Source organism: uncultured Bacteroides sp. (genome assembly GCF_910578895.1).
Lineage (GTDB): Bacteria > Bacteroidota > Bacteroidia > Bacteroidales > Bacteroidaceae > Bacteroides.
This window is the reverse complement of sequence record NZ_CAJTSC010000001.1, coordinates 1-54,062: the sequence shown is the minus strand read 5'-3', so window position 1 is coordinate 54,062 and position 54,062 is coordinate 1. Positions and strand designations below refer to the sequence as shown.

Below are 54,062 nucleotides of genomic sequence, written 5' to 3'. Positions count from 1 at the left end.
TTCGGATAAACAATTCACGTGACCGGCCGAACCGTGATCGTGGATGGAGACAATCGGGTTGTTGTCTTCTTCGCACAGCGCACGGACTACATTATAGGCACGTTTCTGCATTTCCGCATTGGCACGCTGAACAGCGTTCAGTTCGATTCCCGATGAGTACCGGCCTGTCTCAACGGAAGAGACCGAACCTCCACCCAGTCCGATGCGATAGTTGTCACCACCCATCACAACGACTTTGTTTCCTTTTTCGGGATGTCCTTTCAGACAGTCGCGCTGCGTACCGTAACCTACTCCTCCGGCCAGCATGATCACTTTGTCGTAGGCATACTTCTCGCCGTTCTCCTGATGCTCGAATGTCAGTACGGAACCGCAAATCAGCGGCTGGCCGAATTTGTTTCCGAAATCGCTGGCACCGTTGGATGCTTTAATCAGGATTTGCTCGGGAGTCTGATACAGCCATTCGCGCACCGGAAGTATGTCTTCCCACGAACGTCCTTCGTCCGTACGCGGATAGGATGTCATATATACCGCAGTTCCGGCAATGGGCCAAGAGCCTTTACCGCCACCCATACGGTCGCGGATTTCACCGCCCGTACCGGTAGAAGCACCGTTGAAAGGTTCTACGGTAGTAGGGAAGTTGTGCGTTTCGGCCTTCAGCGAGATAACGCTCTTGATGTCCTTTACCTGGAAGAAATCGGGTTTGGAGTGGTCTGCCGGGGCAAACTGCTCGATAACCGGACCTTCGGCAAAGGCTACATTATCCTTATAGGCTGATATAATCTTGTTCGGGTTTTCCTGGGTGGTTTTCTTAATCATCTGGAAGAGGGAAGACTCTTGCTCCACTCCGTCGATGATGAATGTGCCGCCGAAGATTTTATGACGGCAGTGCTCGGAGTTGATTTGTGCGAAACCGAATACTTCGGAGTCTGTCAACGGACGTCCCAGATCCTTTTCCACTTTCTTGAGGTAGTCCATCTCTTCTTTGGACAGTGCCAACCCTTCTTTTTCGTTGTATGCTTCCAGGTCGTCGATGTGGACAATCGGTTCCGGTTGGCGGTTGGTCGTAAATACATTTTGGTCCAGACCTTTATACATGCGCTGTAGCATCGGGTCGTGGTCTGCGTTTTCATCTTTTACCGGGAAATATTCTTCGATACGGGCGATACCGTCCAAACCCATGTTCTGGGTGATTTCCACAGCATTGGTACTCCAAGGAGTAATCATTTCGCGGCGCGGACCGACGAAATGTCCTTTCAGGTTGTCTTCACTTTCGGGGGTGGCTTCTCCAAAAAGCCAGCAGAGTTTGTCGCTGTCTGCCTGAGTAAGTTCGTGGTCACATTCTACGGTAATCACGCTCTTGGATGGGGTTCTGAAAAAAAGAATCATATTTTTATTTAAGAGTTTACGATTTGGGCACAAAGATAAGGAAAATCGTTGGTGGTGAGAAAGAAATGGAAATAAAAAAACATCAGCCGGTCGGGGCATTTCCTTGTAACGTCGTCAAACCCTGTTTCCGCCGCAGACGGGAAGTGTGCTTCGTAGGCTGGCGTGTATGTATAAGGTTTTCTCACGAAAAAACGTTAACTCTATCGCTCGTCTCGTAAAAAAGTCCGATATTTGCAGGCATGATTCAGATAGAAACCATATTTGACATATTGTGGAAAGGGTTCATAATCGGTGTTATAGTGTCTGCGCCGTTGGGTCCTGTAGGAGTATTGTGCATTCAGCGCACTTTGAACAAAGGACGCTGGTATGGTTTTGTAACCGGCATAGGGGCATCGCTGAGTGACATTGCATACGCTTTGCTGACGGGCTACGGCATGAGTTTTGTATTCGACTATGTCAATAAGAACATTTTCTATCTGCAACTGTTCGGAAGCATCCTTCTGCTGATATTCGGCATCTATACGTTCCGCAGTAATCCGGTACAGTCCATCCGCCCTGTATCTACCAGTAAAGGCACCTATTTCCACAACTTTATCACAGCGTTCGCCGTCACTCTTTCCAATCCGCTTATCATATTCCTCTTTGTAGGTCTTTTTGCCCGTTTCGCCTTTGTCAGCGAAGGCGTCCTGGTCTTTGAGGCCGTCACGGGATACCTTGCCATTGCTATGGGAGCATTGGCGTGGTGGTTCGGAATAACCTTTTTTGTCAATAAGGTGCGTACGCAATTCAACCTACGCGGCATCTGGATGTTGAACCGTATTATCGGCGGCATTGTCATGGTGGTGTCTGCGCTGGGGTTGGTATTTACGCTGATGGGCGAATCGTTGTATTAGTTTAGGATGGAAAAGCCGGTGCTCCGGTGAAAATGTAAATCATAGATCTCAAATTATAAATCATAAATCCCGACGTGAAGATTTCGCAACAACTGAAAGAGAAGAACATTGCCGAGTATCTTATATATATGTGGCAAGTGGAAGATTTGCTTCGTGCTAACAGGTGCGACATTGATTTGCTTCGCAGTAATATTATCTCCCGCTATCCTGTAGAAGAGCATGCTGCTTTGGAAGAGTGGTATGGCAATCTTGCCGATATGATGCGTGCAGAGGGGGTGACGGAGAAAGGGCATCTGCAGATTAACCGCAACGTTATTCGTAACCTGACGGACCTGCATGCCGAGTTGCTGGCTTCCACGAAGTATCCTTTTTATAATGCGGCATACTTCAAGGCGCTGCCTTTCATTGTAGAACTTCGGCAGAAGGGCGGACAACAGGAAGAACCCGAATTGGAGACCTGTTTCGAGGCGCTTTACGGCGTGCTGTTGCTTCGCTTGCAGAAAAAGGAAATCAGCCAGGGCACCGCCAAGGCGGTAGAGGTTATCAGCGCTTTCCTCTCCTTGCTTGCCAATTATTATGACAAAGACAAGAAAGGTGAGTTGAAACTGGAGAATGACTGACGGTGTATCTGTGTAAGGGATAGGGCAATGGATAGTAAATAGTCAACGTACCTATGTGTGTTAATAAGATATGGAAGATGTCGTTAACCGTAGGGAATAAATAGATAAACACTGAAGATGAATATATTGGTAACCGGTGCCAACGGACAGCTTGGCAATGAGATGCGGGTGCTCTCCGCGGAAAATAAGCAACACACTTGTTTCTTTACGGATGTGCAGGAACTGGATATCTGTGACGAGCAAGCCATACGTGCATTTGTAGCCGAAAACCGGGTGGATGTCATTGTGAACTGTGCCGCTTATACGGCGGTAGACAAGGCGGAGGATAATCCCGGACTTTGCGACAGGCTGAACCATATAGCTCCCGGTTATCTGGCCGCCGCTGCCGAGGCTTGCGGTGCTGCCATGATACAGGTTTCTACGGATTACGTGTTCGATGGAACCGGACATACACCTTATACGGAAGAAACCGTTCCCTGCCCCAATTCGGTTTACGGTTCCACCAAGCTGGCAGGCGAACAGGTGGTTATGCAGCAGTGCAGCCGTGCAATGGTCATTCGCACCGCATGGCTATATTCCATTTACGGCAATAATTTTGTAAAGACAATGATTCGCTTGGGCAATGAGCGTGAGCAGTTGGGTGTCATCTTCGACCAGATTGGCACGCCGACATACGCCAACGACCTGGCGCGTGCTATCTTTGCGGCTATCAATCAGGGCATTGTTCCCGGCATCTACCATTTCAGCAACGAGGGTGTCTGTTCCTGGTACGATTTTACGGTGGCAATTCATCGCATGGCAGGCGTCACCTCATGCAAGGTCAGTCCCTTGCATACGGACGAGTATCCGGCGAAGGCTCCGCGCCCGCACTACTCCGTATTGGATAAGACGAAGATTAAGAAAACATTCGGCATTACAATTCCGCACTGGGAAAAGTCGCTTGAAAAGTGCATTTCTCAGTTGATAGATGATAAATGATAATTGATAGATAGAAATATTCAGTATATGATGAATGAAATAGAGAGAAGAAGAACCTTTGCGATTATCGCGCATCCGGATGCCGGTAAGACATCGTTGACCGAGAAACTGCTGTTGTTCGGCGGTCAGATACAGGTAGCGGGAGCGGTAAAGAGCAATAAGATAAAGAAGACGGCGACATCCGACTGGATGGATATTGAAAAACAGCGCGGTATATCCGTAACTACCTCTGTGATGGAGTTCGATTACCGCGATTATAAAGTCAACATTCTCGATACTCCGGGTCACCAGGACTTTGCCGAAGACACATATCGTACGCTGACGGCAGTAGACAGTGTTATCATCGTTGTGGATGGTGCAAAAGGTGTGGAGACCCAGACGCGTAAACTGATGGAGGTCTGCCGTATGCGCAATACACCGGTGATTATCTTTATCAATAAGATGGACCGTGAGGCAAAAGACCCGTTCGATTTGCTGGACGAACTGGAGGAAGAACTCTCCATCCACGTCCGTCCTTTGACGTGGCCTATCGAGAGCGGTGCCCGTTTCAAAGGGGTTTACAACATCTACGAACATAACCTGAACCTCTACCAACCCTCCAAACAAGTAGTGACAGAGAAGGTAGAAGTGGATATCAACACGGAAGAACTGGACAATCGTATCGGTGCTCCGTTGGCAGACAAGCTGCGCGGCGAACTGGAACTGATAGACGGAGTGTATCCCGAATTTCAGGTGGAAGATTACCTGAAAGGCGAATTGGCTCCCGTATTCTTCGGTTCTGCCTTGAACAACTTCGGTGTGCAGGAATTGCTGGACTGCTTTGTGGAGATAGCTCCCAGTCCCCGTTCTGTAAAGGCGGAAGAACGTGAAGTGGAACCTGCCGAACCGAAATTCACGGGATTTATCTTCAAGATTACCGCCAATATCGACCCTAACCACCGTTCGTGCATCGCATTCTGTAAAATATGCTCCGGCAAGTTCACCCGCAACGCGCCTTACCTGCATGTGCGCCACGGCAAGACAATGCGTTTTTCCTCGCCCACGCAGTTCATGGCGCAGCGCAAGACTACCGTTGACGAGGCATGGGCGGGAGACATCATCGGTCTGCCGGACAACGGCACGTTCAAGATTGGCGACACGCTGACCGAGGGCGAGATGCTCCATTTCCGCGGACTGCCCAGTTTCTCGCCGGAGATGTTCAAGTACATTGAGAATGCCGATCCGATGAAGCAGAAACAGCTTGCCAAAGGCATCGACCAGTTGATGGATGAGGGTGTGGCTCAGTTGTTTGTTAACCAGTTCAACGGGCGTAAGATTATCGGTACGGTAGGACAACTGCAGTTCGAGGTCATCCAATACCGCCTGGAGAACGAATACAGTGCCAAGTGCCGTTGGGAGCCGTTGAGCCTCTACAAGGCTTGTTGGATTGAGAGCGATGATCCCGCCGAACTGGAGTCCTTCAAGAAACGCAAGTACCAGTATATGGCGAAAGATCGCGAGGGCAGGGATGTGTTCCTGGCAGATAGCGGCTATGTACTGCAAATGGCGCAGATGGACTTCAAGAATATAAAGTTCCACTTCACGAGCGAGTTCTGACGGGTATTACCCGAAATGGAACAGGGATGATAACGAATGCCGTTATCTGATTTTCCCATAGTCAACCGGCGTAAATCAACTACGCCGGTTGTTTCATATCGCTTCACATCCATTTGACTGTGTGCGATATCGGAGGAAACGGAACTTTTACCTTTATCTCCACTATCCGCAACGTGCTTATCAGTTACGATATCAATACCCGCTTGGGCAAGCTGACTTGGGACATTTGTTCCATGTGTGAGTTTATCCGGCTGCTGCACGAATCGGTGGCAATCCGCGAACGCGTGAGTGTCACGATTGTGTCTTGGGCGGAATTAATCTTCCGAAAAACTTGTTTGTCAGACGGATTCATCGTATCTTCGCTCCGTATGGATGTGCCGGCTACGAATAGGGTGCTTCTTGGTATATATTGACAAGTAATACAATTTTAAATGAAAGGTGACAGTTATGGGAAGTAATTATATTCGTTTCGATTGGGCCATGAAGCGCCTGTTGCGTAATAAAGTGAACTTTGGTGTGCTCGAAGGTTTTCTGACTACGCTTCTGAAAGAAAATATCACAATCCAAAAGTTGCTGGAAAGTGAAAGCAACCAGGAAGATGAGTTTGACAAGTACAACCGCGTGGATATGCTTGCCGAGAACTCCAAAGGAGAACTGATTCTGATAGAAGTACAGAACAACAACGAATATGCCTATTTCCAGCGTATGCTGTTCGGAGCTTCCAAATTAGTCACCGAATACATCAACCGTGGTGAAGGCTACGACAAAGTCCGCAAGGTCTATAGCGTGAACATCGTCTATTTCTCTTTGGGGCATGGTAAGGACATCGTGTATCATGGCAAGACCGAATTTCGTGGCATTCATCAGGGTGACATTCTCGAACTGACTCCTTTCCAAAGGCAGACATTCAAGGTGGATTGTGTAAGCCAGCTTTACCCGGAATACTATATATTAAAGGTAAATGATTTCAACCAAGTAGCCAAAAGCCCTTTGGAAGAGTGGATTTATTACCTCAATACCGGAAATATTCCCGATGATGCCACCGCTCCCGGTTTGCCGGAGGTGCGTGAACGGTTGAAGTTGGATCGTATGTCCAAGGGGGAACTTGAGGCATATTATCGTCATTTGGACAATATTGTCATCCTTCGTGATAATATAAATACGGAACGTGCCGAAGGTCGTGCTGAGGGTCGTGTTGAAGGTCGTGCTGAAGGACGTGTTGAAGGGCTTGCCGAAGGACTCGTTCAAGGCCGTACGGAAGAGCGTTACTCCATAGCCCGAAATCTGAAACAACTTGGCGCTTCCGATGACGTTGTGATAAAGGCCACCGGGCTTTCTCCCGAGGAAATAAGCAACTTGTAAGGTCGGAGAGAGTTCATGAAGATGATAGCTGTGCCGGTGAAGTATGTATATGCCTTTTTTCTCCTGACCTTCTTTTTGTGTCTGACATCTTGTTCACATCCGGATAGGGATATCTTGTTGCGTTACGAACGCTCCCTTGTCCAAGCCGATTCGTTGGTGCAGGGTGGTGGTGTGGATAGTGTCCGGATTGTTCATCTGCTCTCCTCCCTGCATCGTGAATATGAGCAGGCAAAGGAACTCTCAGGCGGGAAAAAGGTCCGCTTAGTGCCTGCCGACAGATGGAAGCAGTTTGGTTGGCTCTCATTTTCGGCACTGATGATAGGGCTTAACGTATGGTTCTCTATCCGGGATATCCACTTCTCCAGAGATCGTAAATATCGCCGTTACCTTGTCGACTTGAGCGAGAACGAGCAACGTCTGCGCAATAACGGTCGCGAGCGTGCCGAGCTGGAGGAGTGTCTGAAAGAAATGTCGCTGGAAGATGATGAACGCGAAGAGGTGCAACGCTCTTTGACGAACCTGCTGGCGCATGGCAACCGTTTGTGCGAAGAGAACGAATCGCTCAGCATCCGTCTCAAGGCGTACGAAGACCGTGCCGTGCCCCGCGAATTGGAATTGCTGACGAAGGAAAGCGAGCGCGCCCGGCAGCTGGACAGACAGGTACAGGCGCTCACAGCCTCCCTGATAGATGGCGATGAAGTGGTGGCACAGCTGCGCAACCATCCCAAATTCCTTACCGATAGCCGCTGGAACTATTTGCGGAAACTCACCGACCGTGTGTACGAGGGTGCTTCCACTCGTCTTGTCGCCCGTTTCCCCCAACTGACGCCTGCCGACCTCCAACTCTGCCTGCTGATGCGCCTGCGCTTCACGAATGCACAGATAGCCACGCTTACGGCGGTTTCTCCCGCTTCCGTCTCCCAGCAGAAATTCCGCCTGAAGAAGCGGCTGATGCAGGCGGAGGAATCCTTGTTCAAGGATGGAGAGACGTTGGACGAGGTAGTGTGCCGTGTCTGAATATCACTTTTCTGATGATAAAATATACGGACGTATTATGCTGCTGCAAACAGGCTCTCTGAATGGAATCAGAAGAGGAGCTGCTTTCACTCCGATACTGAACCCTATTCAGTCGTATACTGAATGCCATTCAGTCGTATAGTGAATCCTATTCAGTCGTATACTGAACTATCCCCACGCGAGAAGGTGTTCTGAGAGGGGAGGCTTGTGGTATACTGATAACTTGAATAGGCAACCTTCTTGTTTTTGAAAAATGTTATAAAATATACTTGTATAATAATGGATTTTGTGTCTTAAATATTTAAGTATGTTAAAAACAATATTGTGTTTGTGTATTTGAATAAATTTTAGAATATTTGAATGGCTTTTGATATATACGGTATATATAAGGTGCTATATTTATCGCATTTTTATTTAATACAATATCGTATTTCTATACTTATTGGTGGATTTCATACAAAGATTTATTTAATACTAATTGTTAAATAAATTGTTTAAGTCATTATTGACAGGTATGTACCTTGCTGTTGTTCTGATAGGAATCAATATATATACTAACAATTTATTAATGTATTACTATGAAACAACCGATTTTCGAAACAATTAGTGTAGTGGGTTTACTGTTGATTACTTCATTTGGTCATGCCCAACTCACGCCACCGTTTAATGTCAGAAATCAACGTACGGTACAACTTTATCAGTTGACTCCACAACAAGCGAATGATTATCAGAGGGTATTGGATGGAATCTTGCAAAAATGGAAGGTTGTAAAAGACAGTAAATGTTCACCTGCTGAGCGTAAGGAAGCAGAACAAAAGTTACAAAATGAACTTTGTGCCAATGTAAGGAAAATTTTTCCGGATACACAATATGTATTGTGGGATAGGAATCATAGAGGTAACTTAACGGTACGTTTCTATAAGGAGGATTTGGGAATGGATAATGACCAATTTGCCAAATTCCGTATCTTGACGCAAACATATTCTACTCAGAAAACACAAATATCAGGTATGAACTTGTTGGAAGCAGAACGTTCGGAACGTAGAGCCAAAGCATTCCAAGAATTTTCTAATGGATTATATAACATTGTGTCAAAGGAACTTGCTGATTATTTGATTTACGAGAACCGTATTTTGAATGCGGCGAAGATATTAAGCAAGAAATACACTATCCTGTCGGAAAATAAAGCCGTGCGGTACGCCATGTTGAAGTTTCGCCATGAAGAGGAATTGGAGAAGTTGGAAATGCAAAAACTTCCCCAAAAGCTTTTTAAAAAAGCCAAAAACGAGTTATTGGATAATTACGAGAAATCTCTTCTTAGCTTTCTCACTAATGAGGAGTATGTGGCTTGCAATAAATCCAGAGACCAATTGACGGACAAGAAATTCGCACAGGAATACAAAATGTCAAATGCGCAACTAGCTAAATACAAAGAACTTCGCAAGCGTTTGGCGATGAAAGAACTTACCATAAAGCAAAACAAGAAAGATAAAGCCGATAAACCTGTCAAATTGCAGGCTGCACGAAAGGAATTTGAAAAGGATATGGAAAAATTATTGGGAGCGGAACAATATAAACGTTGGAAAAAGAACGAAGTGCTAAAGGAAAAAAAGAAACAGAAATAAATATGTTATGATATCAATGTATCTAATATGAAAAACGTTTATGAAGAATTCTAAATATTTTAAATCGTTTCTATTGTTGTGCTGTGTCAGTTTGTTGTTTCAATCGGTAGTTGCGCAGGAACGTGAACAAAATCAAAAGGCGGAATGCTTTTGGACGCTTGATGAAATTCCGGGCTGGATACAGGAAAACATTAAATTTCCAAAAGCGGCATATCTGTATGGGATGGCAGGTGTTGAACAATTCGTCGTCAGTGCCGCTTGGGATGGAAGGGTTTTCATTACAAGCGGATTGAATACACTTAATCCTGCTTTCGAGAAAGAAATCAAAAGCGTGTTGGACAAAGCTCCGAAGTGTCGGTTTGCAGGAAATGAGATAAAGGATATCTATAAGCGGGTCGAAATAGATTTTACAGCTTATGTTCCTGAAGCCGTACGGTCGGACATACGGCTTGTTGAACGGCATCTTCCGCCCTGTTTCACATTGTATGGAGAAAAGATGCAAAGGCTGAAAGGGAGAGAACGGTTTGTGAAGTGGCTTTCTGCAAAGTTTGATTTAATCCGGAAGAATGGGATTGCCGGTTATAACGATACGATATTCTTGTGTTATACGGTATCGGAAAGTGGTAAGTTGAAGAATATCCGCGTGGAAGATTGTAAGGATGAATCGGTAAGGACTGATTTGGAGAGCATAATGAAACGTTCTCCTAAATGGACTCCTGGCATAACCGAAAGTAAAGAACCTATACCTGTATCCATAAAGGAAAGAGTCATTTTAAAAGCGGATGGACAGGGCGGGTCGGCTTCGCTGGAGATTTATATGGATGACGTATGCCGGAATTCCACTTCCGCACCGACAGACCCTGATATGATTGTGTTAAATCCCGAAGTGCGTATACGGTATGGCGGTGGCAACGAAAATTTTATGAAAACCATACACGATAATCTGCAGGTCGATGGAAAAGTGAAATTTGCCGGTACTTTTGTGGTTGAGAAAGACGGTCGGGCTACCAACATACATACCATATCGACAGACAGCCGGGCAGATAGCGTGATTATCGCATTGGTGGAACAAGCCCGATGGATACCGGCGCAACAAGGTGGTGTAAATGTCAGAGGGATATATACCTTTGCAGGTGTACAGTTGCCGCCTGCCCGGAAAGTGTATGGAACTCCACCGCATAAAAATTCCCAAAAAGAACGGTGGGAATATTTCAGACAGGCTTATCCGGAAGTGGATGCTGTGGTGGATGGGGAACGAAAATTCAAAACTTTAAGTTATGACGATTATCAAGAGGCATTGATGATGCGTGGCTTTCATGTAGTTCCGATAAAGATAAAGGGATATACTACTAAGAAATAGTACGGATTATACTTTCATTTTGAAAAGAAACTGTTTTCGACTTATATTTAGAATCATAATTTAAAACTTAAGGTATTATATGAAAAAGACAATTACTATTCTTGTACTTTTTATAGGAGTTATAGTTATTTCTTACTCTTGTCAAGATACATTGAATAATTTACCTACTGAGAAATGTATAATAGAGAATGCACTTACAGTAGAAGAAGCAAAAGCTTTTTTTAATTCTCATCAGTTATCAGCATTGATAACAAGAAGTATTGATGATGTAAAAGAATGTTTGTTGCCAGGAGATTATTCCCCAAATTGGGAGCAAGCTGTTCCTTCATCCAATAAGAATATATCCAATATTGATATTCCTATTTTGCCACAATATAAATATAGAGTTGTTCGTTGTAAAATGAACAATGGGGTGGCGCGAGCATATACAGTGAACATTACGCAAAAAATTGTAGTTTCTAAAAATTTGGAAAACAACAAATTAGGATTGTATCATATAACCCTTATACCTGACAATTCTTATTATAAGAAAAATAAAGGAGATATTAGTTCGCATTTTATTAGTCATGGTGATAAAAATAATTATAGTGGTTTGGTTATTTATTCACTTCCGCAAATAAAAAAGCCTGTGAAGTTAGAAAAGTATGTATCTGGAGAAAAAATATTTAGTATGTTGATACCTGCTACAACAAAAGAAAGAACGTACTTAAAGATGAGTATATTTAATAGATTGATGGATAATATGAAATTTGCTGTTTCTCAATCTGTTGCACAAACCCGATTTGGAGAATACGATAGTTTTTGGGAATGGTTTGAAGAAGAAGTTTTTCCTGATGCGGAGGATGGTGATCGTTACACAATGGAACAAGATGGTGAAGGGTGGTATTTAGATGATGGAGAGGGAGGTAGAATTGATATTCCAGATGATTTAGTTGATGATGAGGAACTTGATAATGATTGGTTTGAACCGGGTAATTGGTCGCCGCATGATGATTTTGATAATTCTGATGACTTCAACTCCGGTGAAGCTGATGTCAATTATGAGTTCGGTCCTTGGCTGCAAGTTTATCATAAATCGTGCGGACAATTATTAATGGTGGCAAATTGGAATGATTGGGATGGTGGAGCATTGTATTGCTCAAAATGCCGTAAGTCAGTGACAGACTTTGTATATACTTATTCTTATTATTAATAAATATTATGCAGCTAAATATTAAATATGTTTTACGCATATTGTATGTCAGTGTTCAGCTTGTTTCCTGTCAATCTGTCGACAAAGAAGTGCGCGAGGTGTTAAGTATCGCTTCGTCCCGGCAGCAGGAAGAATTATCCGGTTTTATTACCCATTATTCCGGTGAAAAGGATAGACAACAGAGTGCGATGTTCATTGTAGCCAATCTTGCGGACAAATATTCCGTAACGGGAGCAAGCAGCATTGCCTATCAAGAGTATATGGACTCCGTTTCGGGCAATGTCTCGACTGCCAACAACCGCAGAGGGTATAAATATCAGAAGAAGGCCGCTGTCTCATCCCGGAAACAAACTTCCCGGCGTGTTCCTGACATTGAGCGACTGCAAGCAGATTCGATGATTGAACATTTGAATGCGGCTTATCGGCTATGGGAACAGGCCCCTTGGAGTTCTGTATATTCGGAAGACATCTTTCGGAAGTATATTCTTCCTTATCGCATTGCGGATGAACCTTTAGAATATTATTGGCGTACCGATGCGTATATGCGCCACAACGGCTGCTTGCAGGCTTATAAAGATTCAAGTATAATTGCCGCCTGTGCATCCGTTTATCGGAATTTGGATTACCAAACCAACAACCTGTTTTGGGGAGAACCTTTGCAGGCTTATTCAGCCAACGTCCGTTACGGGCGGGGTACGTGTAGCGACTATGCCGTGTATACGGCAATGGTGATGCGTGCATTGGGCATTCCTACTACATTGGACTTTGTACCCTTTTGGGGAGACAACAACAACGGTCACTCCTTTAATGCCTTAATCTTGCCTGATGGTTCGTGCAGGGGATATAACAATAAAGAGGATTTGTTGTCCGGGCTGCATCTTTCCGGAAAAGTTCCTAAGGTGTACAGGCGTGAGTTTGAGGTGCAACGTAGCACCCTGTTGTATAAATATAAGGATACGGAATATATTCCATCCCTCTTTGCCGAACATAACATAAAAGATGTGACGGGCGATTACGACATACCGATGACGGACGTGACACTTCGAACCACATTGCACTCTCCTCAAACGCATATCGCCTATTTGGCAGTGTTTTCACCGGATGATTGGCGGCCTGTGGCATGGGGAGAGTGTAAGCATGGGAAAGTTGTATTCCGGAATGTCGGTACGGGATATACATCGCACGATGCTCCTTCGACCAAAGGAGAGGATTACAGAGAAGGCGGTTTGTTTTTACCGGTCTGCTATACCCGTACGGGGGATATGACGCCCGTGGCTTATCCGTTTATTTTACAGGAAAACGGTGCAACCCGTTATCTGATGCCGGATACCGGAAAAAGGGAGACGATACGAATCTGCCGTAAATATCCCCGCAAGACGCGGATTATAGAGTTTGCCGAAAAGATGCGGGGCGGTTATTTCGAACTGTCGAACCAACCGGATTTTTCGGATGCGGAAGTGGTATGTTTTGTGGACAGCACTCCGCAAAGCCACCTGCAAACGGTACGATTGCCGGAAGGGACGAAGCGTCGCTATATGCGTTTCTATAAGCGAAGAGGTGGCATATCCATAGGTGAAATGGGATGCCTGGATGAAGATGGAAAAATCATTCCAGGGAATGTGATAGCAGACGTCGTGCTTCAGGAGGATAGTGAACTGCAAAATATTCACGACGGAAGTGTCCTTTCTTATTTTGACATCAGTGGGCTGAAAGACACATGGTTCGGCATCGATTTCGGAAAACCCGTCCCGCTGAAAGAACTGTATTTCTGTCCACGGACGGACGACAATGATGTATCGCCGGGAGACGTGTACGAACTGTTCTACTGGAATAAAGGATGGAACAGTTTAGGCAGGCAGATTGCCATCGACAATGTGCTTACGTATAATCAAGTTCCCGAAAACGCCCTGCTATGGCTTCGTAATCTTACCAAAGGACATGAAGAACGTCCCTTTACATACGAAAATGGGAAACAAATATGGTGGTAGCTCTTAATTTATTAATCATTAATATCTAAATATGAAGAAAATAGTTTATTTTTGTATTGTTCTGTGCTTGTCGTTCCTTACGGCTTCCTTTTGGAACTGCACGGATTCGGAGCTTGTGAAAGGTAGTCCGCAAGTTCCGCACAAGGATTTTAGTTTGGAGGAAGCGAAGGAGTTCTTTGAAAAACAATACTTAAAGAACGTGCCTGTGACACGTGCTTTGAATAAAGGAAAGAAAAAACGGCTGGTTACTCCCGGTGATTTTGTCCCTCAATGGGAAAAGGCGACTGCTTCTGCCAGAGCAGGATTGGCGTGCTATGATATTCCCATAGAGAATGATGTCCATTACAAAGCTTTATATAGCATCTACCATAATGGTAAAGCTAAAGCATATTCTGTTAATGTCTACCAGAAATTGGTGATTGTGAAGAACCAATCGACAGGCAATATGGGAACATATATTCTAAACCTGATACCTACTGCGGAATATGATAAAAAATATCTGAAGCAAGTTGGTAATCGGTTTGTAAATTGTGCAGATAAGGGTGGTTTTTCCGGTATAGCTTTTTATACAATACCCAACTTGGACAGGATTCTTCGAGTGAATTATTATGAAAACGGTGTCAAGAAGAAAGGGGTCTTTTTGCTTGGCAAGCGTGAGCAGATGGAAGAGAAAATGAAAGTTGCCTGCCAAATCTTACATGGTGTTGTTGTGAAAGGAAAGAAAAAAATAGCAACGCGTGGATATGGTGAGGATGATTGGTGGGAATACGATGATTGGTGGGATGATTATGACGATGATGATGATGATTTTTATGATGATACGGATAAAGAAGATTTTCTTTGGGACATGAATAGTGGGGCATTTCTTAATCCTGATGATTTTGATTCAGGTAATGGGACATTTACAGAAACAGAAGATGGTGTTATATATATAGATCAAAATGGTAATGTTTTTGAAATGGAAGATACTGACGGAGACGGATGGTTAGATACTCCAATCGCTTCTGAAGTTGTGATAGAGCCGGAAGAGAATCTTGATTGGGATACAGGTAATGAGGAATGGATGGAAGCAACAAGACCAGGTGGAATAGATTATGAAGATCCGGATGATGAAGAGGATGACAATAATGATGATGATGGTTCCAATACTGATTTTACAGAAGAGAAAGACAAGGGTAAGAATGATGAACAAGAAAAAGAACAAGATAGTGAGTATGAACGAGAGTTTGCAATCGCATTAAGTGAGATAACTCCAATTCTTGATAAACTTGGAATTGACTTAAAAGAATATAAGATAGAACTCAATAAAGAACACTGTGCAGCTAATGCTAAAGCATTAGCTGATAATACGATTGCTGTTTGTACTCAATTTTTTAATTACACACGATATGATCAGGCTTCTATAATATGGCATGAAATATACCATATAAATAGTGGACATAATTCGGTAGGGGCAGAATCAAGTATTAGAATTGAATTGCCAATGCCGCCGACAGATATTTTAGAAGGTCTTAAAATTTATATAGAGTGGGCCAACAAGGATATGACTCCTGATATAATGGATTTGGTAAAAGCTGAACATTTACAATATCTGTTAGTAGAAGAAAAGACAAGAGATATTCAATGGTATAATAATGAAGTAGAGACTTATGCCGCTGAAAAAAATAATGGTATACCTAAGTCTGATTACTATGAAGGATTAATGAATTTTTATGAATGGAAATACGAACAGATAGTATCTCGTTTGGATGAATAATAAATAAAAACAAATAGTTATGAAACAAATATTATTACTGATATGTATCATTTTCCCGATACATGGAATTGCTCAAATAAATATGCAAATAGATTACGATAATGCGAGTAAAAAGGTAACTTTGTTCCTAAAAAATGAGACGGAAAAAGTTTTCAAATTTGTTCCTATAGAGGGAACTGTCTATGAGTATGTATCTTCTATTTCATTTTTGTATAAAGATGAGAATGGAAATATTCTTTGTAGTAGAGAGCGATTTATTTATGATGATCAATATCATCAGCAAATCAGGAAAGGTCAGTTTCTTGCTCCATATGAAGAGAAACAATATGTACATAGTTTAGTTAGATGGTGCCAAAATGTTAATATTCATACTGTAGATATAACCGTTAAGATAGATGCAAGAATTATAGGTAAGAAAGAAAATGGGAAAATAATAAAGTCTGATGGAACTTATAAGACGGAGTTTAAAAAGACGGTTTTATGGAAATAGAAACTTGAACAGATTATTTAAGTTGAAGAATAAATATTCTGATGCAGAAGTATATCGATGTTTTGGTATGAGACTTAAACTACAAGATATACTGTTGATAGGGATTGGCTTCTTGTTGCTTTGCAACAGAGCCATTCCTATTGATTGTTCTTCTTTATGGCAATTAGGAACTTTGTTTCTTGTGTATATTGCAATACGGATATTGCCAAAGAAAAGTTATCCTGTTCTACTTTTGGTGGTCTGTCTGTCGGGAGCGGTGGAAACTGCCGTTGCCGTCTTGCAAAATTTTCATTATTGGGAAAGTAATCATCACGTTTTTGCCGTAACCGGAACATTTGGAAATCCGGGACCTTTAGGGGGCTTTCTGGCTACCTGTTTCATTGTATCTGTTTCGTTGTTTCGTGCAAATGGAGGAAAGCTAAATATCTATTGCAGGATATTGTGCGTTATTCTGATAATATTCATTGCTTATGGGTTGGTATTGACAAGTTCCAGAGCAGGATGGCTGGCGGCACTGATAGGCGTTTTGTTTTTATTTTGCAGTCGTTACCCGTTATCGTGCCGTATGAAAATACTGGTCTGCACGGTTGTAGGTGTTTTTATAGTAGCGTTGTATTTCTTAAAAGTGGATTCTGCTAACGGACGCTTATTTATATGGCGGAACACTTGGGAAATGATTAAGGATAGTCCAATCCGGGGGACAGGAACCGGGGGATGGCTGGCGAACTATATGCACTATCAGGCAAATTACTTTATGCAACATCCGGATTCCGTATATGCGTCATTGGCGGACAATGTGTTTTATCCTTATAATGAGATTTTACACTTCGTCGCAGAACAGGGAGCAATAGGACTTTTGTGCTTGCTGTCCTTGTTTTATGCTCTATTGGGTAAAAGGAGTAATAATAACGTAGAATGGGGAGTGCAAGGGGCGTTAGTATCATTCATTGTGTTTTCCTGTTTTTCATATCCGGCAGATATATTCAGGCTACAAATTCTGTTTGTCAGCATGATGGGAATGATGCGGGGTCGGCAATTCAATATTGCTGTGTCACAAAAGATGATACGGGTGACTGTTGGGCTTATTGTTCTATCTGTTGTGTCCATATCCGGCTGGTCTTTCGTCCTTTATCAGAGGACTTCTTCAGAAATCAAGCATACAACGTTCTGTCCGGACAGTCTGTTCCTGGCCAACCGTTTTCCCCTTTTCCGTTATAATCCGCAATTGATGTATTATTATTCTCAACGATGTGTCGTCAACAAATGTCCGACAGACAATACTCTGCAAATACTTCAAAGTACTTCTTCGATAGTGCCGACGTGCGAACTGTATTGCGATATAGGGGATATATGGCTTCTCAAAAAAGACACTACCCAAGCTGAAATGTGTTACCATATTGCGGCTTCTATGCTACCATACCGCCTCACTCCGAAATATAAGACATTTCTTCTTTACGTAAATCAGGGAAATCGGAAATCAGCCATTGATATAGGAGAAAAGATATTAAATCAACCGATAAAAAAAGAAGGTACTAAAACACTTAGGATAAAAGCTGAAATTATACAATATATGCAGAATTGTAGAGAGTCCGTCAATAATACAAAAGAATAATGCCTCATTATCAAATCTTTAAAAATGGCAGGTGTAGAGACTGTCGATTTCTTCTTCTCTTCTTTGTTTTATCCCCCTTTTTGTATCTGTAGAGATACAGGTTTGGTAATCCACTGTTTTTAAATGGTTTATCTAAATCGGCTGTAGATGCCATTTTCTTGTTTTCTCTTACTTCTCACTCTAACTTTGCAACATCGAATTTGAGAAAAGCGAACGGTCGAACCGTTGAGGCCTCACGATGAAAACCGCCGCTTGATTGGGTGAGATAAGAGAAAACATACATTATTAAACTAATTATTAAAAACAGTACGATTATGGCATTTTTTAAGAGAATTCAGAAGAAAGTAAACAATTTGTGGTATCCCCAATCTGTAACGTGGGGTAAGGCGGTGACTACCCGCGAAGTGGCGGACGAACTGTCTGCCATATCTACCGTGACCCGTGGTGATACGTATGCGGTGATGGAGAATTTGGGCAGGGTGTTGAGTAATTATATGGGGCAAGGACGTACCGTGAAGATAGACGGTGTAGGCACCTTCTATTATACTGCCACCTCTACCAAGAAAGGTGTGCAGACGGAAGAGGAAGTGAGTGCTTCGCAGATTAACGGCGTGCGTGTCCGCTTTATTCCCGAAGTGGAACGCAATAGCGGTCGCCAAGTGACGACCCGCAGCATGGTGAATACGAAGATTGTCTGGGAAGAGTGGGGCAAAACCGCTTCCAATGGTCAAGGTGGCGGAAACTCCGGTAATCAAGGCGGCAACCAATCCGGCGATGGCGAGGAAACGGATCCGTTGGGATAACCGTTTTATATCGGCGGTGAGTTTCGCTGCCTGATGTTTGCTTATGCTGAGAAACTGTTTTAAAAGAAAATCAAAACAGTTTATTGGAATTGAGGGTATCAAAGAACTTTTCAGTGAGGAGTTCCGGCATACCCTCAATCTTGTTTTAGCATTATTTATAATTACACCACACTGTTCTTTAATGAATTATCGCTAATTTCGGACGATTTTTTGCAAATCCGATAGAATAACTAATAATTTATAATATGGAAAACTTGAATTTAGCGCTTCTGCTAATGGTGATAGGTATGGCAACGGTGTTCGCTATCCTATTGATTGTTATCTGCTTAGGTAAAGCTCTTATTGCTCTTGTGAATAAATATGCTCCCGAAGAGGTTGTCCCTGCCAAACAGGCGGCAAACGGTCCTGCGGCTATTCCCGCCAATATTATGGCGGCTATCAGTGCGGCGGTTACGGTAGTGACACAAGGCAAGGGTAAGGTTGCGAAAGTGGAGAAAATCTGAAATAACTAATCTTAATATAAACACACACAGGAATAATTTAGTATGAAAAAAGAAATCAAGTTCAGTTTGGTGTTCAGGGATATGTGGCAAAGTGCCGGAAAGTATGTTCCCCGTGTAGACCAGCTGGTGAAAGTGGCGCCTGCCATTGTCGAAATGGGATGTTTTGCCCGTGTAGAAACGAATGGCGGCGGTTTTGAACAGGTAAATCTATTGTTTGGCGAAAATCCCAATAAGGCTGTGCGCGAGTGGACGAAGCCTTTCCACGAAGCCGGCATACAGACACACATGCTGGACCGTGCATTGAACGGCCTGCGCATGAGCCCCGTGCCTGCCGATGTCCGCAAACTGTTTTATAAAGTAAAGAAAGCGCAGGGCACGGACATTACGCGTACTTTCTGCGGACTGAACGATATACGCAACATCGCTCCTTCCATCACTTATGCACACGAGGCGGGAATGATTTCACAGTGTTCGCTCTGCATCACCCATTCGCCTATCCATACCGTAGAGTATTATACGGATATGGCGCTGAAACTTATTGCGTTGGGTGCGGATGAAATCTGTATCAAAGATATGGCGGGCATCGGTCGTCCGGTATCTTTGGGCAAGATTGTGGCTAATATCAAGGCTGCTCACCCGGAAATCCCCGTCCAGTATCACAGCCATGCGGGTCCGGGCTTCAATATGGCAAGTATTCTTGAAGTTTGCGAAGCGGGTTGCGACTATATCGATGTGGGTATGGAACCGCTTTCGTGGGGTACGGGACACGCCGACCTGCTCAGTGTGCAGGCTATGCTGAAGGATGCCGGTTTCCAAGTGCCCGAGGTGAACATGGAGGCGTACATGAAGGTGCGTGCGCTTATCCAGGAGTTTATGGATGACTTTCTTGGTCTGTATATCAGTCCGAAGAACCGCCTGATGAACTCGCTGCTGATTGGTCCGGGACTTCCGGGCGGCATGATGGGCAGCCTGATGGCTGACCTGGAGTCTAACTTGGAATCTATCAACAAGTACAAGGCAAAACGCAACCTGCCGTTTATGAAGCAGGACGAATTGCTTATCAAACTCTTCAACGAAGTGGCTTACGTATGGCCGCGTGTAGGTTATCCACCGTTGGTAACTCCGTTCAGCCAGTACGTGAAGAACCTCTCCATGATGAACGTGATGGCTATGGAGAAGGGTAAGGAACGCTGGGGCATGATAGCTGATGATATTTGGGACATGCTGTTGGGCAAGGCGGGAAAACTGCCGGGTGAACTTGCTCCCGAAATCGTGGAGAAAGCGGAACGAGAAGGACGCAAATTCTTCAACGGCAATCCGCAGGACAATTATCCCGATGCACTGGACAAGTATCGCAAGCTGATGAAAGAAAACAAGTGGGAACTTGGAGAGGACGATGAAGAACTCTTTGAATATGCCATGCACCCGGCACAATACGAGGCTTATAAGAGCGGAAAGGCGAAAGAGGATTTTCTGGCTGATGTGGAGAAACGCCGTGCCGAACGCGACAAGTCGCCTTTGGACGATGCCAAACCCAAAACGCTCACTGTACAGGTGGACGGACAGGCTTACCGTGTGACGGTGGCTTACGGCGACATCGACCTGCCGGCTTCCGCTACCGAGAAAGTGACTGCTCCCGTAGGCGAAGGACAGGACATAGTGGCTCCGCTCGAAGGTAAGTTCTTCCTGACAAAGAACGCGCAGGAAACTCCGCTCAAGGTGGGGGATAAGGTAAACGAAGGCGACTTGCTTTGCTATATCGAAGCAATGAAGACTTATAATGCCATCCGTGCCGACTTTAGCGGAACGGTGACCGCTATCTGCGCCAATCCGGGTGATTCTGTTTCTGAAGATGATGTATTAATGAAGATTGGATAATGGAAGATATATTTGCGAAACTTTATGATATGACGGCATTCAGCAATATCATTGCCGACCCGTCGTTCCTTGTAATGTATGCCATTGCCTTCATCTTGCTGTATCTGGGCATCAAGAAGCACTACGAACCGTTGTTGCTGGTTCCCATTGCTTTCGGTGTGCTCATTGCCAACTTCCCTGGTGGTGACATGGGAGTTATCCAGGCGGATGAAAACGGCATGGTAATGGTGAAAGGTGTGTTGAAGAATATCTGGGAGATGCCGTTGCATGAGATTGCACACGAACTCGGACTGATGAACTTCATCTATTATATGTTGATAAAGACCGGATTTCTGCCGCCCGTCATCTTTATGGGTGTGGGGGCGATGACGGACTTCGGACCGATGCTCCGCAACCTGCGTCTTTCCATATTCGGTGCGGCTGCACAACTTGGTATCTTTACCGTGTTGCTGGTGGCTGTGCTTATGGGTTTCACGCCTCAGGAAGCCGGCGCGTTGGGCATTATCGGTGGTGCTGACGGTCCTACGGCTATTTTTACCACTATCAAGCTGGCTCCGCATTTGCTGGGTCCCATCGCCATTGCGGCATATTCGTATATGGCATTGGTGCCGGTAATCATTCCGTTGGTCGTGAAGTTGTTCTGTAGCAAGAAAGAGCTGATGATTAACATGAAGGAGCAGGAAAAACTTTATCCTTCGAAAAACGAGATAAAGAATTTACGTATCTTGAAGATTATCTTCCCGATTGCCGTTACTACCGTTATTGCTCTTTTCGTACCCACGGCAGTGCCTTTGATTGGTATGCTGATGTTCGGTAACCTGATTAAAGAGATCGGTTCCGATACCAGCCGTCTGTTTGATGCGGCAGCCAACAGCATTATGAATGCGGCAACTATCTTCCTCGGGTTGAGTGTGGGTGCTACCATGACAAGCGAGGCATTCCTTAACTGGACTACTATCGGCATCGTTATCGGCGGTTTCCTTGCATTTGCTTTGTCCATTACGGGCGGTATCTTCTTTGTGAAACTGTTCAACCTGTTCTCCAAGAAGAAGATTAATCCGCTGATTGGTGCGACGGGATTGAGCGCTGTGCCTATGGCAAGCCGTGTATGCAATGAGATTGCCACCAAGTATGACCCTAAAAACCACGTGCTGAATTACTGTATGTCCAGTAATATTTCCGGTGTTATCGGTTCGGCGGTGGCAGCGGGTGTGTTGATTTCTTTCCTCGGATAAGGAAGTGATGATATAAAAAGCTCGTGCTTTGTTTTTTCAGGCACGGATTACACTGGTTTTAGTTTGGACATAGGTCCGTAAATACAGTGAAATCCGTGCCTGAATTATAATATGTTGCAAGCTGTCCGGCGGTGGTAAACGCTCTCTTTCTATACTTGTTCTTATTCACTGATAACCTTCCTGTATTCCGCTACGGCCATTTTGGCGGCAAGATGTGCATGGATGAGGTTGGTTTGCGCCTGTGTCCACGAAAGCTGTGCAGAGAGTACGTCAACCATGCTTGCCCTGCCTTCGTTGTACGAGAAGGTGACTAAATCGAGGTTCTCTTCGGCGAGTGCCATATTCTCTTGGGCTTTCTTGACCTGCTGTTCCGTTTCCGTTAGTTTGGTGGCAGCGGCGGACAGCTCTTCCAAAATAGCATCCGCCACATAGCTTTGCTGTAGTTTCTGAATGCCTATATATGCTTTCTGTTGGCGGTTGGTCTTGAAGCGCGCACCCCACCGGAAAATGGGGATGCTAAGATTGATGCCGGCAATGGGCGTGTGGGGGACATCCTGTCCCATATAGGCGGTGCCGGTATCCCAACCGGTAGCCAGAAACATGCTGAGTTGGGGATTATATTGGCTGAGGGCGGCTTTGCGCTGTGCTTCGCTTTTGGCAATGCTGACATTGGTGCTGTTGTAGTCCGCGCGGCGTCCTAATACTTCATCGATGCTTAATAGCCTGACGGGTTGATGGCTGGTATGGATTTCACTAAGGCTGTCCACCGGGGCATCCGGTTTTTCTCCTATTAGGATATTCAACTGTTGCAAGGCAAGGGTATAGTTCTGGCGTGCCTTGATGTACTGCAATTCCGCTTCTTTCTTGCGAGTGGAAATCATTAATAAATCTGTGCGGCTGATAGCGCCGTCGTCAAACCTGTCTTGGATGATGTTGTACTGCCGGTTGATGATATCCTCGAAACGGGCTGCAGCTTCGAGCATGGCTAATGCTGCCGAAGCGTTCCAGTAGACGGCATCGCTCTGATAGTGTATCCGGTCGAGTGTCAGCTCTACGGCTAACTTGTCCAGTTCTTCATCGGCTTTGGCAATGTTCTTTTGGGCGATGAGCGAACCGCCTGTATAAAGGGGCTGTCCCAAGGTTGCCAATGCCTGATAGGTGTAAGGGCGGTATTGTCCTGCAGGGCTGTTCCAGGCATCCAGCCGGCTTAGGTTGGATGTCCCTTCTGCGGTGATGTCTATCTTGGGCAGAAAACCGGTCTGTACTATTTTGCGGGTTTCGGTACTTGCCGTGACTTTCAGGCGTTGCTGTTTCAATATTTGGCTGTATGCCTCCACTCTGTCCCGATATGCCTCGCGGCTAAGATGTGCTTCTTGTGCCAAGGCGCTTATGCCGAACGCCATGAATGACAGTATAAATATAATCGTTTTCATCATTCCAAGTATCAATAGTAAATAGTCAATAATCAATTGTTAAGCTGTAAATCCCTTATCCTTTTATCCTGTGTATTGCACAATAAGCCACCGGCAATACAAACAGCGTGAGTATCGAAGCCACCAGCAACCCTCCCATAATCGTAGCCGCCATGCCGCCGAACATGGCATCGAACAACAATGGGAGCATGCCCAGGATGGTGGTTCCCGATGCCATAGCCACCGGGATGATACGGGTGGTCGTGGCGCTGATAACCGCTTCGCGCGGTGCTTTGCCGGCAGCTGTTTCCGCATCAATTTGGTCTACGAGGACAATGGCATTTTTGATGTTCATACCAATTAGTCCCAATAAACCCAGGATGGCAAAGAAGTCGAACGTTTTGCCCAAGAGCAGTAGTCCAAGTACGATACCGATAAAGATAAGTGGCAGCATCAGCAATATGACGATAGGTTTGCGGTAGGTCTTGAACAGGAACAGCAGGGTGACGAACATCAGGAAGAAAGTCAGCGGCATATTGGCTGCCAGTGCGGCGTTGGATTCTGCCTGGCTCTCTTGTTCGCCGAAGTACTTCATCGTATATCCTTCGGGGACGTTTATCTCTTTCTGCACTTGTTCCCATACACGATTGAAGGCGGCAATGGCATTTACTCCCCGGCGAGGGTCGGCTTGTGCCATCATAACCATTTGGCGGTTGTAATCCTTTATATTGGAGAACTTATACTGATAGTCGAACTCACCGACTACTTGCTCCAGTGTAGTGGTCTCGCGCGTGGTTCCGAATACGGGCAACGTACGCAGGTTGTTGATACGGAATGAGTCGATTGTATTATCTTTCAGCAGGATAGGAAGCATCTGGTCGCCCTGCCGGTATTCTCCCAGCGTCATGCCGCTTGTTCCTATTTGTATGCTCTGTGCCATGCTCTGGCGTGATACGCCTAAGGGCTGCGCACGTTCCTGGCTGTATACGGGTTTCCAGACGGGAATTTTGTTTCCCCAGGAATTGCGCACATTGATGAGGTCTTCATCGCGGTGCATTATTTCCAGCACCCGGTTGGTCAATGCCACTAACGTGTCCGTATTATTGCCGATAAAGCCTATCTCAATGGCGGCATCTACGGCAGGAGAGAGTTTGAAAAGTGTGGTGCGGGTAATTGCATCGGGATAGTTCTCCTTCATATAGTTGTCCAGGCTCTCTTCATACTCTTTGGTATATTTGCTGTCTGTCACCTCTACCAGAAGATTGGCAAAGTTGGGCTTTGGTCCTACGGAAGTGGATGCCAGGTAGTAACGTAACGGAGTACTGCCAAAGGTGACGGAAACTCTCTTCACTTCCGGTTGCTTCAGCAGGTGGGCTTCCACCTGCTTCATCTCTTTCTCTACATCGCGGATGCTGTATCCTTCGGGATAGAAGACATCGGCACGGAAGTAGGGCTTGTCCAGCGAAGGGAAGAAATTTTGCGGCATCAGTCCCATGACAACGAATGAGAGGATGAACAGTGCCGCCATGCTTCCCAGGGTCAGCGCTTTCCTTCGTATCAGTACGCTGAGGAGGGCTGCAAACTTGTGATAGAAAGGCTTGTCGTACGGGTCTTTACCGCTGTTGTCGGTTCGGGTTTTCAGTATGAAATTACCGAAGGTCGTGGTTTGCGTCAATGCCAGTATCCAGCTTAGCCCTAACGAGATAGCCAGCACGATGAACAGCGGCTTTACGATCTCGGCAACGGAAGACGGTGCAAGATAAAGCGGCAGAAAGGAACAGACAGCTATGAAAGTTGCTCCCAGCAATCCCCATTGCGGTCTGGTAGCACCGTCTATCAGTGCTTTCCGCCTGCTTACGCCGCGTGCTATGGCAATTTGTGCGTTATCGGTCACTACAATGGCGTTGTCCACCAACATGCCCATGGCAATGATGAAGCCCGCCAGTGAAGTACGGTTCAATCCTACTCCCATAAACGACATGATAAGCAGTGTGCCGCCAATGGAGAACACCAGTGAAGAACCGATGAGTATGCCGGCACGCATCCCCATCACCAGCATGATGATGACAATCACAATCAGGATGGATTCTATCAGGTTGATGATGAAACCGTTGTTCGCTTCTTTGGCGATGACATTTTCTGGATAAAGGCTTTCCAACTCCAGCCCTACGGGGATGAGAGGCAATAGCTCGGCAAGTTTTTTCTCTACCAGTTCACCGGTTTTTACCACATCCTTCTGCGGGTCGGTGGAGACACCGATGCCGATAGCACGTTTACCGTTTACGTGCATGATAGTTCCGGGCGGGTCCATATATCCTTTTTCAACAGTGGCTATGTCGCCTAACTTGACTTGACCGGCGGGGGTGGTAAGCGTTTGGTTACGGATGTCGTTGATGGTGGTGTAGGTGCCGTTGGCAACAATACGCAACTGTTGCCCACCCGCACTGATTTCGCCTGTATTGATAATCTGGTTCTGCGATTGCAACAGGTTAGCCAGTTGTTTGGGGTCGATACCCATTCCTGCCAGTTTGCTGACAGAGATAAAGATATTGACAACTTCCGTCTGTGTGCCGAACAGGGCTACCTTCATGACCCCTTCGGCAGTGATAACCTGCGTTTTGATACGTTCTGCCCAGTCGCGCATCTCTTCGTATGAGAAACCGTCGTCGCCAACCAATCCGTAATAGATGCCGAATACATCGCCGAAGTCGTCCGATACCGTCGGTACGGAAGCACCTGCCGGTAGTTGCGGCTGTATGTTGAGCACCTTCCGGCGCAGTTCGTCCCACTTCTGCGGGATAGATGCGGCAGAGAGTGACGGTTGCAGTTCGAATGTTATTTTGGAAAGCCCGTACATGGACTCGGATTTTATTTTATTGACCCCGCTCATGCTCTGTATTTCGCGGGAGATAGGCTCGGTAATGAGCCGTTCCACTTCTGCCGGTTCGGCTCCGGGATAGCGCGTCATGATGACCGCCGTCTTTATGACAAAGGGCGCGTCTTCTTTCTTTCCCAAACGGTCGAACGAGAATATGCCGCCGATAAGCAACACGGCAAGGAAGAAGTAGATAATCTTTGTATTATCTAATGAATATTTGGCTAAGTTCATTTTTATGAGAATGATAAGGTGGTGAGGTTATCTAATTTCTTTTATCCGCTGTCCGTCCGTCAATTGGTATACTCCAGCTGTAACAATGGTTTCGTCCGGTTGCAGTCCTTTGGAGATAAGAAGGTTGGCTTCGCCCGTCGGTGAATATACGGTTATCTCGCGGCGGCTTACTTTGCCGCCTTTCACTACCCATACGTAGGTACGCTTGCTTTCGCTGTCGCCGAATACGGCGCTTAGCGGTACATTCATCAGTTTTTCTTCGGTGAAGGAAGTGATGTCCGAGGCGAGACGGATACTACAGGTAAAGCCGGGTTTCACATCATAGACGGTACGGTCAAAAGCAGGATCGTTGATGGTGATTGTGACCGGGATGCCCGTGCCATCGGTCGATATGTCGAGATATTCTTCCAGTTTGGCATTGAACACCTTGCCTTTGTAGCTGTCGAACTCTACCTTGAATGTGGCATCTTTGTCGCGAAGCAGGTAGAGATAATCGTCGGGCACGGTAAACTTGATGCGTAGCTTCCGTGTATTGACCAGCCGTACAATGCCTTCTCCCGAACTGACGCGCTGATAGTTCTCTACCAGCCGCTTTTCGATAGAGCCGTCGAAGGGAGCCGTCAGTTTCGTATCCCGCATGTTGTTGGCAGAGAACTCGTAGGCGGATTTTGCTTTCTGATAATTGGCAACGCTGATTTCATACTCCTGCCGGGAGATAGCCTGTCTGCCCAACAACCGTTTGTTGCGTTCCATTTGTGCGACGGCGGTTTCATAGGCAGCCTTGTCGGCGGCATATTGCAAGGAGATGTCCCGTGGGTCGATGGCGGCAATCAGTTGTCCTTTCTTTACCCTTTGTCCTTCCACTACCGGAAGGTTGATGATTTGCCCGCCCACACGAAATGCCAGCTGCACATACTCCACGGCTTCCACCATGCCGGAGAAATCTTTCAGTATGACCGGCTGCGAACTCACGATAGCCGTTTTCACAGGTCGTACCGGGGTGGTTTCTTTCCCTTTCTTTTGCCCGCAGGACGTAATGACTAACGTCACTGCCAGGGCTAACGTATATATTTTCTTCATTTATGCTGATTAAGGCAAGTCTTTGAGGGCGACCGTTAAATCGGCCCCTTGCCTTAATTCATAAACGTTTTCATATATCTGTATGTTCAGTTTGTTTCCGGAGGTCAGTCCGATTTTTATTTCTTTGCCAACTTGTATGCGCAGCGTGCGGCCTAAGTAATTCACTTTGAATGAATAACTACTCCATTTCTCAGGTATGGAGGGTTCTATCTTAAGCGTGTCGTTCAGAATTTGCAATCCAGCAAACCCGCGTACCACCGCCAGCCAGCTGCCCGGCATACTGGTGATATGTAGTCCTTGGTCGCCTTCATTGTTGTAATCGTCCAAGTCCAGACGGGTGGCATGCAGGAATAATTGGTATGCCTTTTCCACTTTTCCGATACGTGCGGCAAGAATGGAATGGATATGCGGGGAAAGGGAAGACTCGTGCACGGTCATTGGTTCGTAAAACTCAAAGTTGCGGCGGATGGTTTCCCTGTCGAAGTTGAAATAATAAAGATATAAGCCAAGCAGGACATCACTTTGCTTGATGTAGCAGGAACGCAAAATACGGTCCCACGACCAATATTGGTTGATAGGGCGCTCGTTACCGGGAATGGCGTCTACGCTTTGCAGTACCTTGTCCATATAACCGTCGTTTTGGATGAAGATGCCCCGTTCCGGGTCTTCCGGCAGGTACAGCCGTTCGATGATGTCCCGCCAACGCCCGCATTCTTCCGTATGGTTTAGTTGGGTGGTGCGGCATACGCGGGCATATTCCTCGGGATATTGCCGTGCTATGATTTCAAGATAGCCCAGGGTAGCCCTGAGGCAACGCATACAGGAATAGTTGGTATACCAATTGTTGTCTACATTGTTTTCATACTCGTTGGGTCCGGTAACTCCCAGGATGACGTATTTTTGCTTAGGCTGTGAGAAAGACACCCGCTGGCTCCAGAAACGGCTGACGGCTATCATTACCTCCAGCCCGTAACGGGCGATGTAATCCAGTGTGCCCGTAAGCGTAGCATGTTGCAGAATGGCATAGACAATCATGTTGTTCCGATGAATCTCTTCAAAAGTAATCTCCCATTCGCTATGGCACTCTTCGCCGTTGCCGGTGACCTGCGGAAAGAGGGCTGCACCGTTGCCGAAACCCAGTTTGCGGGCATTTTCAATGGCTTTAGGCAGTTGCTTATAGCGGTACATCAACAGGTTCTCGGCAATCTTTTTCGGAGTGGAGAGCAGGAAGAAGGGAACGCAACACAATTCTGTATTCCAGTAAGTGTTTCCGCCATACTTCTCACCGGTAAACCCTTTAGGACCGATATTCAGGCGCGAATCATCTCCTCGGTATGTCTGGTAGAGCTGGAAGATGTTATAGCGTATACCCTGCTGGGCTTCCGGATCACCTTCGATGATGACATCGGTCTCGTCCCATATCTCCTGCCAGGCTTTCCGGTGCTCTTGTTCCAAGACATCCCAACCCGTACTTTGGGCTTTTCGGGCTTCCGATACGGATGTTTCTATCAAATTATGCCGTTCGTAATAGAGGGAAGATGTGATGGCGATGTATTTGATGAGCGTTACGGTATCTCCCGGTTTCACCTCAATGCCTACGCTGAAGCCCGCCTGCTTCTCTTTTTCTATTCGTATTGGGTTGGCGAATGTCTCTTTGTTATTCTTGAAGAACTGGTAGGTCATGGCATAGCATATCTGCGCATCTTCCCGTCTGGTCTGTGTCCATAGGTAAGCGCAGTTATTGGTTGTGCCGGAACGTAGGATATTCCATATCTTTCCATCGGGTTGCTCGGTGCAGTTTACGACATCCCCGTCAAAAGCCGGTACGAGGGAAATCTTACCCGCATAGTTGAGTGACGTGACGCTATATTTGATCAGGCAGAGGTTGGGACGTGCCATATCGGTGATGTGTTCCGTATGCAGGCGAAGTTTGTTGCCTCGCGACGAGGTGACTTCCGTGTCGCGGTAAGAGATACCCGCTTTCATGTCGAGACGTCTGTTGAAACTGTCCACATCCCATTGTGCCAGGTCCAGTTCTTCGTCAATGAGCCGCAGGCTGATGCGGCTCCAATCCGGTGCGTTGGGGATGCGCGTGTAGAATCGGGGGAAACCGTTCTTCCACCAGCCTACGCGGGTTTTGTCCAAGAATGTGATACCCGCCACGAATGCGCCGCGATAGCTGTCGCTGCTATATGGCTCTTCAAAATAGCCCCGCTGTCCGAAACGGCCGTTGCCCAGGCTGAATATACTCTCCGACCATCGCATACGGTCGGCTTGGAAGCTATTCTCTATGATGTTCCATTCATCGGTTTTAAGGTATTTTTTCATGGAGGTGTTTTTCTGTGTTTTATCTTTCTTCGTTAGTCTCTTTTATCAAATATACGCAGGCGGCTCCGATTATAAGCATCACACCCGCCATTACCAGCATATTTATTTCGGGAGAAAGCATCCCTTTGGGCGTGAACAGTGCCAAAATACTTCCACCTAATGCCGCTGCTACGATTTGAGGGATACAGATGGTGCCGTTGAACAACCCGAGGTATGTGCCCATGTGCCTGCCGGAAAGGGCATTGGTCAGAATAGTGAACGGCAATGCCAGCATGGCAGCCCACGCGCAACCTATCAGCAGGAAGGATATGAACAGTACGTATTGGTTATGTATAAAATAAGTGGAGATAAATCCGATGCCGCCCAATGCAAGACTCAACGTATAAATAAAGCGGCGGTCTTTGAACAAGGGAATGCAGACAGCCCAAAGCACGGAACCGATGGCTTGCACGGCAAACAGCACGCCCACCCAGTTGGCAGCTTCTTGGTATTGCAGGCTCTTGGTGTCGAGTACTGTTTTAGTGATGCCGTTTGTTGTATGTTCCACGGTGGGGGCATCGAAAACATTTGCGGCGATGCTTCCGTTGGTGTATGTCCACATGAACATGAAAGCAAACCAACAGAAGAATTGTACCAGCCCCACCGTCCAAAAGGCTTTCGGCGCTTTGACCAGCAGTTGCAGCATATTCACCTTCTCGTGTTCCTGCTTTTCCGTAATGCCATGATATTCCGCATATTCTGCTGGCGGCATCTCCTTCACCTTGACCGTTGTGTAGACGACACAGAATATCAGGATGGCAGCCCCGATATAGAAGGAGTAGATTACGGAGTCGGGGATTATACCCTGCGGCGCCGTATTGCTGATGCCTACCCGTGCAAATATGAACGGGAACAGATAACCTACCAGGCTGCCGGCATTGCATAGGAAACTCTGTATGGAGTAGGCGAGTCCTTTCTGCTTCTCGTTCACCATGTCGCCTACCATCATCTTGAAAGGTTGCATTGCCATATTGATGGAGGTGTCCAAAAACATTAATGATACCAGACCGAAAATCATAGCCGTGCTTACCACCATGCCGAAACTGCCCGCATTGGGGAGCAGGCACATGACGAGTACCGCCACTAACGAGCCTATGAACAGATAGGGGATGCGGCGCCCGAAGCGCGTCCAGGTCTTGTCGCTGGCAGCTCCGACGATGGGTTGCACGATGATGCCTGCCAGCGGAGGTAATATCCAGAAATAACTTAAGCTATGCGGGTCGGCTCCTAAAGTAGAGAAGATGCGGCTGATATTCGCACTTTGCAGGGCGTATGCAATCTGTACGCCAAAAAAACCGAAGCTGATGTTCCACAGTTTCCAGAAACTTAAATCGGGTTTTACTTTCATTGCTCTTTTGCTTTTTATGATATTGGTTTATAGATTAATTCGGTCGGTTGTGTTCTTATTTCGTTGTTCCTCTCACTACTAAGTTTGTCCGTACAATCTTGTTGGTACTTTTCTCCTCGTTCCCTTCCAACTTTTCGGTCAGGATGCCGAATGCGCTTTTGCCTACTTCCTCTCCACGTTGCTCCACCGTTGTCAGTTTCGGGTCGGTACTTTGGGCAATGGCGCCGTCGGTAAAGCCGCAGATGGAAACCTCATCCGGAACTTTCAGCCCTACCAGTTTGCAGGCATACAAAATGCCTGCCGCCGTTTCATCGTTAATGGCAAAGAAACCGTCGGGACGATTGTCGCTTTCCAACAGGTCGGGCGTTATGGCAATGGCGCGCTCCCGATTGTCGCATAGCAAAATCATGCTGTCGTCTACCGGGATTTTGTATTTCTTCATGGCGTCCGTATAGCCGTTGCGTCGGTTCTTGGTAATTTCAAGATGAGGGTCGGCTCCATAGAAGAAGATGCGTTTGCACCCCGTCTGAATCATGTACTCCACGGCGGCAAATGAACCTGCATAGTCGTCTACGACCACCCGTTCCGTTTTCAGCCCTGTACAGATGCGGTCGTAGAAGACAATTGGAATATCGTTGTTTAACAATTCTTGATAATGATTGTAGTGCTCCGTATTCTTGGCAAGAGAAGCAATGACGCCACAGACCCGGGCGGCAAGAAAAGAATGGACAATCTTCACTTCCTGTTCGTATGATTCGTTACTTTGCGCTACGATGATGTTGTAGCCGGCTTGGGTTGCCGCTGTCTCGATGCCACTCAATACGCACGAAAAGAAGTGATGCACTAATTGGGGAACAATCACGCCGATCGTATTGCTGCGGCTTGAACGGAGATTGACGGCAAGTACATTGGGCTTATAATTATGTTCGCGCGCATACGAATGGATAAGGTCGCGGGTCTCCCGACTAATGTCCGGATTGTCCTTGAGTGCTCTTGACACGGTAGAGGGCGAGACATTCAATGCCCGAGCGATATCCTTGATTGTTATCTGCGGTTTATTCATGAGTATGATTTGATTTTTCGGTCAAAGATAATGCAAATCTCCATTGTTCCGTTTGCAAAAATAACGGAATTAGTTAAAAGACACCTATTCATTATTATATATCGGAATGTAAGTTTGTGCAAACGATTGCATTGTCTTGTCGGAATGGGAATTTTAAGATTTTGGAGATATTGCATGGAAAAAACAGGAGAGAGTCAACTTCTTTGTTATCAGTCTTTCTGTACCGTATGGGTGCTGTATGCATCGTACAGTGTCGCTTTATGTGTAATACAGCAATGCTGTATGTGTGGTATAGTACCGTTGTATCTATAGTGCGGTGTGTGGCATTATAAGTGTGGTCGTGTTGTGCCAAGTAAATGGGAAAGCCGAGTTGAAAACTGCACATGCGCGCAAATTCATGCAATCGTTTGCATTTCCTGCCCTTTATATTTAGTACATTCCCTAGTATTTATTAAATTAATAAATCATATTTTTGCTGCGTCATGCTGCATCATGCTGTGTGTGATATGTATGCTTGAAAGACATTGGCAGGCTGGATACGAAAACTATTTTTCGAATAATATATATAATTAATATTGTTAACTTTAATTTATTAAATGCATGAAGCAAGTTAATCTTGGAATCAGTCGAACGATTCTTACCCTAATCGTAGGGTTGTTCTTGTCTGTTGGCGTTTATGCACAGAATATCACTGTGAAGGGGCATGTGAAGGATGCTTTGGGTGGTGTGATAGGCGCAAATGTAGTGGAAAAAGGTAATTCGTCCAATGGTACGATTACGAATGCCGATGGTAATTTTACCTTGTCGGTTTCTAAAGGTGCTACATTGGTAATCTCTTTTATCGGTTATAAGACTCAGGAAGTGGCTGCTGCTCCTTCGGTAGTTGTGAATATGGAAGATGATTCCCAACTGTTGGATGCTGTTGTCGTAATTGGTTACGGTTCTGTAAAGAAGAGCGACCTGAGCGGTTCGGTTGTTGCTATTGAAGCGGAAGAACTGAATAGAGGTGCCGTTACTTCCCCGCAAGAACTTATACAGGGCAAAGTGCCGGGACTTGCCATTACTTCCGGTGATGGCGGTCCGGGTGCGGGTTCTACCATCCGTATCCGCAGCGGGGCTTCTTTGAATGCCAGCAACGATCCGTTGATTGTAATCGATGGTATCCCTACCTCTAATGATGCCGCTCCAGGAACCTCAAACGCGTTGTCTACTATTAACCCGAACGACATTGAGACATTCACCGTATTGAAAGATGCGTCAGCAACGGCGATTTACGGTTCTCGTGCATCCAATGGTGTAATTATCATTACTACCAAGAAAGGAAGCCAGGGAAAAGTAAAGGTGACTTATAGCAGTACTTATACGGTGAAAGACCCGTATAACCGACTGGATGTGATGAGTGGCGATGAATTCCGTAATGCTATTCTTGGTCAGTACGCAGAAGGAACTGCCGAAGGCAAAGCGGTAAGAGATATTCTGAATCAGTTTCCCGAACAGTCGACCGATTGGCAGGACGCCATTTACCAGGCAGGTTTAAGTACGGATCAGAACTTGGCGGTTGCCGGTAAGGCGGGTTTCTTGCCTTTCCGTGTCTCTTTCGGTTACAATAACGAGCGTGGTACGTTGAAAACTTCCAAGTATGAACGTTATACGGGAGCCGTCAACCTGAGCCCTAAGTTCTTCGACAATCATTTGAGTGTGGATGTCAATGTGAAGGGCACTATTAACAACAACCGTTTTGCCGATTCGGGTGCTGTGGGCGCTGCTGCTTATTACGATCCCACCAAACCGATTTATACAGATACAGAGTATGGATACAATGGCTATTATAACTGGACTTCCATTGTAGAAGGTGCTGCTTCTCCCAATACGCTGGCATCTGTCAATCCACTTTCATTGTTGTATAACGTAGATAATTCCGGTACTACGAAGCGTAGCTTGGGTAATATTCAGCTTGACTATAAGATACACGGTTTCGAAGATTTGCGTGCCAACCTGAACTTGGGTTACGATGTCGCCAAGACCACGGGTGACAACTATGTGGTTCCCGGTTCCTTCCAAGCTGCAAAAGACGGTGATTTTAAGAATATAGGTCAGGGTAGTTCCTGGAGCAATCTGCGTCGTAACCACGTGCTGGATTTCTATTTGAATTATGTGAAGGATATTGAGGCTATCCGGAGCCATATTGATGTGATGGCGGGTTATTCCTGGCAACATTTCTATTATAACAACTTCAGCCAAGGCAAATCCAATCCGATTGAAAAACTGGCGGTTGATAAGGAAGGCTGGACTTATGATGATAATGAAGGACGCTACTTGAGGGATGACAGCACACCGGCTCCTTATGAAAACTACTTGGTTTCTTTCTTTGGTCGTTTGAACTATAACTTGATGGACCGCTACTTGTTGACGGCTACTTTACGTCGCGACGGTTCTTCACGTTTCAGTAAGAATCATCGTTGGGGTATGTTCCCTTCCGTTGCATTGGCTTGGAGTTTGATTAACGAAAACTTTATGGAAAGCACAAGAGAGGTTCTTTCTAATTTGAAATTGCGTGTAGGTTATGGTATCACAGGTCAGCAGGAAATTGGCGATTATATGTATCTGACCAAATATGTGTTCAGCAACAACACGAATACACAGTATTTGGGAAGCTTTTTATTGAAACCGGACGGATATAGCCCCGACTTGAAGTGGGAGGAGACGACTACTTATAACGTAGGTATCGATTACGGTTTCCTGAACAATCGTATCAATGGTAGCATTGAGTATTACCAGAAACATACTAAAGACTTATTGAATACGGTCAGTGCACCCGCTGGAACGAACTTTACCAATCAGATTACTGCCAATGTGGGTACGATGAAGAACGAAGGTTTGGAGTTCAACATCAATGCCGTGGCTATCCGGACAAAAGACTTCAGCTGGGAATTGGGATATAATGTCACTTGGAACAAGAGCGAGATTACGAAACTGACCGTGAATTATAATCCCGAATACGAGGGTATCGCAGCTGCCAACGCTCCTTTCGGTACCGGGGTTGTATTGTCAAGACATCAGGTGGGGGCAACTCCTTATAATTTCTGGTTGTTCCAGCAGGTGTATGATGAGAATGGAAATGCCATTCAAGGTGCACTTGTAGACCGTAACAAGGATGGGCAAATCACTGATGCCGACCGTTACTTCACCAATAAGAACCCGTTGGCGGATTGCTACATGGGGCTGAGCTCGCAGTTTACTTACAAGAATTGGGATTTGGGCTTCAACTTGCGTGCGAGCATCGGTAATTATGCTTTCAATGCCAGCAATGCGGACAATGGAACTTTGAATAACTTCGGCAACCAGGGCTCTTTGTCCAACTATAACAAGGCTGCTATTGAATACACAAACGGCTTTAAGTTGACTAATGCTGTCGAGCATAAGTGCAGCGACATGTATCTGGAGAATGCCTCTTACATGAAGATGGATAATATTACCTTTGGATATACTTTCAAGAAATTCTTTACCGACAAGATTTCCGGACGTATCAGCGCTTCCGTGCAGAATGTGTTCACTGTCACCAAGTACTCGGGGCTTGATCCGGAAATTCCGGGTGTAAACGGCATAGACAACAACATCTGGCCGCGTCCGAGAACATATACTTTAGGTCTTAATCTTAACTTTTAAAAATTGATTCTTATGAAAATGAAATATATAACCGCTTCATTATTGTCGACAGCCCTGTTGTCGCTCACAGGTTGTGTAGGCGATTTGGATGTATTTCCGTTGGATGAAAAAGTGGTGGCATCGGATAAAGCGTACAGCGATGCTGAAAGTTATACCAAAGCTTTGAATAAAATATACTCCGTGTGGGCTCTCTCTGGACAGGATGGTGCCAATTCTTCCGATATCAGTGGGCTGGACCCCGGTAACACCGTGCTTCTCCGTTGTTGGTGGACACTTCAGGAGAACACTACCGATGAGGCTAAATGTGCATGGCCTGATTCTTGGGTGGCTTCCATTAACGGGCTTACTTGGGGAACGGCACAGGTGGAATCTATCGAAGGCGCTTATCAACGTAGCATGTATGTGGTGGCATTGGTGAACGACTTCATGAAGAATGTAGGCAACGCTCCTGCCGAAATCAATAAAGAAGAGTATGCCGCCGAAGCACGCTTTTGCCGTGCATTAGCTTATTATGCCTTGATGGATTTGTTTGGAAGACCTCCTTTTATCACAGAAAACAATTATGCGTTGGCACCATCGCAGTTGTCTCGTGAAGAGTTGTTTGACTGGATAGAAGGCGAACTTTTGGAGTTAAGAGGACAGCTTCCTGCCAAATACAAACAATACGGTAGAGCCGACCAAGCCGCTGTTGACGCATTGTTGGCACGTATGTATCTGAATGCCGAAACCTATACGGGTGATGCACGCTATACCGATTGCGTAGAACGTTGTAAGAATGTGATTGCTGGCGGATATCAGTTGGCAGACAATTATGCGGAACTTTTCATGGCTGATAACGGTGAGAATGCAAATGCGGTAAAAGAAATTATTTTCCCGATTATGGCAGATGGCAATACCACTCAGTCTTATGGTATCGGTGCCATTATTTTGGGTTCCCGCTCCAGTAGTGAATCAAGTCCTGAAACTTATGGATGCAGTAGCGGTTGGGATGGCTTCCGTTCTACAGGTAATCTGGTGAGAAATTTTGAATTCCCCAATGATGATGAAAGCACTTGGACAGCGGATAATATTTTAGACAAACGTGGTATCTTCTATGATGCAAACCGTTCTTTGGACATTACGACTAAAGCTTCCGGCACATTTACTTCTGAAGGTTGGGCAGTATATAAATATACCAATAAGAATAGCGACGGCACGAATGGAAAGAATGTCACTTTCCCTGACACGGATTTCCCGATGTTCCGTTTGGCGGACATCTACCTGATGTATGCCGAAGCTGTGGCTCGTGGTGGCGAGGGTGGCAGCCTGGATATTGCAGTTGGCTATATCAATGAATTGCGCGACCGTGGCTATGGCGATGAAAATCACCGTATCGATGCAAACTGGTTGACAGCCGATGCTGCCGTGTCGGGAGGAAATACGCGGGTGAAGTATGGAAATATCCTGAACGAACGTGCCCGTGAGTTATACTGGGAAGGTACTCGCCGTATGGATTTGATTCGTTTCGGATTGTTCACTTCCGGCTCTTATGTCTGGGCTGAAAAGGGCGGCATCATCACCGGTGTAGGTGTAGATGATAAATATCGTTTGTTCCCGATTCCGCAAACTGATATGAGTGTGAACGGAAACCTGACTCAGAACACGGGTTATTAATTAAAAAAGCATAGACAATTATGAAAAAAGTATTTAGCTATATATCTGCTTTAAGTTTGGCATTGGCGTTCAATGCTTGCGAAAGCAATTTGGATACGGTGACATACGATGCAAGTTTGGCAAAGCCGGCTGTATTCACTGCACTGGATGCATCCTATGAGTTGGATGCACAGAAATCGGAAGAAGTGGTTTTTACCTTGAAGTGGACTGAGCCGGATATGGGTTATCAGGCTGCGGTGACCAACAATGTTGAACTGGACATTGCCGGGAACGATTTTGCCCAAAAGAGGGTCGTGGCTTCTGTCGGCAAGGGGGGAGAATATGCGCTTACTCACAATGATTTGAACAATTTGTTGCTGGGACTGTTGGAAGATGCCGGAATGGGAGTGGATCCCGTTGATGTTGAACTCCGTATCTCTTCTTCTATCTCGGAAGCTGTGAAGCCTGTTTATTCGAATACGATTTCTACCAATATCACTCCGTTCGTGGGTGAACGCGAATATCCGAAGATTTGGATTGTCGGTGATTATTGCGGTTGGAATCATGGCAACAGCCAGTTTATCTATTCTGCCAATGAGGATGACAGTTATGCCGGTATGGTTTACTTTGACGGCAAGGCTCAGAATGGATGGAAACTGACACCGCAAGGTCAATGGGGAGCAGAATGGGCGGCTCTTAAGGATGCGATAGAACCGGAAGCTACTACGGCCACTCTTGTTACTTCCGGGGGGGGTAATATTGAAGCTTATTCACATACAAGTTACTACTTTGAATTTGATAAATCTACTGCTGTCCTGAAAGTATCCAAGGCTCATGATTCCTGGGGAGTAGTCGGCGTACACAACGCTTGGGGAAATACTCCCGATGTCAAAATGACCCTGGGTACGGAAGTCAAGTTCGGTACAACTCAGTACTTCTTGGAAGCTACGCTTGATTTGAAGGCAAATGAGGGTTGGAAAATCCGTCCGGATGGAACTTGGAGTGATGATGTAGGTCCCGGTGCAGTTGATACGACTGTGGAAGGCAAGGATGGTAATTTTATCGTTCCGGAAGATGGTAATTACACTATCAAGTGGTACTTTAACAAGGTGAAGCAACAACTTGTAGTTACTAAAAACTAAAATTTGACCAATAGGTGAGGATGTATCGAAACCATAAATGGTTTACATAATCACACTTTTCAGACGCTGATGACACAGGTAGCGCAGATAAATCAAAAAAAAGAATCCGCGTTATCCGTGTCATCTGCGTTTAGAAGATAGTGCATAAGTTGTTTTGAAGTGTACCCTCATTGCCTGTTGAAATTTATATTATTAAGTGAATATTGAAAATTAATAATCAATACTTATGAAAAACTCTTTTTATTCAACTCTTTTCATCTTTTTATTGGTGTTTTCGTCTTGCGGTGATGAGTTTGTTGATAAGAACATGCCGAACTTTCCGCCTAAGGAAGATACGGATAAGCCGGCAGAACTGGTCGATGGTTTTAATTATTCGGTTGAGGTGCTCAATGCCGACCTGCCTTTGACCATTACGTATAAAGCGGGAACTTCTTCTCCTCTGAACGGGTATGAAGGTGATGTCTATCTGCATACGGGTGTTATTGTGGAAGGCGTTTGGCAATTTGTTCCTGCCGATTGGAATCAGAATCTTGAAAAATGCAAATTTACTAAAAAGGCAACCGGTATTTGGAGCATTACTTTATCACCCTCTATCCGCGAGTGGTATGGTTCCGGTACGACTCCTGTTGAAAAGTTAGGGATGATAGTACGTAGCTCGGAAGGTGATAAACAGACGCCTGATACATTTATTGCTGTAGAAGATAATCAATACACCGGTTTTATTCCCGGTGAGATAAAGAATCAGGCAATGCCTGCCGGTGTTCGGCACGGCATCAACATCGTTGACAACTCTACTGTGACATTGGTAATGTATGATAAAGACGTGAATGGAAATCATAAAGATTACGCATATGTAGTGGGTGACTTCAACGGCTGGAGACTGAGCAACACTGAAGAATCTCAGATGTATCGCGATGAAGAAGCGGGTTGTTGGTGGATTACGCTTGATAATCTGGATGCGGATAAAGAATATGCTTTCCAGTATTATGTGGGTACTGCCGCTGAAGGCTCTATGCGGCTGGCGGATGCCTATTGCGAAAAGATACTTGACAAGGAGATGGACAAGTATATTCCGGCTTCTACGTATCCCGAAAATGAACGTGTGTATCCCGAAGGCGGAATCGGCATAGTATCTGTATTCAAGATTCGTAAAGATAACTTCGCATGGACTCCTTTTGAGGTAAAAGATGCCGGTAATTTGATTATTTACGAGATGCTATTCCGTGACTTTACCGAATCGGGAGATATCAATGGTGCTATGGCTAAGCTGGACTATCTGAAAGATTTGGGCGTGACCGCTATAGAGTTGATGCCCGTACAGGAGTTTGATGGGAATGATAGTTGGGGATATAATCCGTGCTTCTATTTTGCTATGGATAAAGCGTATGGTACGAAGAAGATGTACAAGGAATTCATTGATGCTTGTCATCAGCGGGGTATGGCTGTGATTTTGGACGTGGTTTATAACCATGCCACAGGCAATCATCCGTTTGCCAAGCTTTATTGGGACGGGACTGCCAACAAAACTGCCTCCAATAATCCGTGGTTTAATGTCGATGCCCCTCATCCTTTCAGTGTGTTTCATGACTTCAATCATAATTCTCCGCTGGTACGCGAATTTGTGAAACGCAGTCTGAAGTTTATGCTGGAAGAGTATCATGTGGACGGTTTTCGTTTTGATTTGACGAAAGGATTTACGCAAACACGTAGCGATGAATCTTCGGCAAGTAATTATGATGCCGACCGTGTGGCTGTTTTGAAAGACTACAATGATGCCATCCTTCAGGTTAAGCCCAATGCCGTTGTCATATTGGAGCACTTCTGCGATTCGGAAAATCTGGATTTGACTGCTGCCGGCATGCACGTCTGGCGTAATTTGAATCACGCTTTTTGTCAGTCCGGTATGGGATGGCAGGAAGGTAGCGGCTTCTCCGGGCTATATGCCAATGGCGATAATGTGGCGTTTGGCGGATATGTAGGCTACATGGAAAGCCATGACGAACAGCGTGTGGGTTATAAGATGAAGGCTTATGGCAATGGCGATATTAAAGAAAATATGAATACCTTTATGAGTAGCTTGGTTGCTAATGCTGCTTTTTGTTTCACAGTTCCCGGACCGAAAATGGTATGGCAATTTGGCGAGATGGGGTATGACGTATCTATCAATTATCCTAAAGGAGAAGATGATGATAGCCAGAAGACAAGCAGAAAGCCCCTTCACTGGGAGTATGAGACAGAACGTGCCACGTTGGTGGACAGTTACCGAAAACTGATTGCTATGCGTACGTCCAATCCCGAATTATTTGTGGAAAATGCTGCTTTCTCTTGGGAAGCGGATGCCGGTAATTGGGATAATGGGCGTTATCTGACAATTTCAACTACCACGAAACATTTGGTAGTGACCGGTAACTTTACACCTGAGGCAAAAGAATATACGGTTGATTTTCCTGTTGCAGGCAAATGGTATAACTATCTTACAGGTGATGAGGTGGAGATAAATGGCAGTACTCGGAAAATGAAAGTGCCTGCCCATACGGCTTTGGTATTCACTACTTTCAAATAAGAGACATGTCCTTAATATACAAAAGACTGTAAAACTATACTGGATTCATTCATATATCTTAATCAGCATCCGATTCAGCCATTCCCAACGAAAACGGAACCAGCGTCGGGTGCTGATTTGTTTTCCGCCGAACCGGAGTACAAAATCTCGGTAGCCGTGTTTGCGGAACGGGAGTCCGACATCCATAAATTCCAGATGACGGTATCCGCGCTCTTTGGCATCGCGTAATGCCTGCCATACGGCAAGGATACCGGGATATTGCAAGGCGTATGTCTTGCGCATGCCGCCCGAAAACCACAGGTATGCATTGTCGTCGGAGTAGATGCAGGCGCTTCCGCCGATAACCTTGTCTTTGTAGGTTACAATGAAAATACGGCTTTTCCGATTTTGCGTCATCAGCCTTTCCAACTGTAGAAAAAAGTCCATACTGGGGAAATGGCGTCGTATTTTCGCGGAGTAGTTGTGATGAAGCATTTTGGCAAAAGCGCGGATTTCTTCCGGGGTATGTGCCTCTTTTACGTGGGCACCGTTTCTTAATCCTTTCTTGATTTGGCGGATGCGCGAGGGGCTGAAACGGATTTCCGCCCGTTCCACGTTGTGTAGCGAATTACGCACACGCAACCAGTTGATGGCAAAGTAACGGTTCTTGCGGAATACTTTGTAACCGGACAGTGAATTGTCCAGGTTGCGGAATTCGATAAGAAACGCTTCGCGTAATGCTTCGTCTGTGAGACGTTGCAGCATATCGCCGAAAACGCTCTCCTTGTCAATGGTTTCGTCAAAATATTCTCCCATACCGTATACTTCGCACCGTTTGATGATGGATGGGGGGAATATGCGTACGCTTTTACGTATGGCGGCAAGCAGTTTGGCAACGACCGTTCCGCCTTCCGATGCCACAATAAGCAAAGGGGTATATCCCGGAGTCGCTTCGTAGATACGAAACAGTTCCGTAGAGTGGAATGTGTTGGTGCCCGGCAGTTCGGGCACTTGGCTCCCTCGGTAGTATGTAGTCAGTTTCAAGGGCATTGCTGCAAATTTAAAAAAATAATCTTGTATCTTTGCCGCATTTAACGACAAAGTATTCATTTCTAAACGATATACATGTATGGAAAGTTTTAGCGAATTGATAAAAGCCCGTCGTAGCATGCGGAAGTTTACGGAAGAGGAATTGACGCAGGAACAGGTGGTTACGTTGATGAAAGCCGCCTTGATGTCGCCTACTTCCAAGCGTAGCAACGCGTGGCAGTTTATCGTGGTGGATGACAGGGAAACATTGAAAAAACTATCTTTCTGTAAAGAGCAGGCTTCGCAGTTCATCGCGGAAGCCGCATTGGCGGTGGTGGTGACAGCCGACCCGTTGGCAAGCGATGTCTGGATAGAAGATGCTTCCATCGCTTCCATTTACCTGCAACTTCAGGCTGAGGATATGGGTTTGGGAAGTTGTTGGGTACAGCTTCGCGAACGTTTCACTGCATCCGGCATGTCTTCCGGCGAATATGTGCACGATGTACTCGACATACCTTTGCAGTTGCAGGCACTCAGCATCATTGCCATAGGTCATAAAGGAATGGAACGCAAACCTTTCAATGAAGACAACCTGCAATGGGAAAAGATTCACCTTAATAAATATGGAGGGAAATAACGGTGAGCGCGGCAAAAGCAAATAATAACAAGGACACATACAAGGCTACGGCTGTCACGCTGATTGTGTTCGGCGTGCTTTATCTGATAGACAAACTGTTGCATTTTTCTGCATTGGGGTTGCCGTGGGTGATGAACCGGGATAATTTTCTGCTTTATACGGCAATCATATTCCTGATGTTCAAACACGACAAGTCGGTGGGGCTGGTGCTGATAGGCTTGTGGCTTGTATTGAATTTCGGATTGATAACCGCCCTGCTTGGCACAATTTCCGCCTATTTGTTGCCGGTGGCGTTATTGATTGTAGGCGGTATTCTATATTTGGTATCTACAAGATAAGATGAAGAGAAGCATAGAAGATACATCGATTGTATTTATCGGAGCCGGTAACCTGGCTACGAATCTTGCAAAGGCACTTTACTGTAAAGGATTCCGTATCGTGCAGATATACAGCCGGACGGAAGAGTCGGCACGTGCATTGGCACAGGCAGTGGAAGCCGCTTATACCACTGACTTGTCGTCCGTGGCGGTTGATGCGCAACTTTATATCGTTGCCTTGAAAGATGCGGCTTTCGTGCAGTTGCTGCCCGAGATAGTTGCCGGAAAAGAGAATGCCCTGTGGGTGCATACTGCCGGCAGTATCCCGATGGGCATTTGGGAGGGTAGGGTAAACCGATACGGTGTGTTCTATCCCATGCAGACATTCAGCAAGCGGCGTGTTGTGGATTTCCGGCAGATACCTGTTTTTGTGGAAAGCAATTCGGCGGAAGATGCCCGGATGCTGAAAGACATCGCTTCCGTGTTGTCCGGGAAAGTCTACGAGGCTACATCCGAACAGCGCAAGAGTCTGCATTTGGCGGCGGTGTTCACTTGCAATTTCACCAACCACATGTATGCCCTTGCTGCCGAACTGTTGAAGAAATACCGGCTGCCCTTTGAGGTGATGTTGCCTCTGATAGACGAGACTGCCCGCAAGGTACATGAACTCGAACCGCGTCTTGCGCAGACGGGACCGGCAGTGCGATACGATGAAAATGTCATCAATAACCATTTGCGGATGCTTTCCGATGAACCGCGTATGCAGGAACTTTACCGGCTGATTAGTGAAAGCATACACCGGCAAAACAGTTGCCTTGAATAGATGTTGGAAATAAGTAAATAACGGCATGAGTACAATCAATTACGATTTAAACAAAATAAAAGCCCTTGCCTTTGATGTGGACGGTGTATTGAGTGCCAATGTTCTCCCGATGAACGCGGACGGTGAACCGCTGCGTACCGTTAACATCAAAGACGGCTACGCCCTGCATTTGGCTGCCAAATATGAAATTCCGTTGGCGATTATTACCGGCGGGCGTACGGAGGCGGTGCGCAAGCGTTTTCTTGCTTTGGGACTATTGGCGGAGAATATCTATATGGGGTCTTCCGTCAAGATACACGATTACCGCGACTTCCGCGACCGTTACGGTTTGCGTGACGAAGAAATACTGTATGTAGGCGATGACATTCCCGACATCGAAGTGATGCGCACTTGCGGTTTGCCTTGCTGTCCGCGTGATGCTGCCCCCGAGGTAAAAGCCGTGGCGCGTTATATATCCCACAAGGATGGGGGATGTGGTTGCGGACGTGATATCGTGGAGCAGTTTCTTAAGGTAAAAGGTCTTTGGATGGCAGATGAGAAAGCCTTCGGTTGGTAATCCCCTTACCGGTGGTTGATAACCTTTGTCTGTTGGTCTTTCTCCTTGTCTGTTGATAATACATAATTCAAAATTCATAATTTAAAATTCACAATCCACAATGCTGGACAACCTCAACAAATACAAAGTCATTCTTGCGTCCAATTCTCCCCGGCGCAAGGAGTTGCTGGCAGGACTTGGCGTAGACTACGAAGTGCGCACTCTGCCGGATGTGGACGAGTCATATCCCGACACATTGCAGGGAGCCGATATACCTCTTTATATAGCGAAAGAAAAAGCGGATGCTTATCGTAACATGTTGCAACCGGGCGAACTGATGATAACTGCCGACACCATTGTCTGGTTGGATGGACGGGTGCTTGGCAAACCAAAGGACAGGGAAGATGCACTATGTATGCTACGGGATATGTCCGGTCGTATCCATGAAGTTTTTACCGGTGTATGTATCACTACGACAGAATGGCAGCGGAGCTTTGCAGCCCGGACGGAAGTGTGTTTTTCCAACCTGAGCGAAGAAGAGATTACTTACTATGTAGACAAATTCCGACCTATGGACAAAGCCGGTGCGTATGGTGTGCAGGAGTGGATTGGATTTATCGGGGTGGAGAATATCTCGGGCAGCTATTATAACATCATGGGATTGCCGGTGCAACGGCTTTATAAGGAGCTTGTTAAAGTAAAATAGTAGAACTTTCGGGGCTTTCCTTGTCTGTGTTTTACATTTTATGCCTATGAGAATGTCCGTTTCCTTTGGGAAAAACTCTTGTTTCCTTAGGAAGGAATCTTTTGTCTTCCTTAAAGGAAACGAGAATCCTTTTTAAGGAAGAGGGGCGAAATAACTTATGCTCTGTCTTTTAGATGCGGATGATACGGACAATGTGGTGTTTCTCTGATTTATCTGTGTTATCCGTGCCATCAGCATCTGTAAAGAGTGATTATGTAGACCGTTCATGATTTCGTCCCCTCTTCTTTTCTTTATGGAAAACAGGCAGTTCGCCGGGTCAGACCAGGTCCCTGATTAACGGGATATCTTTTTCATCGATACCCAGTCTGATGAGTGTCTCCTTGTCTTTATCGAACATTTCAAGAAATGTGATCCTGCTTCCGCTTTCTGCGGCTGCTTTTCCATATAGTCCGGCTGCCTTTTCCATCTTTCCCAAACGCAAGGCTACGTGTCCGGCATTCAGATAATCTGTGGTAATAGGTTTCAAGGCAAGCACCTTATTGTAATATCGCATGGCCTGTTCGAACTTTCCGCTGACGAACGAGCACCAACCTATAGCGCGCCATGCCTTGATACAATCGTTCTCCATGAAATCCAGTTTGAAGAAATATTGCAAGGCTTCCTCATAGCGTTCCTGTTCTGCCAGGCAACTGCCGATGAAGAAGATGATATTTCTGTTTTCCGGTTGTATGGTTTCTACTTTCTTGTAATACTCCAGTGCTGCTGCAAAGTCGCGCTGTTGGCGGTGACAAGTGGCAAGGTGGCGGATGGTCCACACATGGTCGGGCTTCAGCACATCCGCTTTCCGATAGGCATCGATGGCTTCTTTGTAGCGTTTCTCCTTTTGCAGGCAATACCCGGCTTTCTGGAAGATGTCGGCATCGGCATGATTCATGGCTATTACTTCCTGATAGACGGACAATGCTTCTGCCGGATGTTCTTTCCGGAAGTGAAAATCGGCTGTGGCAACCAGTAATTCCGGTTTGCACAGCATTTCTTTCAGTGCCGGGATGCGGTGTAGGGCTATTTCTTCCTTGAAGATATCACGGAACTCGTGCCGGCGTTGGCTTAACTTGAAGAAGCGGTACAGGTCGTGGATGTATTGGTTGCTGATGACGTCCGGACGCCGTGCATACTGCTGTAGGCCGGAAGACTTGCTTGCTTCCATCAGTTCGTTCAAATCCTGCGATGTCATTTGGCTCAGCATCATGTCACGTTGCGCTTGCGCGATGTGTGCCATTGTAAAACACAGGGAATACTTGTCGCTGTTGCAGAAGAACCCCGATTGCAGTATTAGCGACAGGATGGTGTTCTCTTCCGTAGGCTTCAGTCCGAACTCCCGTATGATACTGGAATGCTGCATATCGAACGGGTAGAACCAGTTATGAGGATCTTGAAAGAACGGATAATTCTTGAGTTGGGCAAACGTGCTCATATACACATCGGCTCCTTCCAATTGCAGTTCGTTCATTTCGCGTATCCTGTTTCCCAAGCCGGACTCTTCAAATGCTTTCTCCCAATCCGGATTACGGTCGTCTTCGTCAATGCTCTCTTCGAAGCCGTACTTCATGTTACGCATGATGGTAGCGTTTTTCATCATTTCCGGGATGATTTCTTCGCGCATTTTCTTGTCTATTTTCTCTGTTTCCCGGCTACGTAATAACTGGACATAAACCCGGTTCAGTTGCTTGCCGAAACTGCCGTCCTCGTTCAGGAGAGACATCTTTGCCGTCAGTTCGGGATATAATTCCGGACGGTTGGAGTGTATGTGCAGTACAATGGCGATAATCACCAGGGCACGCTGGTTCACTTGTGTGTCGGCATGCGTTGCGGCATCCAACAGCCAGGAAAACTTACGCGGGTCGAAACACTCCATCAGGCTGAGCAGAATGGCTCCGGCAAACAGGCATAGGTCAGTTACAGGTAGCAACTCGGATTCCAGATACATCCGGGCTTCCTGTTCTTCTTCCGCTGTCCATCCACTGTTGCCCCATGTGGTAAGGAACAGGTATTGGGCAGTCTCTTCGTGCCGTTGCAGGGCACCGTCCAGGCTTTGCTTATTGTCCGGCATGAGCCGGCACACTGCCATATCATCGGGAAAGGATTCCAAGACTTTCAGCCAGGAAGCCATGCCGTAGCCTGCCACCATGCTCTTTTTGTTCTTATGCAGGGCGTGGTAATAATGGGTGGAAACTTCATCAAGCAGGCAGATGCGTGCCTGTTCGGCAATTTCCCAGGTTTCTGCCAGGAGTTGCAGATAGAGTTTGTGCCGTTCCGGGTCGTTCACGCCTTGACGCATGTATTGCAACATATATTGATAGGACGTCTTCACTTGTTCCAGGCGGTTGCGGAGTGTCCAGTCGTTGCAGTTCCATAAAAAGGCTTCCAGTTGCGTCTGGGCTTCCGTCAGGCGTTTTTGTTCCAGCAGACTGACTATATGTCGATATTGCTCTTGTACGGCTTGCTCGTTCATAAGATTGTATTCATTAATGATTATATGTCACAAAGGTACAAAAAGAGTACCAAAAGGGTTTCACCGATATCTTGAATTTCCTGCGTTCGTCTCAGGTTTTTTGGCTTTCTTAATGAAGCAAAGCATCAGAAACGTACTTGTACCTGTGCCTGTAACAAATTGGAACTTTCCCCCTTATGAGGATCACAATAAGTATATTGTGCCTGCAAGCGGCATTTGGGATAGAACCACCATTGCACACCTGCCACATAGTTACTCTGTTTGTAATCCTGTGCTTTGTCCTTGTTGAGATAGTCATACGATGCTATGATGTCGAACTTCGGAAGTACATGCACGGATGCGGTAGCGTAATATCCGTCGCTCTTTATATGTCCGTCCTTGCCTGCAAGGTATTCAGTGCGCAGGCTGAGGGGTTTTGTCTTGACCGTAGCGCCTGCCGACCAGCGATTGCGTGTATAGTTGTCGCCCACGGCTATCTCCTGATTGATAGAAGATGCGGCTACGGCACATCCTTTGCCTTTGACGAACGAGCCGCCCACCGACAGCCAGTCGAGCGGATGGAACATCATCCCGCCTACTATGTCTTTCTGGTGGTTTTTGTCTTTTTGGTTGATGCCTTGTCCGTTCATGACGGCAAGGTTATAACTCAGTTTCTTTTTGAAAAGGTCACCGTAAATAAGCAGTCCCATGTCACGGCCGCTGTTCGAACCGTATAACGGGTCGCTTCCGTTGATGCCTGCCAGGTAGTTGACTGCCTGCGAATAGCAGTTTATCAGTTCCACATAGCAAGGAGATATCGGGTTTTCGATGGTGTACATCGTCTTGAACTGCCCGAGTCGGACAGTGAGCTGGGGCATGAATTTATATTCCGTATAGGCTTCCAGTATCTTTCCGGTATTGGCAAAGCTATACATGAAGTAGCACGACCATTTATCGGTAATCTTGCCGCGCGCCATGAGTATCGCCCGTTTGATGTCGAAGGTGTTAACGGCTTTTTCGCCGGCATCGTCATAGGTGTATCCCACTTGGGCATAACCTTCCAGCGTGATGCGTTCTTTCAGGGTGTTTACCACATTCTTCAGGTGTGTATCTTGGGCTTTCAGTACATATATGGAGAGAAAAAGAATGCAGGATAGTAGAATTCGTTTCATGTGTGTCGGATAGATGATTAAAAAAAAAGCAACCCTTTTTTCAAAGAGCTGCTTTTTGTATAAATAAGGATTGTTTTATTCGTTGATAGCAGCGATACCCGGAAGAACTTTTCCTTCGATTGCTTCGAGCAATGCACCGCCACCAGTAGAAACGTAAGATACGCCGTTTGCCAAGCCGAACTTGTTGACGCAAGCTACAGAGTCGCCACCGCCTACGAGTGAGAATGCACCGTTCTTGGTTGCTTCTACGATAGCTTCACCTACCGAACGTGAACCGTGGCTGAAGTTGTCGAATTCGAATACGCCCGTAGGACCGTTCCAAAGGATGGTCTTGGAGTTCTTGATGACTTCGGCAAACATCTTTTCTGTATCGGGACCTATGTCCAGACCTTCCCAGTTGTCGGGAATTTCGTTCACCTTGCAGAATTGTGTGTTGGCATCGTTAGAGAAAGAGTCGGCAATCTTGGCATCTACCGCCAATACAAGGTTCACGCCTTTTTCTTTTGCCTTCTTCAACAGGTCGAGAGCCAGGTCCAGCTTGTCGTCTTCGCAGATGGAGAGACCGATTTTACCACCTTGGGCTTTGGTGAACGTATAAGTCATACCGCCTGTGATAATCAGGTTGTCCACCTTGTTCAGCAGGTTTTCGATGATTTCGATTTTAGAAGAAACCTTAGAACCACCCATGATGGCAGTGAACGGACGTTGGATGTCATTCAACACCTTGTCTACGGCTTTCACTTCTTTCTCCATCAGGTAGCCGAACATCTTGTTGTCTTTGTCAAAGTATTTAGCAATCAATGCCGTAGAAGCGTGTGCGCGGTGAGCGGTACCGAATGCGTCGTTCACGTAGCAGTCTGCATAAGAAGCCAGTTTCTTGGTAAATTCTTTCTGGCTCTCCTTCACGGCAGCTTTGGCAGCTTTCTTTTCTTCGTCTGTAGCGTCTTCTGCCAGACCGCGCGGTTTGCCTTCTTCCTCGGCATAGAAACGGAGGTTTTCGAGCAACAGCACTTCACCCGGTTGCAGAGCGGCAGCCTTCACGGCAGCTTCTTCGCCCATGCAGTCGTTGGCAAACTGTACCTCAACACCCAGCAGTTCCGACAGATGCTTAAGGATGTGTTTCAGCGAGAACTTGTCGGTTGCACCTTTCGGACGACCCAGGTGGGAACCGATGATGATACTGCCGCCGTCAGCCAAAATCTTCTTCAATGTAGGAAGAGCGGCACGCATACGGGTATCGTCTGTAATGTTGAAGTTTTCGTCCAAGGGCACGTTGAAGTCCACGCGAACGAATGCCTTTTTTCCGGCAAAGTTGAATTGGTCAATTGTCATAATATTCTGTTTTTATTTAAAAGTGTTACTATTTTCTTTTTGTGACGGCAAAGTTACTATTTATTTCTTTTTTCCGCTATGAAATAATTATTTATTCTTGTCCTTCGCCGCTCTCTTTGCTCACTTTATACTTCCGGCAATAAAATTTGCACATCAATTGCAAACCGCAGTTGTCACATTGGGGTGCACGTGCCTGGCATACATACCGTCCGTGCAGGATGAGCCAGTGGTGGGCAATGGGGATGTCCGCTTCAGGGATGTGTTTTACCAGTTCTTTCTCTACGCTGAACGGGGTGGTACATTTGTCGGACACCAGCCCCAACCGGTGGCTTACGCGGAATACATGGGTATCTACCGCCATAGCGGCTTTGTTGAAAACAACCGATTGGATAACATTCGCCGTCTTGCGGCCTACGCCCGGAAGCTTCACCAGCTCTTCCAGCGTATCGGGCACTTGGCTGCCGAATTCCTTCACCAGCATTTGCGCCATGCCTACCAGATGTTTTGCCTTGTTGTTGGGGTAGGATACGCTGCGGATGTATTCGTATACCACTTCCGGCGTAGTGGCGGCAAGCGCTTCGGGGGTGGGGAAATCCCGGTAGAGGGCGGGAGTAACCATGTTTACCCGTTTGTCCGTGCATTGGGCGGAGAGGATGACCGCCACCAGCAGTTCGTACGGATTGCCGTAATGCAACTCGGTTTCCACTATGGGGCGGTTTTCCCTGAACCAGAAGAGTATTTTCTCGTAACGTTCTTTCTTTCTCATCGCAATTTGTTTTTATGATAATGGGGAGCTACCCTGCCGTTGAAGTAGAGCATGGAGACGATTGTCAGGCAGGCTCCGAACAGATATGCCTTGTCGAAGGAGCTGGCTTCCGCAATGTATCCGCCCGTCAGCATGCCGATGCCTATTCCCACATCCCACGAGGTCAGGTAGGTGGAGGTTGCCGTGCCCCGTTGGCTGTTGGGGGCGAGGTTGACGAACAGCGTGTTGTATGCCGGAAACATGATGCCGAAACCGATGCCCAACAGCAATGCCACGGCAAAGAAGATGGTGCTGCATGCCGCGCTGTTCCACCGGATGATATAGACGCATGCCGAGAGCAGGAAAAAACTGCATACCACGATGTACATGCCTGCCGAAATCACCTGTGTTATCTTCCCCCGGTCCACAACCTTGCCGGAGAAGATGCGCGAGATTGCCATGCCCGCCGCCATTAGCGTGAAGAAGAAGCCGGTAGTGGCATGTATGCCGATTGCTTTGGCATACATGGCCACATAGTTGGTGGTCATCCCGTAAGGAACGGACAACAAAAGCAGGCTGATGCCCGCAGGGATACCTTTCAGCAGGATAAAGCGGTCCAGCGATACTGGTTCGCGCCTGACGGGCGGCTTGTAGGGAGTCTTTACCAGCAAGGCACAGATAAATCCGGCAATGCACGAACCCAGCGAACAGCCGAAAATAGTGGTATAGCTCATACCCGCATCGTGCAGAAACAGCCCCGACATAGGTCCCACTGCCATCGCTATGTTGTTGGAGAGCCCGTAGTATCCCAGTCCTTCGCCACGCCTTGACGAGGGCATAATGTCAATAACCACCGTGTTGCCGCCCACCGTTACCATGCCGAACGACACGCCATGTATGATGCGGAACAGGATGAACAGCGCCAGCGACCCCGCAATGACATAGCCGGCAAACATCGCCATGAAGATGAAGTATGCCAGCAGATACAACGGTTTCCGTGCAAAACTGTCCAGCAGATAGCCGGAGAAGGGACGGATGCACAATGCGGCAACCGTATAGCAGGAGAGGATGATGCCGATAGCGGATTTTCCCGTGCCGAACACTTCGGTCAGATAGAAAGGCAATACGGGTATCAACAGCCAAAAGCCGAAGTACAGCAGAAAGTTGGCTGCGAGGATGAAACAATAACCGGGAGTTACGAGCCGCTCTTTCATGGGGAGTTAATGTTGATTGGGAATGGGGGAAGGAGTCGGAGGAGTTAAGACGATAACTCCTCCGACTCCTGAAAATCAATATGCCGCCTCGAATTCCTTCAGGAAACGTGTGTCGTTTTCGGAGAACAGGCGCAAGTCGTTTACGCGGTATTTCAGGTTGGCAATGCGCTCTATACCCATTCCTAAGGCATATCCGCTGTACACCTTGCTGTCGATGCCGTTCAGTTCCAATACGTTGGGGTCCACCATGCCGCAACCCAAGATTTCCACCCAACCCGTTCCTTTGCAGAAAGGACATCCCTTGCCGCCGCAGATGTTGCAGCTGATATCCATTTCGGCACTCGGTTCCGTAAACGGGAAGTATGAAGGACGCAGGCGGATTTTGGTGTCCTTGCCGAACATTTCCTGGGCAAAGAGCAATAACGCCTGCTTCAAATCGGTGAACGATACGTTGCGGTCTATGAACAGTGCTTCCACTTGGTGGAAGAATGCGTGCGCGCGGTAGCTGATGGCCTCGTTGCGATACACACGTCCCGGACAAAGCACCCTAATAGGTGGCTGGGTCGTCTCCATGATGCGGCTCTGTACGCTCGATGTATGCGTACGCAGGATGATGTTGTGCGATACGTTTTCGGCATTGTTTTCGATGAAGAACGTGTCCTGCATGTCGCGTGCCGGATGGTCTTCCGCAAAGTTCATGGCAGAGAACACGTGCCAGTCGTCCTCCACTTCCGGACCGTCGGCGATGTTAAATCCCATGCGGGCGAATATGTCGATGATTTCGTTCTTTACGATGCTGAGCGGATGGCGTGTTCCCAGTTTTACGGGATAAGCCGAACGTGTAAGGTCAAGGTCATCACAACCGTTGTCCTGGCTCTCGAATTGTTCTTTCAGGGCACTGATTTTGTCCTGCGCTTTGTTTTTCAGTTCATTCAGGCGCATGCCCACTTCCTTCTTCATGTCGGCAGGCACGTTGCGGAAGTCTGCCATCAGTTCGTTAATGGCTCCTTTCTTGCTGAGGTACTTGATGCGCAGCGCTTCCAGTTCCTCGGCGTTAGCGGCTTTCAGCGCTTCCACTTCTTGCAGAAGCTCGTTGATTTTAGCTATCATATCGTTGATGTTATTGATTTCTTAACTATATAAAACGGTGCAAAGATACAATTTTATCATTGTTCCGCTCTCAATCGCCGCATATTATTTTTAGTGGTCTTACGATTATCGCCCGTAGCGCACCACTTTTTCATTTGCAGGAGTTAAAGGGAGTTGGAAGGAGTTATCTCCTTTCGGGACAGGAGTCAAAAACCGGCAACTATACCGGGAGACACGACCGGAGAGACCGCGCAAACCGACAGGCGGAAGCGGACAAACGGAAACGGACCGGTGAAGAACAAACGGATAAGAACACG

General features: G+C 46.4%; 41 protein-coding genes. 27 read left to right on the top strand and 14 right to left on the bottom strand.

Annotation, left to right across the window (positions count from 1 at the left end; genetic code table 11):
- Positions 1-1,386: AIR synthase-related protein (locus QZ327_RS00205; protein ID WP_294616312.1), on the bottom strand; the 1,386-nt coding region annotated here is incomplete at its 3' end.
- A gap of 239 nt (positions 1,387-1,625) precedes the next feature.
- On the opposite strand from QZ327_RS00205, the gene QZ327_RS00200 reads away from it, so the two are divergent.
- The 18 genes from QZ327_RS00200 (at position 1,626) to QZ327_RS00115 (ending at position 22,294) form a co-directional block, all read left to right on the top strand.
- Positions 1,626-2,279 carry a LysE family transporter gene (locus QZ327_RS00200; RefSeq protein WP_294616118.1) on the top strand — a complete coding sequence of 218 codons (654 nt, stop codon included), beginning with the start codon at positions 1,626-1,628 and terminating at the stop codon, positions 2,277-2,279.
- Positions 2,280-2,353: 74 nt separating this feature from the next.
- Positions 2,354-2,899 (top strand): DUF4924 family protein, encoded by a 546-nt coding sequence (locus tag QZ327_RS00195; RefSeq protein ID WP_294616117.1) that lies wholly within the window; start codon positions 2,354-2,356, stop codon positions 2,897-2,899.
- A gap of 117 nt (positions 2,900-3,016) precedes the next feature.
- Positions 3,017-3,877: a dTDP-4-dehydrorhamnose reductase gene (rfbD, locus tag QZ327_RS00190; protein ID WP_294616116.1), complete on the top strand. Its 861-nt coding sequence runs from the start codon at positions 3,017-3,019 to the stop codon at positions 3,875-3,877.
- A 27-nt stretch (positions 3,878-3,904) separates the two neighbouring features.
- Positions 3,905-5,473 (top strand): peptide chain release factor 3, encoded by a 1,569-nt coding sequence (locus QZ327_RS00185; protein WP_294616115.1) that lies wholly within the window; start codon positions 3,905-3,907, stop codon positions 5,471-5,473.
- 119 nt (positions 5,474-5,592) lie between these two features.
- Entirely contained in the window at positions 5,593-5,886 is a 294-nt protein-coding gene (locus QZ327_RS00180) for a hypothetical protein (protein WP_294616114.1), read from the top strand.
- 34 nt (positions 5,887-5,920) lie between these two features.
- On the top strand, positions 5,921-6,835 hold the full coding sequence (locus tag QZ327_RS00175) for an Rpn family recombination-promoting nuclease/putative transposase (RefSeq protein ID WP_294616113.1): 915 nt from the start codon (positions 5,921-5,923) through the stop codon (positions 6,833-6,835).
- A gap of 21 nt (positions 6,836-6,856) precedes the next feature.
- On the top strand, positions 6,857-7,852 hold the full coding sequence (locus QZ327_RS00170) for a hypothetical protein (RefSeq protein ID WP_294616311.1): 996 nt from the start codon (positions 6,857-6,859) through the stop codon (positions 7,850-7,852).
- A 578-nt stretch (positions 7,853-8,430) separates the two neighbouring features.
- On the top strand, positions 8,431-9,477 hold the full coding sequence (locus tag QZ327_RS00165) for a hypothetical protein (RefSeq protein WP_294616112.1): 1,047 nt from the start codon (positions 8,431-8,433) through the stop codon (positions 9,475-9,477).
- A gap of 40 nt (positions 9,478-9,517) precedes the next feature.
- Complete coding sequence (locus QZ327_RS00160) at positions 9,518-10,837, top strand: hypothetical protein (protein ID WP_294616111.1); 1,320 nt, start codon at positions 9,518-9,520, stop codon at positions 10,835-10,837.
- Between the two features lie 79 nt (positions 10,838-10,916).
- The gene (locus QZ327_RS00155; RefSeq protein WP_294616110.1) at positions 10,917-12,029 is read left to right on the top strand and encodes a hypothetical protein; all 1,113 of its coding nucleotides are present in this window, start codon (positions 10,917-10,919) and stop codon (positions 12,027-12,029) included.
- 8 nt (positions 12,030-12,037) lie between these two features.
- Positions 12,038-14,017, top strand: a complete 1,980-nt coding sequence (locus QZ327_RS00150; RefSeq protein WP_294616109.1) for a transglutaminase-like domain-containing protein — start codon at positions 12,038-12,040, stop codon at positions 14,015-14,017.
- Positions 14,018-14,048: 31 nt separating this feature from the next.
- Positions 14,049-15,773: a hypothetical protein gene (locus QZ327_RS00145; protein WP_294616108.1), complete on the top strand. Its 1,725-nt coding sequence runs from the start codon at positions 14,049-14,051 to the stop codon at positions 15,771-15,773.
- A 19-nt stretch (positions 15,774-15,792) separates the two neighbouring features.
- A complete protein-coding gene (locus tag QZ327_RS00140; protein ID WP_294616107.1) occupies positions 15,793-16,263 on the top strand; it encodes a hypothetical protein in 471 nt (156 codons plus the stop codon).
- Between the two features lie 67 nt (positions 16,264-16,330).
- On the top strand, positions 16,331-17,875 hold the full coding sequence (locus QZ327_RS00135) for an O-antigen ligase (protein WP_294616106.1): 1,545 nt from the start codon (positions 16,331-16,333) through the stop codon (positions 17,873-17,875).
- 314 nt (positions 17,876-18,189) lie between these two features.
- Positions 18,190-18,678 (top strand): HU family DNA-binding protein, encoded by a 489-nt coding sequence (locus QZ327_RS00130; RefSeq protein WP_294616105.1) that lies wholly within the window; start codon positions 18,190-18,192, stop codon positions 18,676-18,678.
- A 245-nt stretch (positions 18,679-18,923) separates the two neighbouring features.
- A complete protein-coding gene (locus QZ327_RS00125; protein WP_294616104.1) occupies positions 18,924-19,181 on the top strand; it encodes an OadG family protein in 258 nt (85 codons plus the stop codon).
- Positions 19,182-19,223: 42 nt separating this feature from the next.
- Positions 19,224-21,059 carry a biotin/lipoyl-containing protein gene (locus QZ327_RS00120; RefSeq protein ID WP_294616103.1) on the top strand — a complete coding sequence of 612 codons (1,836 nt, stop codon included), beginning with the start codon at positions 19,224-19,226 and terminating at the stop codon, positions 21,057-21,059.
- Positions 21,059-22,294 (top strand): sodium ion-translocating decarboxylase subunit beta, encoded by a 1,236-nt coding sequence (locus QZ327_RS00115; protein WP_294616102.1) that lies wholly within the window; start codon positions 21,059-21,061, stop codon positions 22,292-22,294. Before QZ327_RS00120 ends, QZ327_RS00115 begins: the two co-directional genes overlap by 1 nt.
- Positions 22,295-22,455: 161 nt before the next feature.
- Here QZ327_RS00115 and QZ327_RS00110 read toward each other — a convergent pair whose 3' ends face one another.
- The 6 genes from QZ327_RS00110 to QZ327_RS00085 are packed head-to-tail and all read right to left on the bottom strand — an operon-like array spanning position 22,456 to position 32,673.
- Positions 22,456-23,730 (bottom strand): TolC family protein, encoded by a 1,275-nt coding sequence (locus tag QZ327_RS00110; protein WP_294616101.1) that lies wholly within the window; start codon positions 23,728-23,730, stop codon positions 22,456-22,458.
- Between the two features lie 52 nt (positions 23,731-23,782).
- A complete protein-coding gene (locus tag QZ327_RS00105) occupies positions 23,783-26,815 on the bottom strand; it encodes an efflux RND transporter permease subunit (protein WP_294616100.1) in 3,033 nt (1,010 codons plus the stop codon).
- Positions 26,816-26,842: 27 nt separating this feature from the next.
- Positions 26,843-27,895, bottom strand: a complete 1,053-nt coding sequence (locus tag QZ327_RS00100; protein ID WP_294616099.1) for an efflux RND transporter periplasmic adaptor subunit — start codon at positions 27,893-27,895, stop codon at positions 26,843-26,845.
- A gap of 9 nt (positions 27,896-27,904) precedes the next feature.
- Positions 27,905-30,223 carry a family 65 glycosyl hydrolase domain-containing protein gene (locus tag QZ327_RS00095; protein WP_294616098.1) on the bottom strand — a complete coding sequence of 773 codons (2,319 nt, stop codon included), beginning with the start codon at positions 30,221-30,223 and terminating at the stop codon, positions 27,905-27,907.
- A 19-nt stretch (positions 30,224-30,242) separates the two neighbouring features.
- The gene (locus QZ327_RS00090) at positions 30,243-31,610 is read right to left on the bottom strand and encodes an SLC45 family MFS transporter (RefSeq protein ID WP_294616097.1); all 1,368 of its coding nucleotides are present in this window, start codon (positions 31,608-31,610) and stop codon (positions 30,243-30,245) included.
- Positions 31,611-31,665: 55 nt separating this feature from the next.
- Positions 31,666-32,673: a LacI family DNA-binding transcriptional regulator gene (locus QZ327_RS00085; protein WP_294616096.1), complete on the bottom strand. Its 1,008-nt coding sequence runs from the start codon at positions 32,671-32,673 to the stop codon at positions 31,666-31,668.
- Between the two features lie 600 nt (positions 32,674-33,273).
- Here QZ327_RS00085 and QZ327_RS00080 point away from each other — a divergent pair.
- From QZ327_RS00080 to QZ327_RS00065, 4 genes are all read left to right on the top strand, one after another.
- Entirely contained in the window at positions 33,274-36,339 is a 3,066-nt protein-coding gene (locus QZ327_RS00080; protein WP_294616095.1) for a TonB-dependent receptor, read from the top strand.
- A 12-nt stretch (positions 36,340-36,351) separates the two neighbouring features.
- Positions 36,352-37,992, top strand: a complete 1,641-nt coding sequence (locus tag QZ327_RS00075) for a RagB/SusD family nutrient uptake outer membrane protein (RefSeq protein WP_294616094.1) — start codon at positions 36,352-36,354, stop codon at positions 37,990-37,992.
- Between the two features lie 20 nt (positions 37,993-38,012).
- On the top strand, positions 38,013-39,113 hold the full coding sequence (locus QZ327_RS00070) for a SusE domain-containing protein (protein WP_294616093.1): 1,101 nt from the start codon (positions 38,013-38,015) through the stop codon (positions 39,111-39,113).
- A gap of 307 nt (positions 39,114-39,420) precedes the next feature.
- Complete coding sequence (locus QZ327_RS00065) at positions 39,421-41,676, top strand: alpha-amylase family glycosyl hydrolase (protein WP_294616309.1); 2,256 nt, start codon at positions 39,421-39,423, stop codon at positions 41,674-41,676.
- 45 nt (positions 41,677-41,721) lie between these two features.
- Here QZ327_RS00065 and QZ327_RS00060 read toward each other — a convergent pair whose 3' ends face one another.
- On the bottom strand, positions 41,722-42,705 hold the full coding sequence (locus tag QZ327_RS00060) for a GNAT family N-acetyltransferase (protein ID WP_294616092.1): 984 nt from the start codon (positions 42,703-42,705) through the stop codon (positions 41,722-41,724).
- 79 nt (positions 42,706-42,784) lie between these two features.
- On the opposite strand from QZ327_RS00060, the gene QZ327_RS00055 reads away from it, so the two are divergent.
- The 5 genes from QZ327_RS00055 (at position 42,785) to QZ327_RS00035 (ending at position 45,702) form a co-directional block, all read left to right on the top strand.
- Positions 42,785-43,321, top strand: coding sequence for a nitroreductase family protein (locus QZ327_RS00055; RefSeq protein ID WP_294616091.1), 537 nt, complete (start codon positions 42,785-42,787; stop codon positions 43,319-43,321).
- 2 nt (positions 43,322-43,323) lie between these two features.
- On the top strand, positions 43,324-43,659 hold the full coding sequence (locus tag QZ327_RS00050) for a hypothetical protein (protein ID WP_294616090.1): 336 nt from the start codon (positions 43,324-43,326) through the stop codon (positions 43,657-43,659).
- A gap of 1 nt (position 43,660) precedes the next feature.
- Positions 43,661-44,461 carry a Rossmann-like and DUF2520 domain-containing protein gene (locus QZ327_RS00045; RefSeq protein ID WP_294616089.1) on the top strand — a complete coding sequence of 267 codons (801 nt, stop codon included), beginning with the start codon at positions 43,661-43,663 and terminating at the stop codon, positions 44,459-44,461.
- A 25-nt stretch (positions 44,462-44,486) separates the two neighbouring features.
- Positions 44,487-45,017: an HAD family hydrolase gene (locus QZ327_RS00040; RefSeq protein ID WP_294616088.1), complete on the top strand. Its 531-nt coding sequence runs from the start codon at positions 44,487-44,489 to the stop codon at positions 45,015-45,017.
- A gap of 100 nt (positions 45,018-45,117) precedes the next feature.
- Positions 45,118-45,702, top strand: a complete 585-nt coding sequence (locus QZ327_RS00035) for a Maf-like protein (RefSeq protein ID WP_294616087.1) — start codon at positions 45,118-45,120, stop codon at positions 45,700-45,702.
- Between the two features lie 316 nt (positions 45,703-46,018).
- Here QZ327_RS00035 and QZ327_RS00030 read toward each other — a convergent pair whose 3' ends face one another.
- The 6 genes from QZ327_RS00030 to pheS form a co-directional block, all read right to left on the bottom strand.
- Positions 46,019-48,214 (bottom strand): tetratricopeptide repeat protein, encoded by a 2,196-nt coding sequence (locus tag QZ327_RS00030; protein ID WP_294616086.1) that lies wholly within the window; start codon positions 48,212-48,214, stop codon positions 46,019-46,021.
- A gap of 125 nt (positions 48,215-48,339) precedes the next feature.
- Positions 48,340-49,365 (bottom strand): porin, encoded by a 1,026-nt coding sequence (locus tag QZ327_RS00025; RefSeq protein ID WP_294616085.1) that lies wholly within the window; start codon positions 49,363-49,365, stop codon positions 48,340-48,342.
- A 75-nt stretch (positions 49,366-49,440) separates the two neighbouring features.
- Positions 49,441-50,700, bottom strand: a complete 1,260-nt coding sequence (gene pgk, locus QZ327_RS00020; RefSeq protein ID WP_294616307.1) for a phosphoglycerate kinase — start codon at positions 50,698-50,700, stop codon at positions 49,441-49,443.
- Between the two features lie 88 nt (positions 50,701-50,788).
- Positions 50,789-51,463, bottom strand: coding sequence for an endonuclease III (gene nth, locus QZ327_RS00015; protein WP_294616084.1), 675 nt, complete (start codon positions 51,461-51,463; stop codon positions 50,789-50,791).
- Entirely contained in the window at positions 51,460-52,656 is a 1,197-nt protein-coding gene (locus tag QZ327_RS00010) for an MFS transporter (protein ID WP_294616083.1), read from the bottom strand. The genes nth and QZ327_RS00010 overlap by 4 nt, the downstream gene beginning before the upstream one ends.
- Before the next feature lie 75 nt (positions 52,657-52,731).
- A complete protein-coding gene (gene pheS / locus QZ327_RS00005; protein ID WP_294616082.1) occupies positions 52,732-53,766 on the bottom strand; it encodes a phenylalanine--tRNA ligase subunit alpha in 1,035 nt (344 codons plus the stop codon).
- Positions 53,767-54,062: the final 296 nt, after the last annotated feature.

What these genes read in the sequence shown, in the direction of transcription:
- QZ327_RS00200 (WP_294616118.1), top strand. Translation starts at nt 1,626, where the DNA reads ATGATTCAGATAGAAACCATATTTGACATATTGTGGAAAGGGTTCATA.
- rfbD (WP_294616116.1), top strand. Translation starts at nt 3,017, where the DNA reads ATGAATATATTGGTAACCGGTGCCAACGGACAGCTTGGCAATGAGATG.
- QZ327_RS00185 (WP_294616115.1), top strand. Translation starts at nt 3,905, where the DNA reads ATGATGAATGAAATAGAGAGAAGAAGAACCTTTGCGATTATCGCGCAT.
- QZ327_RS00175 (WP_294616113.1), top strand. Translation starts at nt 5,921, where the DNA reads ATGGGAAGTAATTATATTCGTTTCGATTGGGCCATGAAGCGCCTGTTG.
- QZ327_RS00170 (WP_294616311.1), top strand. Translation starts at nt 6,857, where the DNA reads ATGATAGCTGTGCCGGTGAAGTATGTATATGCCTTTTTTCTCCTGACC.
- QZ327_RS00165 (WP_294616112.1), top strand. Translation starts at nt 8,431, where the DNA reads ATGAAACAACCGATTTTCGAAACAATTAGTGTAGTGGGTTTACTGTTG.
- QZ327_RS00160 (WP_294616111.1), top strand. Translation starts at nt 9,518, where the DNA reads ATGAAGAATTCTAAATATTTTAAATCGTTTCTATTGTTGTGCTGTGTC.
- QZ327_RS00155 (WP_294616110.1), top strand. Translation starts at nt 10,917, where the DNA reads ATGAAAAAGACAATTACTATTCTTGTACTTTTTATAGGAGTTATAGTT.
- QZ327_RS00150 (WP_294616109.1), top strand. Translation starts at nt 12,038, where the DNA reads ATGCAGCTAAATATTAAATATGTTTTACGCATATTGTATGTCAGTGTT.
- QZ327_RS00145 (WP_294616108.1), top strand. Translation starts at nt 14,049, where the DNA reads ATGAAGAAAATAGTTTATTTTTGTATTGTTCTGTGCTTGTCGTTCCTT.
- QZ327_RS00140 (WP_294616107.1), top strand. Translation starts at nt 15,793, where the DNA reads ATGAAACAAATATTATTACTGATATGTATCATTTTCCCGATACATGGA.
- QZ327_RS00135 (WP_294616106.1), top strand. Translation starts at nt 16,331, where the DNA reads ATGAGACTTAAACTACAAGATATACTGTTGATAGGGATTGGCTTCTTG.
- QZ327_RS00130 (WP_294616105.1), top strand. Translation starts at nt 18,190, where the DNA reads ATGGCATTTTTTAAGAGAATTCAGAAGAAAGTAAACAATTTGTGGTAT.
- QZ327_RS00125 (WP_294616104.1), top strand. Translation starts at nt 18,924, where the DNA reads ATGGAAAACTTGAATTTAGCGCTTCTGCTAATGGTGATAGGTATGGCA.
- QZ327_RS00120 (WP_294616103.1), top strand. Translation starts at nt 19,224, where the DNA reads ATGAAAAAAGAAATCAAGTTCAGTTTGGTGTTCAGGGATATGTGGCAA.
- QZ327_RS00115 (WP_294616102.1), top strand. Translation starts at nt 21,059, where the DNA reads ATGGAAGATATATTTGCGAAACTTTATGATATGACGGCATTCAGCAAT.
- QZ327_RS00110 (WP_294616101.1), bottom strand. Translation starts at nt 23,730, where the DNA reads ATGATGAAAACGATTATATTTATACTGTCATTCATGGCGTTCGGCATA.
- QZ327_RS00105 (WP_294616100.1), bottom strand. Translation starts at nt 26,815, where the DNA reads ATGAACTTAGCCAAATATTCATTAGATAATACAAAGATTATCTACTTC.
- QZ327_RS00100 (WP_294616099.1), bottom strand. Translation starts at nt 27,895, where the DNA reads ATGAAGAAAATATATACGTTAGCCCTGGCAGTGACGTTAGTCATTACG.
- QZ327_RS00095 (WP_294616098.1), bottom strand. Translation starts at nt 30,223, where the DNA reads ATGAAAAAATACCTTAAAACCGATGAATGGAACATCATAGAGAATAGC.
- QZ327_RS00090 (WP_294616097.1), bottom strand. Translation starts at nt 31,610, where the DNA reads ATGAAAGTAAAACCCGATTTAAGTTTCTGGAAACTGTGGAACATCAGC.
- QZ327_RS00085 (WP_294616096.1), bottom strand. Translation starts at nt 32,673, where the DNA reads ATGAATAAACCGCAGATAACAATCAAGGATATCGCTCGGGCATTGAAT.
- QZ327_RS00080 (WP_294616095.1), top strand. Translation starts at nt 33,274, where the DNA reads ATGAAGCAAGTTAATCTTGGAATCAGTCGAACGATTCTTACCCTAATC.
- QZ327_RS00075 (WP_294616094.1), top strand. Translation starts at nt 36,352, where the DNA reads ATGAAAATGAAATATATAACCGCTTCATTATTGTCGACAGCCCTGTTG.
- QZ327_RS00070 (WP_294616093.1), top strand. Translation starts at nt 38,013, where the DNA reads ATGAAAAAAGTATTTAGCTATATATCTGCTTTAAGTTTGGCATTGGCG.
- QZ327_RS00065 (WP_294616309.1), top strand. Translation starts at nt 39,421, where the DNA reads ATGCCGAACTTTCCGCCTAAGGAAGATACGGATAAGCCGGCAGAACTG.
- QZ327_RS00060 (WP_294616092.1), bottom strand. Translation starts at nt 42,705, where the DNA reads ATGCCCTTGAAACTGACTACATACTACCGAGGGAGCCAAGTGCCCGAA.
- QZ327_RS00055 (WP_294616091.1), top strand. Translation starts at nt 42,785, where the DNA reads ATGGAAAGTTTTAGCGAATTGATAAAAGCCCGTCGTAGCATGCGGAAG.
- QZ327_RS00045 (WP_294616089.1), top strand. Translation starts at nt 43,661, where the DNA reads ATGAAGAGAAGCATAGAAGATACATCGATTGTATTTATCGGAGCCGGT.
- QZ327_RS00040 (WP_294616088.1), top strand. Translation starts at nt 44,487, where the DNA reads ATGAGTACAATCAATTACGATTTAAACAAAATAAAAGCCCTTGCCTTT.
- QZ327_RS00035 (WP_294616087.1), top strand. Translation starts at nt 45,118, where the DNA reads ATGCTGGACAACCTCAACAAATACAAAGTCATTCTTGCGTCCAATTCT.
- QZ327_RS00030 (WP_294616086.1), bottom strand. Translation starts at nt 48,214, where the DNA reads ATGAACGAGCAAGCCGTACAAGAGCAATATCGACATATAGTCAGTCTG.
- QZ327_RS00025 (WP_294616085.1), bottom strand. Translation starts at nt 49,365, where the DNA reads ATGAAACGAATTCTACTATCCTGCATTCTTTTTCTCTCCATATATGTA.
- nth (WP_294616084.1), bottom strand. Translation starts at nt 51,463, where the DNA reads ATGAGAAAGAAAGAACGTTACGAGAAAATACTCTTCTGGTTCAGGGAA.
- QZ327_RS00010 (WP_294616083.1), bottom strand. Translation starts at nt 52,656, where the DNA reads ATGAAAGAGCGGCTCGTAACTCCCGGTTATTGTTTCATCCTCGCAGCC.
- pheS (WP_294616082.1), bottom strand. Translation starts at nt 53,766, where the DNA reads ATGATAGCTAAAATCAACGAGCTTCTGCAAGAAGTGGAAGCGCTGAAA.